This is a genomic window from Rhodococcus sp. NPDC060084, from assembly GCF_042730335.1.
GTDB lineage: Bacteria > Actinomycetota > Actinomycetes > Mycobacteriales > Mycobacteriaceae > Rhodococcus.
Window position 1 is genome coordinate 57428 of the sequence record NZ_JBHWWX010000009.1, and the last position, 57671, is coordinate 115098.

Annotated in this window: 41 protein-coding genes and 1 pseudogene (2 of these 42 running past the window's edge); 13 read left to right on the forward strand and 29 right to left on the reverse strand. The window is 68.3% G+C overall.

The features are described 5' to 3' along the window. The 6 genes from ACFWBU_RS07725 to ACFWBU_RS07750 all read right to left on the reverse strand — a co-directional run. On the reverse strand, window positions 1–620 hold the 5' end (the start) of the coding sequence (locus ACFWBU_RS07725) for an FAD-binding dehydrogenase (RefSeq protein ID WP_169621301.1). Its footprint begins 1024 nt before the window's first position; the window shows 620 of its 1644 coding nt (coding positions 1–620); the start codon lies at window positions 618–620; its stop codon lies beyond the left edge, outside the window. Window positions 621–762: 142 nt separating this feature from the next. Beyond that, window positions 763–1458, reverse strand: a complete 696-nt coding sequence (gene bluB / locus ACFWBU_RS07730; RefSeq protein ID WP_378527962.1) for a 5,6-dimethylbenzimidazole synthase — start codon at window positions 1456–1458, stop codon at window positions 763–765. Between the two features lie 5 nt (window positions 1459–1463). Next, on the reverse strand, window positions 1464–1958 hold the full coding sequence (locus tag ACFWBU_RS07735) for a glutathione peroxidase (RefSeq protein WP_169621304.1): 495 nt from the start codon (window positions 1956–1958) through the stop codon (window positions 1464–1466). A gap of 76 nt (window positions 1959–2034) precedes the next feature. After that, the gene (locus tag ACFWBU_RS07740) at window positions 2035–2304 is read right to left on the reverse strand and encodes a metal-sensitive transcriptional regulator (RefSeq protein ID WP_169621305.1); all 270 of its coding nucleotides are present in this window, start codon (window positions 2302–2304) and stop codon (window positions 2035–2037) included. 117 nt (window positions 2305–2421) lie between these two features. After that, entirely contained in the window at window positions 2422–3291 is an 870-nt protein-coding gene (locus ACFWBU_RS07745) for a sulfite exporter TauE/SafE family protein (protein ID WP_169621306.1), read from the reverse strand. 2 nt (window positions 3292–3293) lie between these two features. After that, entirely contained in the window at window positions 3294–3893 is a 600-nt protein-coding gene (locus ACFWBU_RS07750) for a rhodanese-like domain-containing protein (RefSeq protein WP_169621307.1), read from the reverse strand. A 264-nt stretch (window positions 3894–4157) separates the two neighbouring features. Here ACFWBU_RS07750 and ACFWBU_RS07755 point away from each other — a divergent pair, with 264 nt between their 5' ends. Beyond that, a complete protein-coding gene (locus ACFWBU_RS07755) occupies window positions 4158–5534 on the forward strand; it encodes a rhodanese-like domain-containing protein (protein ID WP_169621308.1) in 1377 nt (458 codons plus the stop codon). Window positions 5535–5783: 249 nt separating this feature from the next. Here ACFWBU_RS07755 and ACFWBU_RS07760 read toward each other — a convergent pair whose 3' ends face one another. Beyond that, entirely contained in the window at window positions 5784–7946 is a 2163-nt protein-coding gene (locus ACFWBU_RS07760; protein ID WP_169621309.1) for a S9 family peptidase, read from the reverse strand. Window positions 7947–7952: 6 nt separating this feature from the next. Then, window positions 7953–8837, reverse strand: coding sequence for a phosphoribosylaminoimidazolesuccinocarboxamide synthase (locus ACFWBU_RS07765; RefSeq protein ID WP_169621310.1), 885 nt, complete (start codon window positions 8835–8837; stop codon window positions 7953–7955). 104 nt (window positions 8838–8941) lie between these two features. Between ACFWBU_RS07765 and ACFWBU_RS07770 the strand changes: the two genes are divergently transcribed. From ACFWBU_RS07770 to ACFWBU_RS07780, 3 genes are all read left to right on the forward strand, one after another. Beyond that, window positions 8942–10381 carry an MDR family MFS transporter gene (locus tag ACFWBU_RS07770; protein ID WP_169651971.1) on the forward strand — a complete coding sequence of 480 codons (1440 nt, stop codon included), beginning with the start codon at window positions 8942–8944 and terminating at the stop codon, window positions 10379–10381. Between the two features lie 30 nt (window positions 10382–10411). Continuing rightward, complete coding sequence (locus ACFWBU_RS07775; protein WP_296551432.1) at window positions 10412–11284, forward strand: siderophore-interacting protein; 873 nt, start codon at window positions 10412–10414, stop codon at window positions 11282–11284. A gap of 75 nt (window positions 11285–11359) precedes the next feature. Further along, window positions 11360–11767 (forward strand): hypothetical protein, encoded by a 408-nt coding sequence (locus tag ACFWBU_RS07780; protein WP_296551430.1) that lies wholly within the window; start codon window positions 11360–11362, stop codon window positions 11765–11767. A gap of 54 nt (window positions 11768–11821) precedes the next feature. Here ACFWBU_RS07780 and ACFWBU_RS07785 read toward each other — a convergent pair whose 3' ends face one another. The 7 genes from ACFWBU_RS07785 to ACFWBU_RS07815 form a co-directional block, all read right to left on the reverse strand. Next, window positions 11822–12745, reverse strand: a complete 924-nt coding sequence (locus ACFWBU_RS07785) for a DUF5996 family protein (protein WP_169621313.1) — start codon at window positions 12743–12745, stop codon at window positions 11822–11824. Between the two features lie 118 nt (window positions 12746–12863). Further along, a complete protein-coding gene (locus ACFWBU_RS07790; protein ID WP_378527963.1) occupies window positions 12864–13538 on the reverse strand; it encodes a hypothetical protein in 675 nt (224 codons plus the stop codon). Between the two features lie 90 nt (window positions 13539–13628). Further along, window positions 13629–14879, reverse strand: a complete 1251-nt coding sequence (gene entS / locus ACFWBU_RS07795) for an enterobactin transporter EntS (protein WP_169651974.1) — start codon at window positions 14877–14879, stop codon at window positions 13629–13631. 10 nt (window positions 14880–14889) lie between these two features. After that, window positions 14890–15111 carry a phosphopantetheine-binding protein gene (locus ACFWBU_RS07800; protein WP_169621316.1) on the reverse strand — a complete coding sequence of 74 codons (222 nt, stop codon included), beginning with the start codon at window positions 15109–15111 and terminating at the stop codon, window positions 14890–14892. Window positions 15112–15146: 35 nt separating this feature from the next. After that, window positions 15147–24443, reverse strand: coding sequence for an amino acid adenylation domain-containing protein (locus ACFWBU_RS07805; protein WP_378527964.1), 9297 nt, complete (start codon window positions 24441–24443; stop codon window positions 15147–15149). Window positions 24444–24557: 114 nt separating this feature from the next. Next, a complete protein-coding gene (locus ACFWBU_RS07810; protein WP_169621318.1) occupies window positions 24558–25577 on the reverse strand; it encodes an ABC transporter substrate-binding protein in 1020 nt (339 codons plus the stop codon). Between the two features lie 92 nt (window positions 25578–25669). Beyond that, window positions 25670–33445 carry an amino acid adenylation domain-containing protein gene (locus ACFWBU_RS07815; RefSeq protein WP_378527965.1) on the reverse strand — a complete coding sequence of 2592 codons (7776 nt, stop codon included), beginning with the start codon at window positions 33443–33445 and terminating at the stop codon, window positions 25670–25672. 171 nt (window positions 33446–33616) lie between these two features. Here ACFWBU_RS07815 and ACFWBU_RS07820 point away from each other — a divergent pair, with 171 nt between their 5' ends. From ACFWBU_RS07820 to ACFWBU_RS07835, 4 genes are read left to right on the forward strand one after another with little or no spacing between them, the layout of a single operon-like run. Then, window positions 33617–34759 carry an isochorismate synthase MenF gene (locus tag ACFWBU_RS07820; protein ID WP_378527966.1) on the forward strand — a complete coding sequence of 381 codons (1143 nt, stop codon included), beginning with the start codon at window positions 33617–33619 and terminating at the stop codon, window positions 34757–34759. Beyond that, entirely contained in the window at window positions 34756–35526 is a 771-nt protein-coding gene (locus ACFWBU_RS07825; protein ID WP_378527967.1) for a 2,3-dihydro-2,3-dihydroxybenzoate dehydrogenase, read from the forward strand. Before ACFWBU_RS07820 ends, ACFWBU_RS07825 begins: the two co-directional genes overlap by 4 nt. Window positions 35527–35556: 30 nt before the next feature. Continuing rightward, the gene (locus ACFWBU_RS07830) at window positions 35557–37206 is read left to right on the forward strand and encodes a (2,3-dihydroxybenzoyl)adenylate synthase (protein ID WP_378527968.1); all 1650 of its coding nucleotides are present in this window, start codon (window positions 35557–35559) and stop codon (window positions 37204–37206) included. Between the two features lie 29 nt (window positions 37207–37235). Then, window positions 37236–37877, forward strand: a complete 642-nt coding sequence (locus tag ACFWBU_RS07835) for an isochorismatase family protein (RefSeq protein ID WP_169651980.1) — start codon at window positions 37236–37238, stop codon at window positions 37875–37877. Between the two features lies 1 nt (window position 37878). Here ACFWBU_RS07835 and ACFWBU_RS07840 read toward each other — a convergent pair whose 3' ends face one another. Then, window positions 37879–39735: an ABC transporter ATP-binding protein gene (locus ACFWBU_RS07840; RefSeq protein ID WP_378527969.1), complete on the reverse strand. Its 1857-nt coding sequence runs from the start codon at window positions 39733–39735 to the stop codon at window positions 37879–37881. Window positions 39736–39820: 85 nt separating this feature from the next. Between ACFWBU_RS07840 and ACFWBU_RS07845 the strand changes: the two genes are divergently transcribed. Continuing rightward, the gene (locus tag ACFWBU_RS07845) at window positions 39821–40249 is read left to right on the forward strand and encodes a MarR family winged helix-turn-helix transcriptional regulator (protein WP_169621325.1); all 429 of its coding nucleotides are present in this window, start codon (window positions 39821–39823) and stop codon (window positions 40247–40249) included. 55 nt (window positions 40250–40304) lie between these two features. Continuing rightward, window positions 40305–41027: a 2OG-Fe(II) oxygenase gene (locus ACFWBU_RS07850; RefSeq protein WP_169621326.1), complete on the forward strand. Its 723-nt coding sequence runs from the start codon at window positions 40305–40307 to the stop codon at window positions 41025–41027. A gap of 59 nt (window positions 41028–41086) precedes the next feature. Here the strand turns inward: ACFWBU_RS07850 and ACFWBU_RS07855 are convergent. From ACFWBU_RS07855 to ACFWBU_RS07865, 3 genes and pseudogenes are all read right to left on the reverse strand, one after another. Then, window positions 41087–41629, reverse strand: a pseudogene (locus ACFWBU_RS07855) (GNAT family N-acetyltransferase); the annotation flags it as partial. A 1015-nt stretch (window positions 41630–42644) separates the two neighbouring features. Further along, entirely contained in the window at window positions 42645–43616 is a 972-nt protein-coding gene (locus ACFWBU_RS07860) for a phosphotriesterase (RefSeq protein ID WP_378527970.1), read from the reverse strand. Window positions 43617–43675: 59 nt separating this feature from the next. Beyond that, the gene (locus ACFWBU_RS07865; protein WP_378527971.1) at window positions 43676–44494 is read right to left on the reverse strand and encodes an SDR family oxidoreductase; all 819 of its coding nucleotides are present in this window, start codon (window positions 44492–44494) and stop codon (window positions 43676–43678) included. A gap of 146 nt (window positions 44495–44640) precedes the next feature. Here ACFWBU_RS07865 and ACFWBU_RS07870 point away from each other — a divergent pair, with 146 nt between their 5' ends. Beyond that, window positions 44641–45303 (forward strand): alpha-ketoglutarate-dependent dioxygenase AlkB family protein, encoded by a 663-nt coding sequence (locus ACFWBU_RS07870; protein ID WP_378527972.1) that lies wholly within the window; start codon window positions 44641–44643, stop codon window positions 45301–45303. On the opposite strand, the gene ACFWBU_RS07875 is transcribed toward ACFWBU_RS07870, so the two are convergent. Further along, window positions 45275–46165 (reverse strand): aldo/keto reductase, encoded by an 891-nt coding sequence (locus tag ACFWBU_RS07875; RefSeq protein ID WP_378527973.1) that lies wholly within the window; start codon window positions 46163–46165, stop codon window positions 45275–45277. The two genes, ACFWBU_RS07870 and ACFWBU_RS07875, sit on opposite strands and share 29 nt — an antisense overlap. Window positions 46166–46301: 136 nt before the next feature. On the opposite strand from ACFWBU_RS07875, the gene ACFWBU_RS07880 reads away from it, so the two are divergent. Continuing rightward, window positions 46302–46787, forward strand: a complete 486-nt coding sequence (locus ACFWBU_RS07880; RefSeq protein WP_169621330.1) for a MarR family winged helix-turn-helix transcriptional regulator — start codon at window positions 46302–46304, stop codon at window positions 46785–46787. A gap of 31 nt (window positions 46788–46818) precedes the next feature. Here ACFWBU_RS07880 and ACFWBU_RS07885 read toward each other — a convergent pair whose 3' ends face one another. The 7 genes from ACFWBU_RS07885 to ACFWBU_RS07915 form a co-directional block, all read right to left on the reverse strand. Then, complete coding sequence (locus ACFWBU_RS07885; RefSeq protein WP_169621331.1) at window positions 46819–47622, reverse strand: family 1 encapsulin nanocompartment shell protein; 804 nt, start codon at window positions 47620–47622, stop codon at window positions 46819–46821. Beyond that, window positions 47619–48644 (reverse strand): Dyp-type peroxidase, encoded by a 1026-nt coding sequence (locus ACFWBU_RS07890; protein WP_378527974.1) that lies wholly within the window; start codon window positions 48642–48644, stop codon window positions 47619–47621. Before ACFWBU_RS07890 ends, ACFWBU_RS07885 begins: the two co-directional genes overlap by 4 nt. A gap of 55 nt (window positions 48645–48699) precedes the next feature. After that, window positions 48700–50307, reverse strand: coding sequence for an L-lactate permease (locus tag ACFWBU_RS07895; protein ID WP_378527975.1), 1608 nt, complete (start codon window positions 50305–50307; stop codon window positions 48700–48702). A gap of 4 nt (window positions 50308–50311) precedes the next feature. Further along, a complete protein-coding gene (locus ACFWBU_RS07900; protein WP_378527976.1) occupies window positions 50312–50740 on the reverse strand; it encodes an HIT family protein in 429 nt (142 codons plus the stop codon). After that, window positions 50737–51348, reverse strand: coding sequence for a TetR/AcrR family transcriptional regulator (locus tag ACFWBU_RS07905; RefSeq protein WP_206037027.1), 612 nt, complete (start codon window positions 51346–51348; stop codon window positions 50737–50739). Before ACFWBU_RS07905 ends, ACFWBU_RS07900 begins: the two co-directional genes overlap by 4 nt. Window positions 51349–51423: 75 nt before the next feature. Then, the gene (gene purB / locus ACFWBU_RS07910; protein WP_169621336.1) at window positions 51424–52845 is read right to left on the reverse strand and encodes an adenylosuccinate lyase; all 1422 of its coding nucleotides are present in this window, start codon (window positions 52843–52845) and stop codon (window positions 51424–51426) included. Between the two features lie 30 nt (window positions 52846–52875). Next, window positions 52876–53484, reverse strand: a complete 609-nt coding sequence (locus ACFWBU_RS07915) for a TetR family transcriptional regulator (RefSeq protein WP_169621337.1) — start codon at window positions 53482–53484, stop codon at window positions 52876–52878. A gap of 145 nt (window positions 53485–53629) precedes the next feature. Here ACFWBU_RS07915 and ACFWBU_RS07920 point away from each other — a divergent pair, with 145 nt between their 5' ends. Next, entirely contained in the window at window positions 53630–55258 is a 1629-nt protein-coding gene (locus ACFWBU_RS07920; RefSeq protein WP_378527977.1) for a GMC oxidoreductase, read from the forward strand. Between the two features lie 20 nt (window positions 55259–55278). Here the strand turns inward: ACFWBU_RS07920 and ACFWBU_RS07925 are convergent, their stop codons facing one another. Next, window positions 55279–56457, reverse strand: coding sequence for a pyridoxal phosphate-dependent aminotransferase (locus ACFWBU_RS07925; protein ID WP_169621339.1), 1179 nt, complete (start codon window positions 56455–56457; stop codon window positions 55279–55281). Between the two features lie 31 nt (window positions 56458–56488). Continuing rightward, window positions 56489–57671 carry the 3' portion of a CocE/NonD family hydrolase gene (locus tag ACFWBU_RS07930; protein WP_378527978.1) on the reverse strand. It continues 638 nt past the right edge of the window, so only the last 1183 of its 1821 coding nucleotides appear in the window; its start codon lies off the right edge, out of view; it ends in the stop codon at window positions 56489–56491.

Consider the following 57671-nt stretch of genomic DNA (forward strand, 5'->3'; position numbering starts at 1 on the left):
CCCACCCGCGACGAAGCGACACCGCGAGCGGCGTCGGTCGGCTCGAGCACGGTGCCTCGCACCCCTGTCACCGCTCCGTCGGTGATCACCAGGTCGTCGACCTGGTGCCGGTGCTTCAGCGTGACCAGTCCCCGGTCGACGCCCTCCCGGACCTTACGAGCGAAGATCTCGACGAGAGCCGGTCCCGTGCCCCACGTGATGTGGAAACGGGGAACCGAATTGCCATGTCCCGCAGCGTCGTAACCGCCACGTTCGGCCCAGTTGACCATCGGGAAGATCTTCAGCCCGCGCTGCTTGAGCCACGCGTGCTTCTCCCCCGTCGCGAATTCGACGTACGCCTGCGCCCACCGGCGTGGCCAGCGGTCGTCGACCTCGCGGTCGAAGCCCGCCGTGCCCATCCAGTCCTGGAGGGCCAGTTCGTACGAGTCCTCGATACCGAGACGCCGTTGCTCGGGACTGTCGACGAAGAACAGTCCGCCGAACGACCAGAATGCCTGTCCCCCGAGGTTGTTCGCATTCTCCTGGTCCACCAGGATCACCTTCCGGCCTGCGTCGACGAGTTCTCCCGTCGCCACGAGTCCCGCAAGGCCCGCCCCCACCACGATCACATCTGCGTCCATGCCGCAAACAGTACCGAGCGAACGCACGGCTCGGGACAAACAGTCGCCCACGCAACTCCTCAGACGGTGACGCGCCCCTTCGAGGAAGCCGGCCGGCGATAGACCGACGCGAGTCGTCGCTCGAACGACGACTGCGGGGCGATCACACGTCGGCGTCGCGACGTTCCGGCAGTCTCGCGCCGTTCAGTCCCTCGTCGTGCTTCCCCCAGGATTCGAAGTGCACGGCATCACCGAGGGGGCGGCCCTGTCTCCAGCCGAACCGCTCGAGGTCCGGAACCTCCTGCAGGCGTGTCACGGGACCGAGGCACAGCCAGGCGATCGGTCGGACGGGGTCCTCGACTCCGACGAAGTCGCGGAGGAATTCTTCTTCGTAGAACGAGACCCACCCGACGCCCAGGCCCTCCGCCGTAGCCGCGAGCCAGAGGTTCTGGATGGCGAGAACCGCTGAGAACAAGCCGGATTCGTCGACGGTATGCCGCCCGAGGATGTGCTTGCCGCCGCGCGACGGGTCGTAGGTGACGACGATGCCGGTACGCGATTCGGCGATGCCCTCGACCTTGATGGGGTCGAAGGTCCGCCGCTTGTCCTCGGGCAGTGAATCCGCGAACGCCTTCCGGCATCCGGCGACGTGCTCGGCGAAAGCGTCAAGGCGCTCCGGATCACGGACCACCACGAAATCCCACGGCTGCGTATTACCCACGCTCGGTGCGTGGTGGGCAGCGGCGAGAACCCGGTGCAGCGCGTCCTCGCGAATCGCCTCCCCGCTGAACTCGGCGCGGACGTCGCGGCGCATGCGGATGATGTCGTACAGCGCCTCGCGCGCTCGAGCGGTGAACATGATCGTCAGGCCGGCACGACTGCTTCGATGGCCTCGATGACCTCGGGGGCGTCGGGTTCGGTGCGGGGACGGAAACGATCGACGACGGTACCGTCCGGGGCGATCAGGAACTTCTCGAAGTTCCACTGGATGTCACCGGCTTCACCGGACGCATCGGCGTGCTTGGTGAGTTCGGCATACAGCGGATGGCGGCTGTCGCCGTTGACCTCGATCTTCTCCAGCAGCGGGAAGGTCACACCGTAGGTGGCCGAGCAGAATTCCTGAATCTCCTCGGCCGTTCCCGGTTCCTGTCCCATGAACTGGTTGCACGGCACGCCGATCACGATGAGGCCGCGGTCGGCGTAGTCGTTCGCGAGCTGCTCGAGTGCGCCGTACTGCGGGGTCAGTCCGCACTTGGACGCGACGTTGACGACGAGCAGCGCGTGCCCCTCGAACGCCGCGAGGCTGGTGGGCTCACCCGAGAGGGTGTTGATCGAGATGTTCTGGAGGTCGGTGGTCATGCTTACAAGCTAGCGTGCCCGCACCGGACCGTTCGGGACGGCGGCCCCGCCCGGGACGGCAGCGTCGTCGATGCACTCAGGCGAGAGCAAGAAACAGCTTCTCGAGTTGCGCCTCGGTCATCGGCTCCTTGTTTCCGTCACCCGAATCGGTCATGCACTCCCGCAGGCCGCTGGCGACAATCTTGAAGCCGGCACGGTCGAGTGCTTTGGAGACCGCGGCGAGCTGCGTGACGACGTCCTTGCAGTCACGGCCCTGCTCGATCATCGCGATCACTCCGGCGAGCTGCCCCTGAGCACGGCGCAACCGATTGAGGACCTGGGTGATGCTTTCGTCGTCGCCGACCATGTCGATTCCTTTCGCGAATGTCTTGTAATCGTACCCCCTGGGGTATCGCCCCCGTCGTCTCACAGCTCGACGGCCCGATCGGGACCGCCGGGTGATGCGGAGGCGCATCCTCTCGCGTCACCCGGCGGCGACGGAAAGCTGACGCCATCGCCGCAGCGGACAGCGGGAGGTGCGTGTGCACGCATAGGCGGTGCCGGCGGCAACCAGCGTGAGGACCGCGACCGCGCCTCCCACAGCGGGATGCAGTTCCTGCGCAATGATGACGGAGGACATCAGCAGAACGAACCACCCGAAGCCCTTACGCAGCGTATCCGGATCGATCTTCGAGGTGAGCCGGCCACCGATCAGGCTGCCGACCACCGCGGCGCCGGTCACCATCGCCGCCAGGCGCCAGTCGATCTGCACGGACGAGAGGTAGCCACCGAGCCCCGCGAAGGATTTCATGGCGATCACGATGAGTGAGGTACCCACGGCGATGGGCATGGGCAGTCCGCCGAGGAGCGCGAGCGCGGGCACGACGAGGAAACCACCACCGGCACCGACCAGGCCGGTGACCAACCCGACGACCACGCCGTCGAGCAGAATCTTCCCGACCGGCATAGCGGGAACAGCACTTCCGGTTGCTGCCTTGTTCTTGCGGCCGCGCAGCATCGCGACCGCGGTGGCGATCATCATGGCCGCGAACGCGAGCAGCAGGATGCCGCCGGGAATGAAGCGCGAGAACAGGCCACCGGCGTAGGCACCGACCATGCCCGCCGCACCGAACAGGATGCCGGTGCGCCACTGCACGCGGCCCGCCCGCGCGTGGGAGATCGCGCCGACCGCGCTCGTGACACCGACTACGAGCAGGGAGGTGGCGATCGCTTCCTTGGCGTCCATGCCCGCGACGTAGGCGAGCAGAGGGACGGTCAGGATGGATCCTCCGCCGCCGAGCAACCCGAGGGTGACGCCGACAAGGACCGCCAGTGACACGGTCAGCGCGATCACGATCAGTTCCCTTCGGCTGCAGTGCCGCTGGAAGCGGTCAACTGTGCCACGATCGTCTGCGGATCACAGGTGGCGCCGCGGTTGTAGGGCAGCTTCGACAGCATCATGCCCATCGCGCACGTATTCGACAGTGCCGCAAAGCTCAGACCGCCACCGATGCCGGCGGCGAGCCACTTGAGCTTGGGCACGGCGACACTGCCCAGGACCGAGCCCAGCACCAGCGAGCCCGCGAGCAGACGAACCTGGCGTTCGAGTTCCCAGCGTGCGGCACCGCGAACGACCGGCAGACCCTGTCCTTCCCAACTCGTCATCCCGCCCTCGAGGATGTGCACGTTGAGCAGCCCCGCCTCGCGCAGGGTCTCCTCGGCGTGCGTCGCACGCTGCCCGGACCGGCACACCAGGACGATGCTCTCGTCGAGGTGGGCGAGGAACTCGTCGCGGTGCTCGCGCAGCAGGTCGAGGGGCACGTTGTAGGCGCCCGCGATGTGCAGGGACTCGAATTCGCCGGGGGTGCGGACGTCGACGACACGCACGTTCGCATCGGCGCCGATCAGTTCGTGGAGCGCGCTCGGGTCGAGGGTGGCGGGACCGGACGTGGTCATAAGGAGGGCCTTTCGATTCTGGGTTGTGTGCGCACTAGGCGACGTAATTACCCCATGGGGTATTCTGGGAACTCATCGTACACATACCCCTAGGGGTATCTAAAACCATGATCTGCTGCGGGAGCTTCCCCGGCACTCCGCGGTTCCCCATGCGGAGCCGGAGACGAAACTCTGTGCAGCACGATACCCCGGGGGGTACTTGACATACCCTAGGGGGTATATGCCACGCTGTCCACAGACCCGGAATCAGCAACGGAGGAACCCATGATTCTCGAGCAGTACTACATCGAGTGCCTGTCCCACGCGTCGTACCTGATCGGCGACGAGAGCACCGGCCGGGCGATCGTGGTCGATCCGCGCCGCGATATCGGCGACTATCTCGACGACGCCGCGAAGCACAACCTCACCATCGAAGGCGTGATCAACACCCACTTCCACGCGGACTTCGTCTCCGGACACCTCGAACTGGTGGACGCGACCGGCGCATGGATCGGTTTCGGCGAAGCGGCCGAGACCGACTACCCCATTCGCCGCCTACGGGACGGGGAGCAACTTTCCCTCGGCGAAGTCCACCTGGAGATCCTCTCCACCCCGGGGCACACCTGGGAATCGATCTCGGTGGTCGTACGTGAGCGTCCCGACGCCGCACCGTCCGCAGTACTCACCGGCGACTCGCTCTTCATCGGCGACGTCGGCCGGCCGGACCTGGTCAACCTCGGCGACGGGTCCACGAGCGACCTGGCCCGGGCGATGTTCCGTACCGTGCACGAGAAACTGCTGACACTGCCCGACGAGGTCACGGTCATGCCCGCCCACGGTGCCGGTTCGTCCTGTGGAAAGAATCTCTCCACCGAGCTGACCTCCACGATCGGAGAGCAGCGAGTGAGCAACCCCTCGGTGCAGCCGATGAGCGAAGACGACTTCGTCGCGCTGATCACCGAGGGCCAGCCGGCCGCACCGTCGTACTTCTCGGCCGATGCCGCCATGAACAAGCGGATCCACCCGCTGCTCGCCCAGGACCACACCATCCCGATGCTGACTCCGGCTCAGGTCCGGACCGAGCTCACCGCGGGCACCCGTGTTCTCGACGCACGCAGCGTCGACGATTTCGCCGCCGGGCACCTGCGCGGATCGGTCAACGTCGGTTTCGACGGACGCTTCGCCGAGACCGGTGGCATGGTCGCCGAGGTCGGCGAGAGGATCGTGCTCATCACCTACCCCGGCGAGGAACAGGAGGCGGCGGTACGCCTCGCCCGGATCGGATCGGACAACGCGATCGGCTATCTCGCCGTCGCCGACGGCATGTTCCCGGTCGAGCTGACCGAACTGGTTCGGACCGCACCCCGCACCTCCGTCGAGGAACTCGACACCCTGCTCGCCGCCGGCACCGTCACCCTCGTCGACATCCGCAACCCCGGTGAGCGCGAACTCGGCACGATCCCCGGTGCGGTGCCGATCCCGTTGGCACAGTTGCGCACTCGGCTCGGGCAGGTACCGACGGGTAAGCCCATCGTGGTGCACTGCGCCGGTGGATGGCGCTCGAGCGTGGCGGCGTCGTTGCTCCGCGCCCACGGCTTCGACAACGTCTCGGATCTCACCGGCGGCTACAACGCGTGGGCCGAGAGCCACGTCGCGGCCTGATCGTTCCGGCCGGAGCCGGACCGACAACAACGAAGAAGGAGAACCCCATGTGTTACCCCGTCACCTGCCCGAACTGCCGGAAGACCGGATGGGGCGGCTGCGGACAGCATGTCGACGCCGTCATGCGATCCGTACCCGCCGGCGACCGCTGCACCTGCGGTCAGGGCACCGCTCCGGCGCCGAGCCCAGCTCGGACGCTGCGGTCCCTGTTCCGCCGCTGACCGGGCAGCAGTCGCACGAACCCGCCGGTTACGACCCGGCGGGTCGCGGCGCGGTCTCCGCGCGATAGGCACCCGACGTCTCGAGCACCCACGCGAACTCGAAAGCCACTTCGCGCCACTTCTCGTAGCGACCGGAGACACCACCGTGCCCCGCGCTCATTTCGGTTTTGAGCAGCAACTGCGAGTCGCCGGTCTTGGTGGCTCGCAACTTCGCGACCCACTTGGCGGGTTCGACGTACAGCACGCGGGTGTCGTTGATGCTGGTGATCGCGAGGATCGCCGGATAGTCGTGGGCTCCGACGTTCTCGTACGGGCTGTAGGAGCGCATGTACTCGTACACCTCGGGATCGTCGAGCGGGTTGCCCCACTCGTCCCACTCGATCACCGTCAACGGCAGCGACGGATCGAGGATGGAGGTCAGCGGGTCGACGAACGGCACGTTCGCGAGGATGCCCGCGAACAGTTCGGGAGCGATGTTGGCGACCGCACCCATCAACAGGCCGCCCGCGCTGCCGCCGTCCGCCACGAGCCGGTCCGGGCCGGTCACACCTTCGTCGACGAGATGCCGCGCGCACGCGACGAAGTCGGTGAAGGTGTTCTTCTTCGTCAGGGTCTTACCGTTCTCGTACCAGTGCCGGCCCATCTCGCCGCCGCCGCGCACGTGCGCGACCACGAACACCATGCCGCGGTCGAGCAACGACAGTCGGGCTACCGAGAATCCCGGATCGATGCTGGCTTCGTAGGATCCGTAGCCGTACAGCAAGGTCGGAGCCGGCCCGTCCGCCAGGTCTTTGCGCTGCACGATCGACAGCGGAATCCTGGTGCCGTCCTCGGCGGTGGCCCATTCGCGGCGCTGTTCGTAGCGTGCCGGATCGAAATCGCCGAGCACCGGCTGCGATTTGCGCAGCAGCAGTTCGCCGGTGGCCACGACGTACTCGTAGACACGGGTCGGGGTGATGAACGAGGTGAAGCCGAGGCGCAGGACGGGCTGCTTCCACTCGGGATTGCCACCCGGACCGACTGCGAACAGTTCCTCGTCGAACTCGAGTTCGGTGAGTTCGCCGTATCCGTCGTCGGTGAGGGGCCACACCGCGATCCGGGTGAGCGCCTCGCGCCGGTAGCCGAGCACCAGGTGACCCTCGAACGCCTCGACGTCTTCGAGGCGCACGTCGTGGCGGTGCCCGATGAGGGTGCGCAGCGACGACGGGTCGTCGACCGGCGCTTCGGCGAGGACGAAGTTCTCGGCCTTCTCCCCCGTCTCCGGGTCGACATCGTTGTGCATGATCAGCAGCCGGTCCCGGCCGCCGATCACCGCATGCTCGGCGCCGTACTCGACACCCTCACGACGCGGGAGGAGAACTCTGAATTCACCTGTGGGATCATCGGATTCGAGAATCCAGCCCTCGGTGGTGATCTTGGACCCGACCCAGATCATGAGATACTTCTCGCTGCGGGTCGAGCCGATCGACACCCAGTACCGCTCGTCGGGCTCGTGGAAGACCTTCACGTCCTCGTCGCGCGGGGTCCCGAGTTTGTGCCGCCACACGGTGTCGGGGCGCCACGACTCGTCCACCGTCTGATAGAAGACGTGGCTGTGATCGAGGGCCCATGTGGCTCCCGGTGCGGTGCCGGTGATTTCGTCGGGGAGCAGTTCACCGGTCTCGAGATTCTTGAAGCGCAGCGTGTACCGCTCGTCACCGACGACATCGGTCGAGTACGCCAGCAGCGTGCCGTCCTGGCTGATCGAGAACGCGCCGATGGAGAAGAACTCGTGCCCTTCGGCTTCCACGTTTCCGTCGAGCAGCACCTGTTCGCCCGGCAGGTCGACGCCGGGAGTGACCTCGGGCGGCGTCCAGTCGTCCGCGTCCGTGATCGGGGCCCGGCACTGGATGCCGTACTGCTTGCCCTCGACGGTCCGTGCGTAGTACCACCAGTTGCCCATACGAGCGGGAACCGACATGTCGGTTTCCTGCGTACGGGACTTGATCTCCTCGAAGATCGACTCACGCAACGGCGCCAGGTGCGCGGTCTGCGCGTCGGTCCACGCGTTCTCGGCCTCGAGGTACGCGACGACCTCGGGTGATTCCTTGTCGCGCAACCATTCGTAGTCGTCGACGAACGTGTGGCCGTGATGGACACGCTCGTGCGGAACCTTCTGGGCGACCGGCGGGGTCGAATTCGAGGAGGTCATCTGCGTTCAGCCGATCCAATCGTCGAAGGAGAGCCCGGAAATACGCTCGTAGGCTTCGATATACCGCGCACGCGTCTTGTCGACGATGTACTGCGGGAGCGCCGGCGGCGGAGTGTCGGACGCGCGGTCCCAGCCGGATTCCTCGCTGGTGAGCCAGTTACGGACGATCTGCTTGTCGAAGCTCGGCTGCACCTTGCCCTCCTCGTACTCGGCGGCATCCCAGTACCGCGACGAATCGGGAGTGAGCACCTCGTCGGCAAGAACGAGATTGCCGGCCTTGTCCAGGCCGAACTCGAGCTTCGTGTCGGCGAGCAGGATGCCGCGCTCGGAGGTGTACATCGCGGCGCGGCCGTAGATGTCGAGGGTGTCCTGACGCAACTTCATCGCAAGATTCACACCGAGTTTCTCGACCACCTCGTCGAAGGTGATGTTCTCGTCGTGATCACCGAGCGCGGCCTTCGTGGCCGGAGTGAAGATCGGTTCGGGCAGGATGCTCGCCTCCACGAGACCCTCGGGAAGCGCGACGCCACACACCGCGCCGGTGGCGCGGTAGTCGAGCAGGCCGGACCCGGTGAGGAAACCGCGCGCGACGCACTCGACGGGCACCATCTCGAGCCGCTTCACCACGAGCGCGCGGCCGAGCACCTCTTCGGGGATGCGCTCGTCGTCGGGTTCGCCGGCGAGGTGGTTGTTCGCATCGAGCAGATCGAAGAAGAACACGCTCATCGCGGTGAGGACCCGGCCCTTGTCGGGAATGGGCGTGTCGAGCACGTGGTCGTAGGCCGAGATCCGGTCGCTGGCGACGAGAAGCAGGTGCTCGTCGTCGACGACATGCAGATCACGGACCTTGCCGCCGGCGAGGTGGGGATAGGACTCGAGTGAAGGACGCACGCTGACACCCTAGTGCGCGATGCGGACGGGGACCGAACGCCGTGGCGGATATCCCATCGACGACAATGGTCCGGAACCGGTGTTCGAGCCAGGACAGGGGCGTCATGACTGCATCGTCACGGGTGGATGTCGGATTCCGCTCCGAGCGCGGGCCGATCCTCATCGCCTTGATGCTCGCGACCTCCCTGGTTGCGCTCGAGAGCACGATCCTCGCGACGGCGGTGCCCACGATCGTCGCCGACCTCGGCGGATTCACCCAGTTCCCCTGGCTGTTCTCCAGCTACCTGCTCACGCAGGCGGTGCTGGTCCCGGTGTACGGCAAGTTGTCGGACACCTTCGGCCGCACGCCGGTGCTGCTGTTCGGCATCGGGGTCTTCGCGCTGGGATCGGTGTTGTGCGCGCTGGCGTGGAGCATGCCCGCCCTCATCGCGTTCCGCGCCGTCCAGGGCCTCGGTGCAGGTGCCGTGCTGCCCATGGCGCAGACCGTCGCCGGTGACATCTACACCGTGGCCGAGCGCGCGAAGGCACAGGGATATCTCGCCAGTGTGTGGGGGATGTCCGCGGTCGTGGGTCCGGCCCTGGGCGGGGTCTTCGCCGACTTCTGGTCGTGGCGGTGGATCTTCTGGATCAACGTGCCGCTGTGCGCGATCGCTGCATGGGTGATCGTCCGCAACTTCCACGAGGACCGTCCCTCCGGCAGCGCGCGTCGCGTGGACTGGGCGGGCGCAGTGACACTCGCCGCGGGCGCGGCGCTCGTGATCCTCGGCCTGCTCGAGGGTGGCCAGTCGTGGGCGTGGTCCTCGGGCATGAGCATCGGCATCTTCGCCGGTGGGATCGCCCTGCTGGTGGTCTTCGGATGGATCGAGTCCCGCGCGGCCGAACCGATCCTGCCGATGTGGGTTCTCACCCGCCGGGTCCTGATCACCACGAGCGCCGTCTCGGCCCTCGTCGGCGCGGTCGTACTCGGGTTGACGTCGTACATCCCGTCGTTCGTGCAAGGTGCTCTCGGTACGTCCGCGCTGGTCGCCGGATTCGCCCTCGCCACGATGACCATCGGCTGGCCCATAGCGGCGTCGCAGTCCGGCCGGTTGTATCTGCGGATCGGGTTCCGGCTGACCGGCCTGGTCGGTGCGGTGCCGCTGCTGGCCGGGGCGGTCCTGCTCACCCGGCTCGGAATCGGATCCTCGCCGTGGCACGTCGCAGGCTGTTGCGTGCTCATCGGTCTCGGAATGGGCCTGATCGCGAGCCCCGCACTCATCGCCGCACAATCGAGTGTCGAGTGGGCCGAGCGGGGTGTGGTCACCGGTGCCAATGCCTTCGCCCGCGCACTGGGAAGCGCCGTGGGTGTCGCCGTGTTCGGTGCGCTCGCGAACACCGCGCTGTCCCGTTCCGATGCGCCCACCGGCCGATCCGTCCCGGACGCCGCGGAGCTTGCGGCGTCCGTCGCACCCGTCTTCACAGCGGTGCTCGTCTGCGCGGTCGTCCTCACCTTCTGTGTCGCACTCATTCCGAACCGCCGGCAATCGGAATCCGACTCTGCCTGAATGTGGTCAGGGTGCCCTAAGGTGTCCGCTATGACCAACGAATACGGGATGCTCCCCGTCCTCATCGAAGTGGCGAGGGTCGAGGACATCACGCCTCACATGCGCCGGATCACGTTCGCCGGCCCCGGCGTCGCCGAATATGCCTCCGTCCCGGGCCGGGTGCCGAACATCAAGTTGGTGTTTCCCCGCGCGAACGGTCGACTCGAGGTGCCGGCCCGTAACGGATGGGGGCGGCTCGCATGGCCCGATCCGACCGTGAAACAGCAGGTTCGCACATACACGGTCCGCCGCCTCGACCCCGAGACCGCCGAGATGGACATCGATTTCGTCAAGCACGGCGACGAGGGCCTCGCGAGCGGCTGGGCCGAACATGCCCGCCCGGGGGACGTGATCGCTGCCGCGGGCGCGGGCGGAGTGACCGCCGGTGAGGCCGACTGGTATCTGATCGTCGGTGACGAGACGGCCCTGCCCGCCATCGGGCGGATGCTCGAGCACATGCGCGAAGACGCCACCGGTGTCGCCCTGATCGAGGTGGCCGACGAACACGAGCAGCAGGACCTGCGCCATCCCGACGGCGTGGAGATCCGCTGGATCCACCGCCACGGCGCACCCGCGGGCACCACCGATCAACTGTTCGACGCCGCGACCGCGATCGAGATCCCCGGGGGTGACGTCACGAAGTTCGCGTGGGTGTCGGCGGAGTCGAAGACCGTGCTGGCGATGCGCAAGTGGCTGCGGAACGAGGCAGGATTCGACCGTAAGGCCACGCTCGTCATCGGCTACTGGCGACGCGGGATGACGGAGACCGGCTACGGCAAGACCGCCGACCACGACCGGGTCGAGGACGAACACGACGAGGTCCTCCCCCACGATCACGACCACGATCACCAGCACGCTCACTGAGGACCCACCCCGGTCGCGCGGATCGTTACAGACCGGATGTTTCGTTCTGCCGCGCGATCGGGCACCATCTCTGCGGTGAGGACCAGACGTGCAGGCAACGAGACCGTCGACGACATGACATACGTCCCGCTGGGATCGTCCGAGCATGCGGCGAACCAGCTCCGGAATGCCAGGGCGATGCAGGACACGACCGACTATCAGTCACTGCGTTCAGCAATGGACGCCGAGTACTACTGGCGGGGCGTGACCGAGACGTTCCGGATCGCGGACGAATCGTTCACCGCGGTCTCCGGCGCGACGCGCGACGTCACGGACATCTCGGCGCACGTCATGGCGCGTGCGGCCGACTGGGTGGGCACCATCGAACTGGCCGCGGAAGGCAGCCGCCTCTACGGTGCACTGGTGGCGTACACGCAAGGAGTCGGCGACGGCTACGCGGCGATCGAATTGTGGGCGCACGGCGTCCGGAACGCACACTTCTGACGAGACCGCCCCCGGCGGTGGGCAGCGCCGACGGGCCGGCTTCCGAGCCGTCCGCTAGGTCGAACGCTCGAGGTGCGCGCGATCCCAGTTCCCGAGATCCGCTGCGGCGTCGTAGGTGCTGCGGAGGAAACCCAGCACTTCCGCGTCGGGGTCGGCTGCCGTGCGCACCGCCTCGTAGGGCAACACGAACTCGCCGAGCTCGGACGAGTAGTACGCGGCATCCGGGCGCACGGGACGGTCCGCGTAGCCGTCCGGAGCGGGGTAGGCATACGAGTAGAAGGCGCCCTCGTCTCCACCGCCGGGCCAGAACCCACAGCTGCTCAGCTCGTGCGAGTAGGCCTCGGTCATCACCTCGTCGGGGCAGTGCGGAATTCCGCCGGGATGTGGCGGTGCGGTGCGGCCCGAGAATCGGGTGCAGGCCAGATCCATTGCTCCCCAGAAGAAGTGAACCGGGCTGACCTTGCCCAGGTACTCGCCCCGGAACTGCTGCAGGACACGGTCGGCTCGGAGCAGTTGCCGCCAGAACAGGTGTGCCGCGTCGGGGTCGTACGTGCTGTGCTGGTGGTCCTGCGCGAAGGGGATCGCCGGGTCGACCTCGTTGGGCGCACCATGGATCCGGGTCTCGATGCCCAGTTCGTCCAAGGCGCCGAAGGTGCGCGAGTAGAACTCCGACACGGGCTGCGCCGTGAGCGGGACGGCGCTACGGCCTCCGTCGCTCGAACGGATCCCGAGGTTGTGCTCGCAGAAATCGAATTCGAGATCGAACACACCGCCGCGGTAGGGAATCGACGAGGTACCCAAGCCGCGTGGCGTGACGTACAACGTCGTGTGCCACCAGTGGTTGACCGGCGGCGAGTGGACCAACCGGATCTTGCCCACGATCTGCAGCCACATGTGCAGGGTGTCGCGGGTGGCGGCCCAGTCGGCGACACGCAGACTCGGCCACTCGTCGTCCGGACGCTCGACGGATCGGTTCACGGCACCTCCCACGGTCGGAGTTCGATTACCGCATTCTTACCGACTTTTGCGCGCGCCGGGCGAGACTCGGCTGGACGGGAGGAAATCACGCCGGGTGCTTGCTCGAAATCGACAGTCTTCACGAACGGGAGGGTCGCCCCCGCGGCGTGCCGTCCACCGGCGACCGCGGTGGGTCGGGAGCACGCATCAACAGCGAAGCGACGAGGAAACACACCGCGCCAGTCAGCGTGCCGAGATTCGCGGCCGTCGCGCTTTCGAGTTGTTGCGTAGCCGGGACGACGAGCGATCCGACCGCGGAGACACCGAACGCGATCGAACCGACCGCATTCAGCCACGTGCTGGCCCAGTTGCGGGCGTGCGGATCCCACAGGCCGTCGACATCGGTCGTCGCGACGACGGCCAGTCCACTCGAGACGAGGAAACACAGCGACCCGAACATATCCGGTTGCCAGACGAACTCGTCTCGTTCGGGTGCCGACAGACTGCGGATCACGGCGGCACCTGTACTGAGGTTGAACAGCACGGTGCCGACGAACTGGGTCAGGGCGGACCACCAGTCGTACCGGTTGACACGGGACGTCGACGGTCCGGGAGTAACCCGACCGGTGAACCGGAACTCGGCGAACGCGGCCGCGGTGAAGAACAGCGAACCGGCGAAGTAGGTGAGGTTGCCGATATGGGCACCGACCGTCGTCGCGTAGCCGGGGGCCGCCCCGATCGCGAACAACAGTGAACCCAGCGCAAACCCCAACGACGGACCCCGGAAACCCGAATTCTGGCGGTGCCACCCCATGCGGTCACGATAAGCGGCGTTTCTGCACACCGGACGTGGACGGTTCGATCGAACGGCCGGGTCTGCGGCTACACCGGACGCCGACCGTGGTCAGGAGACAGGTTCGAGCCGATCGTCGTCCACGAACCGCCGCAACGTCGGGAACGACGCCCACATCACGACGACGAGCACGATACCGGCGACTCCGTACACCGTCAGTGCCACCGACATCGGCACCACCGACGCGATCACACCGGCGGCGATCGCACCGAGCGACGTACCCGCAGTCACCTGAGCAGACCACACCGCGGCGATACGCCCGCGGTACTCGTCGGCCGTGTTGCGCTGCACCGTCGCATACCGCATCACATCGGCGAGCGAGTCGCCGAATCCGTACGCTGCCAGGCCCAGCAGCACCACCGCGGTCACGCCGGTCGCGCCCGCTCCGGCGAGCCCTGCGGCCGAGACGGCCATGAGGACGAAGACGACCAGGCCCGACCGACGGACGGAACCCGTCCAGCCGCTCGTGAGCGAACCGAGGACGGCACCGACAGCCGGCGCGGCATAGAGCAACCCGACCACCGACGGCCCCGCGCCGAGCACGCGGTCGGCGAACGCCGGGAGCAGCACGGCCCAGCCGGTGAGCAGCATCGCGGCAAAACCTACGACGAGCACCTGGCCGATCACCCGGTTGCGGAACGCGTACGTGAAGCCCGCGGCGATCGATCTGAGCGGTGATTCGACGGACACCGTCGCCGGCGGCAGCGGTGGCAGCCGGGTGATGCAGAAGGTGGTGATCACGGTGGTGAACGCGGCGAGCGCATAGGCCAGGCCCACGCCACCGGCGGCGATCACGACACCACCCAGTGCCGGGCCGACCATCGAGCCGAGATCTGCGGTGAGCGCCATGAGGGCTCCGGCCGCCGCGAGCTTGTCGCGCGGAACCAGGCTGGGGGTGACGGCCATCAGGGCGGTCGCCGAGATACCGCCCGCCGCCCCGTCGACAACGGAGATGAGGTAGATCGCCCACATCTGTGGCTCGGGCAGGTAGGCGTTGACGGCAAGCAGCGCGAAAGCCACCGCCGCGGTCCCCCGCGCAATGGCGATCACGTTGCGACGGTCGAACCGGTCCGCGAGGACACCGCCGACGAAAGTCGCGGCGAACGTGGTGATTCCGAGGACCGCGGTCACTGCCGCGACCTGGGCGGTGGATCCGGTGAGCTGGTAGACCTGCACCGGGACCGCGACGATGAGGAACCCGAGCCCCAGCAGCGACACCACCCGCGCGGTGAACAGGTACCGGAATTCGCGACTGGTCCGGATCGGATCGAGGTCGATGGTCAGTTTCTCGAGGAAGGCCACGGCGATCCGCTCACTGTCCGGCGAGCAGGGCGCACCACTGCTCGAGGTCGGGTTCGGATGCCAGCGACACGAAATCGATGTCTGCGCCCGCGCCACGCCACTGTTCGATCAGCGCCATCAGGCGCACCGAATCGAGGCCCTGGTCCACCAGATTCACGGCCGGGTCGAGCTCGTCCGGCTCCACCTCCAGGATGCGGGCGGTATCGGCGAAGATGGTCGCGCGGTCCAACATGTTCTGTCTCCTTCTGCTGACGGTTCGAAAGTCGTTCAGGCGACCCGGGATCGGCGACCGGTGAGGGCGGTCAGTGCCTGCACCCAGCGCTGTGACAGCAACTCGAGGGTGCCGGCGCCGACAACTCCGGTGGCCGCGGCGAATTCGCAGTCCAGGACGGGACCGTCCTCGGTGTCCTCGGTGATCGCGTCGACGTGCAGGACGTGATCGAGCGGTGTCGATGGATCCACCGACCCGCCGAGTGCCGGCGCCTCGGGGGCACCCGACCACGGGGCGCCGGTCTCTTCGCCGAGCGTCATCCGGCCGAGGTAGTTGAACACCACCTCGGGTCGGCGGTACCCGGCGAACCGGTCCGCGAACTCCGGATTGAAGCGGTGCAGCACACCGAAACCGATCCCGTTGTCCGGCAGAGCGCGCAACGACCGGGTGGCGCGGGCGAGTGCGTCACCTGCGGCCGGTCCGCCCTCGAGCGCGTCGCCGATGTCGATTCCGGTGAGGTCGAGGGCAACCGGGAACATAGAGGTGAACCATCCGACCGTGCGGGAGATGTCGGCGCCCGGCACCACGTCCTCCTCGCGACCGTGGCCCTCGAGTTCGACACGCACGGTGTCCCCGCCACGCACCGACGCCACTGCCAGAGCGAGCGCGGTGAGCAGCGCCTCGTTGATCGACTCGCCGGCGAGCACCCGTTCGGTCACCGGGACCGGGACACGCACGCGGACCGAGCGGAGCGCGGACACGGTGTCGACGGAAGGATCGAGGCCACGCTCTCCCAGGGACGGCTCGGATGTCGACAGGGCGGGTTCCCAGGCCGGCCAGGACTCGACGACCCGCTCCGATCGTGCCGCCTCCACGAGTCCGGTGGCCCAGGCGCGGAACGGGGTACCGGAGGCGGCGAGCCGAATGGTTCCGCCACCGGCGGCCTGCTCGACCGCGTCCGCCAGGTCCGGGACCAGGATCCGCCACGACACCCCGTCCACGACCAGGTGGTGAACGGCGACGAGGACACGACCCGCGGTCCGGGGCCCGAAATCGAACCACACCACCTGGAGCATCACGCCCGCTTCCGGGTCGAGCGAGGAATAGGCCCGTTCCCGTTCGGCAGCGAACAGGTCCTGCCACCGCGGGTCGTCGACGCCGGCCTCACCGAGATGCGTCGCGTCGACGCGCCGGACCAGTGCATCGATGGCGGGGACCTCCGGCGCGCGCTCCGCCGGGACCGTCCACGTCGGACGAGCACCCCCGGCGCGGAACCGAGATCGCAGCATCGGATGCACATCCAGCAGCGCCGTGACGGCCGTCTGCAACGTGGGCACAGTCAGCCCGGACGGAGCGACGAGCAACCGGGCCTGGGAGAAGCGGCCGAGGTCGCTTCCCCAGCCGAGTGCCTCCCACACGATCGGCACGAGCGGGACGTCACCGATCGCTTCGCCGGTGCCGTAGACCCGCTCGTGCACCGGACCGGCCGTGTCGGCCGCCGCGGCCAGATCCGCGACGGTGCGCAGTTCGAAGACCTGACGGGTCGTGATCCGCACGCCGGCAGCACGTGCCTTCGAGACGAGCTGCATCGAGACGATGGAATCTCCTCCGAGGGAGAAGAAGTCGTCGTCGGCGCCGACGCGGTCCAGTCCGAGGACGTCTGCGACGACGGCGGCGAGCGCAGCCTCTGCGGGAGTGCTCGGTTCCCGCGACCCGACGAGCGCCGCGAAATCCGGTTCGGGCAGTGCCTTCCGGTCGACCTTGCCGTTGACGGTCGCGGGAAATCGGTCGAGCACCATCACGACGGCGGGGACCATGTAGTCGGGCAATGTCACCGCGGTCGCAGCCCGAACGGCGGCCGGGTCGACGTCCCCGTCCGGTGTCACGTAGCCGACGAGTCGAACCACGCCGCGGTTGTCGGTGTGCGCGACCACGACCGCGTCGCGTACGCCGCGTACGGCCGTGAGGGCCGCTTCGACCTCGCCGAGTTCGACGCGGAAACCCCGGATCTTGACCTGGTCGTCGCCGCGACCGAGGAACTCGAGCACGGTGTGACCGTCCGCCCCGGCCACCCGCTTGACGACATCGCCGGTGCGGTACAACCGGGATCCACTGCTGCCGAACGGGTTCGGGACGAACCGGGTGCAGGTGAGGTCGGGACGGCCGAGATAGCCGCGTGCGACACCGTCTCCGGAGATGTAGAGCTCGCCCGCCACGCCCGTCGGAACGGGCCTGAGCATCGCGTCGAGGACGTGCGCGCCGCCGCCGTGCACCGCTCTGCCCAGACACGGTGTATCGGCGTCGGTGACCTTGCCGACGAGGGAGTCGACGGTGCATTCGGTCGGTCCGTACAGGTTGAATGCGCGCCCGTCGGTGAGTTCCCGGAGGCGGCGCCACGACGCGGGGTTGACGGCTTCACCGCCGAATCCCACCGTGGCGGGACGGTGCGGATGGTCGTAGAGCCCTGCGGCGAGCATCCGGTCGAGGAAGGACGGGGTGACCTCGAGGAAATCGAGACGGTGCTCGATCGTGTAGGCGGCCATCCGTTCCGGATCGCGCATCGTGTCCTCGTCGAAGACGTGCACGGTGTGGCCGTCGAACATCCAGAGCGTCGGCTGCCACGACGCGTCGAAGCCGAACGACCACGCGTGGCCCACGCCGACGACCTCGCGCTGCGACGCGGCGACCGTGGGCACGTAGAGGTCGGCGCGGTGGCTGTCGAACAGGTTGAGCAAATTCGCGTGGGTGACGGCGACGCCCTTCGGCACGCCGGTCGATCCCGATGTGTAGATCACGTACACGCCGTTGTCCGGGTGCAACACCGCGCGACGGTCCGCGTCGGTCACGGGGGTCGCGGGCAGCGACGCGAGGGCTTTCCGGGTCGCGGGGTCGTCGAGCACGACCACGGGGGTCTCCCCCGCGACGGCGTCGATCCGGCCGGCGACGTCTGCGGTGGTCACGATGACGCACGGTCCGGAGTCCGCAATCATGTGTGCCAGGCGGTCGGCGGGATAGGACGGATCCATGGGCACGTACACGCCGCCCGACCGGATCGCGGCGGCGATGGCCACGATCATGTGCTCGGACCGGGGCAGGGCCAATCCCACGACCGTCTCGGGGCCGACACCGGCACCGATCAGCAGACGTGCCAGACGGGCCGACCGATCCCCGAGTTCTGCGAACGACAATGTCACCGCACCGGACACGACTGCCGGAACGTCCGGGGTGCGGGCGATCTGGGCGTCGAGGAGGTCGGCAACCGTGGCCGCTCCCGACGCGGGCGCGTGCGGGGTGTCCGACCGGCCGAGCACGTCCCGGTGTTCCGCGTCGGTCAGCACGTCGAGGTGCGCGACGGGCACCGGCCGATCTCCGACGAGTTGCTCGAGGATCCGGACGAGTCGCTGTCCTACCACGGCGGCGTCGTGTTCACCGAAGACCGCCGGCTGGTATTCGAGCACCAGGCGCAGCGTGTCCTGCAACCCCGCGACGAGGACGAGGGGAAAGTTGGTGGCGTCCGTGCCGTTCATCGCCGACACCCGGACTCCGCTGTCGTGCTGGGCGCGATCGAGGGCGTCGCGGTCCACCGGATAGTTCTCGAACACCAGCAGGGTGTCGAACAGTTCGCCCACTCCTACGGCGCGCTGCACGTCCGCGAGACCGACGTACTGGTCATCCATCACCCGGTTCTGCTCGGACTGCATGCGCGAGAGCAACTCTGCGACCGACTCCTCGGCGGAAGTGCGGACCCGCACGGGGACGGTGTTGATGAACAGTCCGATCATCGACTCCACACCGGGGACGTCCGGCACGCGCCCCGAGACGATCGCACCGAACACCACGTCCGGCCGTCCGGTGAGCGCGGCGAGCAGCAGTCCCCACGCCGTCTGCACCACGGTGTTCACCGTGACACCGCGGGAGCGGCTCACGGACAGAAGCCGCTCCGACAACGCGTCCGGAACCTCGATCGAGAGTTCGCCGGGCAGTTCGGCCTGCATCGACGACCCGGCTGGTGCGACGAGTGTCGGTTCCTCGACACCCGACAACGCCTCGCGCCACACCTCGAGTCCGGCGGCACCGTCCTGGCGGTCGAGCCAGGCGAGGTAGTCGGTGAACGGCACCGCCCGGGCCAGACCCGATGTGTCACCACCGGCCGCGTAGATCTGGAACAGTTCCTGCACCAGCAGCGGCGTGGACCACCCGTCCAGGACGAGATGGTGTGCGGTGAACACCAGGCGCGACCGGTCGTCGGACAACTGCAGCAGGCGGAAGCGGACGAGCGGTGCGGTGTCGGCAGCGAACCGGTCCACACGGTCGGACTCCGCGAATGCGTCGGCGCGTCCGGCAGGGTCGGCGTCCGCGGACAGGTCGATCACCTCGAACGGCGTCTCGACCGCGGTTGCGACGGCCCCGATCGGGACACCCGAAGCGGAGATCCGGAAGCCGGTGCGCAGCACGGCATGCCGTTCGATCAGACGAGAGATGCTGCGGCGCAGCAACACCGTGTCGATCACACCGTCGAGATCGAGAACCGACTGCATCGTGTAGACGTCGACGCCGTCCTCGTCGAGACCCGACAGGAAGTACATGCCGCGCTGCAGCGGGGTCAGCGGTACGACGTCCTCGAGCCCGCCGGTGACCGCGCGGCCGAGTTCCGCCGTCTCCTCGACCGTCAGCCCGGTCGCCGTCAGATCGGACGGGGTGAGGGAAACTGCGGCGGGTTCGTCTGCGACACGGGACAGGGTGGCGAGCGCCTCGCCCCAGGCGCGGGCGATCCGCTCTGCCGTCACGGCGTCCAGTAGGCCGGTGGCATAGGTGAATTCGGCGGACAGCACCGGACCGTCCGGGCCGTCGTCGGTGATCGCGTTGACATCGAGCACATGATCGAGCGGCGTGGCCGGGTCGACGGATCCGCCGAGCGCGGCAGCCTCGGGAGCCGCCGACCACGGAGCCGACGCGGTCTCCCCGAGCGTCATGCGTCCGAGATAGTTGAAGACGATCTCGGGAGCGCGGTAGCCGGTGAACAGGTCGTCGTCCCCGCCGGACAGGCGCCGCAGGATCCCGAATCCGATTCCGTTGTCCGGTACCGCGCGCAGCGACTCCCTGACGTGGGCGAGGCAGAGGGCAGGGTTGTCGGGAGATGCGCCGAGGTCGAGGACGACGGGATACATCGAGGTGAACCAGCCGACCGTGCGGGACAGGTCGGCGCCGGGCACGATGTGCTCCTCGCGCCCGTGTCCTTCCAGGTGCACCCGGACGGCCGATCCGCCGCGAACCGACGTCACCGCCATCGCGAGGGCCGCAAGCAGGACATCGGCGACGCCGGTGCGGAAGGCGGCGGGCACGGAGGTGAGGATGCGTGCGGTGATGTCGCCGGGAACCTGTACCTCGACCGACGCCGATGTCGACACCGTGTCGCGGGCGGGGTCCAGCGCGCGGCAACCGAGCGCGGTCTGCTCGCTCGCGCCGCCCGCGGTGTCGGTGCAGGATCGCGACCAGACCGAGCGGGACTGTGTCACCCGATCCGAGTGTGCGGCCTCCGCGAGTCCGGTCGCCCAGTCCCGGAACGAGGTTCGCGGTTCCTCGAGCGCGCGGGCGGCACCACGGCGGGCACCGTCGACCGCACTCGCGAGGTCCGGGACGAGGATGCGCCAGGACACCCCGTCGACCACGAGATGGTGCACCGTCACCAGCACGCGGCCGGGCACCTCGGGTCCGGCGTCGAAGAAGACGAGCTGCACCATCACGCCGGCAGCGGGATCGATCGCGGCCCGGGCGGCGTCCTGGGCGGCGGTGAACTCTGCCTGCCACCGGCCGGAGTCGAGTCCACGCACGTCCACGTGCCGGACCAGCCCCTCGGCATCGGGTACCTCCTCGGGCACGGTCCAGGAGGCAGGCGCGTTCCCGTCGGCCTCGACGGTGAAGCGCGACCGGAGCATGTGGTGGGTTGTCAGCAGAGCACGCACACCGGCGACGAGGTCGCCGGTGGAGAGACCCGCGGGTGTCACCAGCAGGCGGGACTGGGTGAACGTCCGCAGCGTGTGGGCAGACATGTGCGTGAGGGTGTCGTAGACGATCGGGGTGAGCGGAACCGGTCCGACGGCCGGGGTCGTCTCGCGTCCCGCCTCCGCTGCGGGCGCGGTGTCGTGCGCCGCCGCGATCGCGGCCGCGGTGCGCAGTTCGAACACCTGACGCGCGGTGACCTGGATGTCGGCGGCCCGGAGTCGCGCCACCAGCTGAATCGAGACGATGGAGTCCCCGCCGAGGGTGAAAAAGTCGTCGTCGACACCTACGCGTTCGAGACCGAGTACGTCGGCGAACGCGCTGCACAACGTCGTCTCGAGTTCCGTAGTCGGCTCGCCGGAACCTGTCAGAGCCGCGAAATCCGGTTCGGGAAGGGCCTTCTTGTCGATTTTTCCGTTCGCCGTCACCGGAAGAGCCGGCAGCACGACCACCGTGGCGGGAACCATGTACTCGGGCAGGCGCGCGGCGAGGGCGGTACGCAGATTCCCGGGCTCGAGGGCGTCGTCGGCCACCACGTAGGCGACCAGTCTGGTCACGCCCTTGCCGTCCGTGTGCGGAACGACCACGGACGCCCGCACGCCCGGACAGGCGTCGGTCGCGGCCTCGACCTCGGCGGGTTCGATGCGGTAGCCGCGGATCTTGACCTGGTCGTCGTCTCGGCCCACGTATTCCAGAACGCCCGCGCGGGTCCAGCGCACTACGTCTCCGGTGCGGTACATGCGCTCACCGGACCCGGCACAGGGGTCGGCCACGAAGCGGTCGGCGCTCAGGCCCGGTCGTCCGAGATACCCTCGCGCGACGCCGTTTCCGGTGATATATAACTCTCCTGCCACTCCGGGCGCGACGGGCCGCAACCAGTGGTCGAGCACGTACAGCCGGGTGCCCGGCGTCGGCCCGCCGATCGTGACCGGCCCGTCGGAGATGCGCGCGTACGAGGCATCCACGGTGCACTCGGTGGGGCCGTAGCAGTTGAAGGCTTCGACACCGGATCCGGCGAGCGTGCGCCACAGGCCGCCGCTCACGGCCTCACCGCCGACGGTCACCTTGGCCGGCCGGTGGTGTGCGGGATCGAGGAGGCCGCCCTCGAGCAAGCGGGTCATGAGTACGGGCACCGTGTCGACGTAGTCGATGCGATGGGCGCGGACGTACTCGACGAGGTAGTCCACGTCGGTCCGGCGGTCGTCGTCCGGGAGGTGCAGGGTGTGCCCGTCGAACAGCCACGTGAGCGCGGCGACGGCGGAGTCGAATGCGAACGGATACGTCAGCAGCACACGCCACTGACCCCCGCGCGGCTCCCGTATCCCGGGCAGCATCAACGTCTTTCTCTGGGCCGCGTGAAGATCTGCGAGATTGTCGTGGGAGACGACGACCCCCTTCGGAGTCCCCGTGGAACCGGACGTATAGATCACGTAGGCGGCGTGTCCCGCTCGCAGCGGTGCGCGGCGGTCACCGTCCGTGACCGGGTGCGCCGGGAACTCTGCACGGGTCCGTTCCACAGCGGGATCGTCGAGCAGCAGCACGTCGGCTCCGGCGAGCACGTCACCGAGTTCTCCGGCGACTGCGGACGTACTGATCACGACGACCGGCGCAGCGTCGGTCACCATATGCTTCAGCCGGTCGGCCGGGTACGACGGGTCGAGAGGCAGGTACGCCCCGCCTGCGGTGAGCACCGCCGCGATCGCCTCGACCATCACGGCAGTGCGCGGCAGTGCGAGTCCGACACGGTCGTCGGGACCCACACCTCGTGCGATGAGTAGCCGTGCGAGACGGGCGGACTCGGTGCCCAGGTCGCCGAACGTGAGCCGCTGGTCGCCACTCACCACCGCGAGATCGCCGGAACGCTTCCGGAACTGCCGGGTGAGCGCATCCACGACGGTCCCCGTGGCAGGTTCCGCAGCCGCCGAAGACCCGGCTCCCGAAGACCCGGCTCCCGAAGACCATGCTCCGAGAACCTGCTCGCGCTCCGCCCCGGGCAACACGTCGAGTGCCGCGACGGGTGCCTCCGCATCGGACGCAAGGGCCTCGAGGATCGCGACGAGCCGGGACCCGAGGGCCGCCGCATCGTCACGGGTGAACAGCGCCGGACGGTAGTCGAGCTTGACGACGAGGTCGTCGGCGAGTCCTGCGGTGAGGACGAGCGGATAGTTGGTGGCGTCGTGTGCCTCCACACCGGCGATGGTGACGCCGCCGGACTGTTGCGCGCGCTCGAGCGCCTCGCGGTCCACCGGGTAGCTCTCGAAGATGGTGAGAGTGTCGAACAACTCGCCGATCCCGGCGTCGCGCTGGATGTCCGAAAGCCCGAGATACTGGTGGTCCACCGTGCGCGACTGATCGAGCTGGACCCGCCGCAGCGTCTCGGTGACGGTGCCGCGTGGGTCGAGCCGGACACGGACGGGGACGGTGTTGATGAACAAGCCGACCATGGATTCGACGCCGGCGAGTTCGGGTGGGCGGCCCGACACGGTCGCGCCGAACACGATGTCGTCGCGCCCGAGCAGACCGGACAGGAGCATCGCCCAGGCGGTCTGCAGCACGGTGTTGAACGTGACGCCTGCCGTGCGGGTCAGCGTGCCGAGACGCTCGGCGAGGCCGGGGGGCACGGTGACGGCCAGCTCGGCGCACGGCTCGGTGGCGCGGGTGGACCCGGGCGGGGCGACCAGGCTGGGCTCGGTGAATTCGGCGAGGGTCTCGCGCCACAGCTGCCGCGCGGTGTCGTGGTCCTGCCGTTCCAGCCATGCCAGGTAGTCGCGATAGGGCCGCACCGGGCCGAGCACCGTACCGGCGCGCGCGGCGGGTTCGCCCGCCGCATACAGCTCGAGAAGCTCCCGCACCATGATCGGCGTGGACCATCCGTCGACGACGATGTGATGCGTGGTGAGGAGCAGCCGCACGTCGTCGGCACCGAACCTGACGAAGTGCCATCGCACGAGCGGGGGCTGGGTGAGGTCGAACCAGTGGCGGAGGTCGGCGTCGATCAGGTCCTGCATGCGCCGTTCCGCTTCCGGGCCCGGTGTTCCCGTCAGATCCACGCTGCGCCAGGGCGCTTCGACACCGCGTACGACGAGTCCTGCGGTGCGCCCGTCCTTGCGGGGCCGGAAACACGTCCGCAGCGACGCATGCCGGTCGAGCAGCGCCTGCGCTGCCGTGCGCATGCGATCCTCGTCCACCGTTCCCGACAGACGCAGCACCGACTGCACGGTGTACGCGTCGGGCTCGGCGCTGCCGTCGTTGCCGGCCGGCTCGGCGGGAGCGGCGATCGTGCTCAGGTAGAGCAGACCCTGCTGCAGCGGCGAGAGCGGAACGATGTCTTCGAGCGCAGTGGAGCGAGTCATGGCAGCTTTCCGGGGCGGAGACGGGCGTGTCGGGCACGACGAACACGGCCCCCGAGTCGGGGACATCGGGGGCCGTTCGGTCGATGGCAGCCGCGGTGGTCGACCGCGACAGTGTTACTGCTTCTGGTTCGCGGGCAACTTGTCGAGCGCGGCGTCGATGGAGTCGAGTGCGAGCAGCGCGGTTTCGTACGTGGCGGCGTTGGCGTGCTGGACGCCGACGAGGTTGCCGGCCTTGACGGCGGGCAGGTTCTGCCACAGCGGCGAGTCGAAGACTTCCTGGAGTTCGGCGGAGACCGAGCCGTCCGCTTCGAGGCCGTAGACGATCACGTCGGCGTCCGCGAGGTTCTGCGGCAGCTGCTCGAGCGAGACGTATTCGCCGTGGACGTCTGCGGGATCGACGGGCTCGCCGGGGAACGTGAAGCCGAGGTCGTCGAACAGGTTGGTGGTGTAGGACGACTTGTACTCGCGGAAGAACTCACCCGGCTCGGTGCCGCAGGTGCTGCACAGGCCGGCGAAGTTCAGGCTGCCGAGGGTATCCGCGTACTTGTCCGCGATCTCGGTGGCACGCGCTTCGTACTCCGACTTGAACTCCCCGTAGGCGTCACCGACGTTGGCGGCGTCGGCGTACTGCTCGCCGAGCGAGCGCCAGTCGCCGGGGTTGGTGGGGCCGAGGAACACGACCGGCGCAAGGGCCTCGAGCTTGGCCATGTCGACCTGGGACTGCACGCGGGCCGGAACGCCCATGATGATCAGGTCGGGCTCGGCAGCCGTGATGGCCTCGTAGTTCAGCTCACTCGCTGCTCCGTCGGGTGCCACCTTCGGCAGTTCCTCGTACGCGGCGAGGGTCTCCTCGTCCATGCTCCCGATCTCGCGGGTCCATTCGCACACCGCGGCGAGGTTCGCCCCGGCCTGGATGAGCGGGAACGCGGCGTAGCCACAGGCGACGATGCGCTGCGGATCGGACGGGATCTCGATCGAGCCGTTCTGCGCCTCGAACGTCCGGGTAGCAGCCGCCTCCGTGCTGTCCGAGGCATCGCCGCTGTCGCTCGAGCAGCCCACCAGGCCGGCCGTGAGCAGCGCAGCCGCACCGAGAACCGCGACGCTACGCGCCCGGCTACGTTCAAGAACCCGCATGACGTTTCTCCCAGATGTGTTCTCGCCGGGATGTACCCCCGGTCACGATTGGTTAGGCTAACCGAAACAATTGGCCACGCCAAGCGTCACGATCATCCGAATTCCAAGGCGAACTCGTCGATCTCCGACTGATCGAGGCCACCGAGAGTCAGATCCGACGGAGTGAATCCACCGGCATCCCCCGACGCCGCGTGTCCGGCCAGCGCCTCCAGTGCCGCAACCCAGCACTCCACGAGGTCTGCGACCACGTGCTCGGGCACCAGTGCCGGGCTGTAGCCGAACGTGCCCCGGAGCACCGGCCCCTCCCCCGTTTCCTCGGTGAAGACGCCGATTTCGAGCGCGTGGTTCACCGGCATGTCGGCCTCGGTGGCGCCGCCGAGACCGGCCGATTCCGGCGCACTCGACCACGGCTGCCCTTCCGCCTCACCCAGCGTCAGTCTGCCCAGGTAGTTGAACCCGATCTCGGGAGCAGCCGCCGACGCGAGAACCTGCCGTCCCTGTTCGTCGAGATGCCGAAGAATCCCGAATCCGATACCGCTGTCGGGGATCTCGCGAAGTTGCTCCTTGACCTTCTTGAGTGCCTCACCGGCATTCCGGCCACCTGCGAAGGCGTCGTCGAGGTCTGCCCCCGACACGTCGAGCCTGGCCGGGTACAGGCTCGTGAACCATCCGACGGTGCGCGACAGATCGGCGCCGGCCACCACCTGCTCTTCTCGTCCGTGCCCTTCGAGATCCACCACCACCGCACCCGCGCCACACACCCGGGCTGTGGCCAGTGCCAGCGCGGTGAGCAGAACGTCGTCGACACCCGCGTGGAATTGCTCGGGCACCGTCGTGAGCAGAGCCTCCGTCACTGCGACCGGCACGTCGACATGCGCCTGCGCCGTCGCGGACATCGTGTCCCGCGTGGGATCGACAGGGCGGGAGGCGAAGGCGGCACGGCCGCCGGGCGCCGTGATACGACGCCACAACGGCAGTTCGGTTCGTCGCGCCGGCGCGGCCTCGAGCAAGCCGCGAGCCCAGACACGCAGCGGGGTACCGGACCGGAGCGGCGCGGTACCCGCGACGGCCTCGGCGAGGTCCGGGACCAGAATCCGCCACGACACCCCGTCCACCACCAGGTGGTGCACCGCGAACAGCACCCGGCCCTGCACGCCGGGGCCCGGATCGAAGAACACGACGCGCACGAGTTCCCCGGACCCGGGGTCCAGCGCCGCGTACGCCTCCTCGGTCGCCGCGACCATCACCGCGGACGGGTCGTCCAGGCCGGAGATGTCGACCCGGGTGACCACGTGCGCAGCCGACACCGCACCCACCGGCAGGACCTCGAGAACGCGTGCAGCCGAGTCGAACACCGAACGCAGCGCGTCGTGGACGTCGAGCAGGGATTGCACGGCGCCGGTCAGTTCGCCGAGCGTGAGGCCTTCCGGGGTACGCAGCAGCCTGGACTGCGCGTACCTGGCGTACGGTCCCCCTCGGTCCAGCAGGTCGTGAACGATGGGCGTCGCCGGAATGCTGCCGAGCGCCGCCGCGACATCCGTTTCCTGCCGGCCTGTATCCACCTCGGCGACGCGGGCCAGACCGGCGACGGTCCGGTGCTCGAAAACGTGCCGCGCGGTGAACCGCAGACCCGCCGCGCGGGCCTTGGCCACGAGCTGGATCGACACGATGGAATCACCACCGAGAGAGAAGAAGTCGTCGTCGAGGCCGACCGCGTCGAGTCCGAGCACTTCGGCCACCACGGCGCAGAGCCGCCGTTCCATGTCGTTGCCCGCCACCCGGCCGGCTGTCGCGGGTGCGAACACCGGGGCGGGGAGCGCGGCCCGGTCCACCTTGCCGTTCGCGGTCAGCGGGAACTCCTCGAGCACCACCACCGCAGCGGGCACCATGTGGTCGGGCAGCCGTTCGGCCGTGTATGCCCGGACCGCGTCACCGTCCACCTGCGCAGTCCCCGGCACGACGTAGCCGACGAGACGTCTGCGTCCGGGTTCGTCCTCGCGGGCGAGCACCGCGGCGGCTGTCACGTCCGGATGTCCGGCGAGTACCGCCTCGACCTCACCGAGTTCGATACGGAACCCGCGAATCTTGACCTGATCGTCGGCGCGGCCGAGATATTCGAGACGATGGGGCACCCGGGATGTCCACCGCACCGTGTCGCCGGTGCGGTACAGCCGGCTCCCCGGTGTACCGAACGGGTCGGCCACGAACCTTCCGGCCGTGAGGCCGTGCCGGCCGAGGTATCCCCGGGCCACGTGCGGACCGCCGACGTACAGCTCACCCGGCACACCCGGCGCCACGGGGCGCAGGTAGCGGTCGAGGACGAGCGCACGACCCCCGGCGATGGGCTCGCCGATATGCGGCGCCACGTCCGCCGTCATGACTGCGGCAGTCGCGTCCACCGTGCACTCGGTGGGTCCGTAGATGTTCAGTGCGCGCAGCCCCGGAGTGGCGGCGAGCCGGGCCCACAGCTCGGCGGGCACGGCCTCGCCGCCGACTGCGACCACCGACGGGCGGTGATCCGCGGCGGGGTCGAGAAGCCCTTCTGCGACGAGTTGCGTCATCAGCACCGGCGCGCAGTCCAGGGCGTCGATCCGATGCTCACGAACATAGCCGACGATGCCGTCGGCGTCGGCGGTCAACTCTTCGGGGAGCACGTGCACGGTGTGGCCGCCGAGCATCGCGAGCAACTGCTCGACCGAGGAATCGAACGCGAAGGTGTAACTGAGCAGCACCCTCAGCCGCTGTTCTGCCGGGTCACCGTAAGTGCCGGAACGCACCGTCTCCCAGAGATTCACCACACCGCGGTGCGGCACGACGACGCCCTTCGGCAGACCGGTGGAACCGGAGGTGTAGACCACGTAGGCGGCGTTGTCCGCACCGGCGCGACCGCGCAGTTCCGTGGCCGGCGACGGCATGCTCGCGTCGCTGCACTCCGCGACGGCACTCTCGTCGAGCGCGACGGTCACCCCTGCATCGCGCATCATGTAGTCGATGCGCTCGAGCGGGTAGTTCGGGTCGATCGCGAGGTACGCCGCGCCCGCCTTCCAGACACCGAGAATCGCCGCGACCACGGCGCTTCCCCGCGGGAGCCGTAGCGCGACGACCGTTTCTGCCCGGACGCCGCGATCCACGAGATGACACGCGATCCGGTCGGACCACGCGTCGAGTTCCCCGAACGTCAGGGTTTCCTCCGCGGAGACGACGGCGGGGAGATGCGCCGCTGCGGCAACCGTGCGGTCGAACAGCTCGACCAGCGTCTCCGGAACCGGTTCCGGGCGTGCGGATTCCGGTGCCGATCGACCGGCGCGGAGCCAGTCGCGTTCGGCGCCGGAGAGCAGGTCGACACGGGACAGGGGACGGTCGGGGTCTCCGGCCAGAGCGGCGAACCCACGCACCACGCGCGCGGCGAAAGACTCGGCGGTGTCGTGGTCGAACAGATCACGGGCGTATTCGACGCGTACCCGCATGGACCCGTCCGGTGTGTCCACGACGTCGAATGTCAGATCGAACATCGCGGCATCGTTGGGGACGAGGGACACCTCGGGCGCCAGGTGCTCGAACGCGCGCAAGGCAGGTGGGTTCCGGTACTGCACCATCACCTGGAACAGGGGGTGGCGGGCGGCGCTTCGCTCGGGGTCGAGGGCCTCGACGACCCGGTCGAACGACACGTCCTGGTGGGCGTACGCGGCGATGTCGGCGTTCTTGATGCGGGCCAGCAGTTCCCGCACGGTCGGGTCACCGGACAGGTCGGTGCGCAGGACCACCATGTTGACGAAGAACCCCACGAGATCGTCGAGTTCGGAGGCGGGCCGGCCCGCGGTGGGTGAGCCGATCGGGATGTCCTCCCCCGCCCCGCTGTGGGAGAGCGCGAGCGCCACGGCGGCGTGCACCATCATGAACATCGTCGTGCCGGTGTCGCGGCCGGCGGCGCGGACCGCGTCGGCGAGTCCGGCCGGGACCGCGAGTTCGACGCCGCCACCGGCGAACGATGCCACGGCCGGGCGGGGCCGGTCGGTTGCCAGCTCGAGTTCCGCGGGTAGACCCGCGAGCTCGGTGCGCCAGAAGTCGAGTTGCCGTCCGGCGAGCCCGGTCTGGTCCTTCGGGTCGCCGAGCAGTTCACGCTGCCACACCGCGTAGTCCGTGTACTGGACGGGCAGTGGAGCCGGCTCGGTGACGGCGGCACCTGTGTGCGCGGAGTAGAAGGTTCCGAGGTCCCGCAGCAGAATCGGCGTGGACAGTTCGTCGCTCGCGATGTGGTGCACGAGCAGCAACAGGATGCTCTCGCCGGGCGCGACGGTGAACAGCCGCACCCGGACGGGGGTTTCGCGCTCGAGGTCGAATGCGTAGCGCGCCGCCGACCTCACGTCCGCCTCCACCGTGTCCGGGCCGGTCTCCACGACGGCGAACGGCGTCTCGACGTGCTCGAGTACCCGCTGCATCCCGGTTCCGTCCCGTTCGGTCAGCACCGTGCGCAGGCTGTCGTGGCGGGCGACGACGTCGGCGACGGCACGGCGCATCGCGTCGGCGTCGACGTCGCCGTGCAACCGCACGGTCAGAGGAACGTTGTACGTGGGGCTGGGCCCCTCCATCCGGAACAGGAACCACAGCCGTTGCTGCGCGAACGACAGCGGGACGAGGTCCCCGTGCTTCCTCGCGACCAGCGGTGGTCGTGCGGGCCCGGCGTCCAGACCCGCGCTCTCGCAGCGCACAGCCAGTCCGGCCACCGTCGGATGGTCGAATACTTCCCGGATCGCCAGTTCGACACCGAGAGTGTCCCGCACCCGGGCGAGAAGCTTCGCTGCCGAGAGCGAGTGTCCACCGAGTGCGAAGAAGTCGTCGTCGGCGCCGACGCCGTCGAGGCCCAGGATCTCTGCGAACAGCTCGCACAGGCGGCGTTCGAGTTCGGTGGCCGGAGGTCGCGAGGAGACGAGCGTGGCGAAATCCGGTGCGGGAAGCCCCTTCCGGTCCAGCTTTCCGTTCGAGGTCAGCGGTAGCTCACCCAGCACGACGAGTGCAGCAGGCACCATCGCCGCCGGGAGCCACTCGGTCAGTTGTGCCCGGGCAACCGCCGGATCGAGTGCATCGCCGACGAGATAGCCCACGAGTTGTGCGGTACCGGCAGCGTCCGTGTGAATCGCCGACACGGCGTGCACCACACCGGGAAGCCGCAGCAACGCCGCGTCCACCTCCCCGAGTTCGATGCGGAACCCGCGCACCTTCACCTGGTTGTCGACGCGGCCGCGGTAGACGATGTTCCCGTCCTCCGTCCACATCGCGCGGTCGCCCGTGCGGTAGAGGCGCGCGTGGACGGGATCGGCCGAGCCCGTCCCGAACGGGTTCGCGACGAACCGGGTCGCGGTGAGGGAGGGCGCGTCGAGATAACCGCGGACGACACCCGGACCGGACAGGTACAGCTCCCCCTCCGTTCCCGGCGGCACCGGGGCGAGACCGCTGTCGAGGAGGTAGGCGCGCAAGTTCGCGACCGGCCGCCCCACCACGGGAGTCTCGCTGTCGTGCACCTCGGCCACGAGGGCGTCGACACTGCACTCGGTGGGGCCGTAGAAGTTGAACGCGGCGCCGCGGCGCGCGCGCAGGTTCTCCCACAGCCGGCCGGTGGCCGCGTCGCCGCCGAAGCCGAGGGTGGAGACGGTGTTCTCGGGAAGCATCCCGTCCTCGACGACGTGGTCGAGTTGCGCCGGCGACAGTTCGACGAAGTCCCAGTCCTCGCGCAACGCCTGTTCGGTCAGTCGTGCGGGGTCGCGCTGGGCGGATTCGTCGACGATGTGGAGGGTGTGCCCGGCGAGCATCCACAGCAGCGGTTGCACGGAGGCGTCGAACGCGAGCGACCACGCGAGTCCGAGGTGCAGGTGGTCGTGCCCGGCTTCGCGTGCGGCGCGGGTGAACACCTGCTCGCGGTGGCTGTGCAGGAGATTGACCAGGCCGCGGTGTGGGGCGACCACGCCCTTGGGCCGTCCTGTGGATCCGGAGGTGTAGATGACGTACGCGACCGAGTCGGGCGTGGGCCCCGACCGTCCGACGGGTGGCAGATCTGTCTCCACACGGCCGCCGATGTCGGTGTCGGTGTCGGTGTCGTCGAGGAGAATCCGGCGGGTGGCACCGTCGGCGTCCGCAACCCGTCCGTCCGTGGTGCGGTCGGTGAGCACGTACACGGGCGCGGCGTCGGACAGCACGTACGCGAGCCGCTCGAGTGGCTGGTCGATGTCGAGCGGCACATACGCAGCGCCGGTTTCGAGCACTGCGAAAATCGCGGCGACGGCGTCGACCGTACGCGGCAGTGCGATCGCGATCCTCGGTTCGGCAGCGTCGCCGAGTCCCTCGGACACGAGATATCGCGCGAGCCGGTCGACCCGGGTGCGCAACTCCGCGTAGGTCAGCGTGGTTGTGGCGTCCGCGAGCGCCGGCACGTCGGGTGTCGCGGCGGCCTGCCGGTGCAGCAGATCGACGAGAGTCAGGCCCGGTTCGACCGGTATGTCCGGAGATGCGCTCCAGCGCTCCAGGATTCGTGTCCGCTCGGCGGGAAGGAGGATCGGCAGTTGCGCGAGCGATGTTGCCGGATCGAGGGTGGTCACGGAATCGAACAACTGCTCGAGACGTGCCGCGTGAAGCCGCAGGTCGTCCTCGTCGTAGAGGTCGGCGTCGGCGTCGACGAAGACCTCCAGGCCGGCGCTCCCGTCGAGGGGCCGCACCGTGATCATGAAATCCTGGAGCGGTCCGCGGGCGATCGAATGGACTGCAGCGGTGATATCGGCAAAACGGAACCGGTCGCCGAACGGTTTGACGTTGACGGACGGGCCGATGACCCCTCGCGACCCGGCGGGCAGGCGCAGGTCGCGCTGGATGTCCTCACCGCGGTAGCGGTAGTGCTCGCGGCACCGGGCAACCGAATCGCGGACCTGCCCGACGAGGCCGGACAGGCTGTCGCGTGCGGCGGGGCGCAGCCGCAACGGCACGACGTTGACCGCCGTCATCGGCACATTCAGTGCGGCGGAACCGAGTCTGTTCATCACCGGGAATCCGATGGTGATGTCGTCCCGCCCGGTCGCACCGCGCAGGTACGCGGCGACCAGGGCGGTCACCGCGTCGCCCCAGCTTCCGCGAGCGGATTTGCCGAGTGCGGCGAGCGCGTTCTGCTGCTGTGCGTCGAGGGTGAACCGGACCGCCCGGGAACGACGCGCGATTCCGCTCGCTCCGGGGCTCAGCGCCACCGCTTCCTCGACGTCCGCGAGGTAGTCGGCCCAGAACGCCCGGTCGGCGGCGAAGTCGTCCGACTCGCGGTAGCTCTCCTCTTCCCGCACGACCGGTTCGACGGGGGCGAAGCGGTGCGCGGCCGGTTCGGTGCCCGCGACGAGGGCTGTGTAGTGCTCGCCGATGCGGCGGTTGAACAGGGAGAACCCGAACGCGTCGAACACGAGGTGATGCCCGCACACGTACAGCACGACACGGTCGTCCGCGAGGCGCAGTACGGCGGCGCGGACGCACACGTCGACGGCCGGATCGACGGCGCGTGCCAGGTCGTTCGTCATCCACTCGTGGGCCGCGGCCCACGGGTCCGGCGCGCCGCGCACGTCCACGACGGGCGGGTCGGCGAGTTGTCTGCGTCCGGGAAACTGGACGACCGTACCGTCGGGCTGGGTTTCGAAGGCCGCGACCAGGGCCTCACAGTCGTCGGCGGCGCGGCGCACCGCCGCCACCAGGGCGTCCGTATCGACCGATCCGCGCAGTTCGAGGCATTCCGAGGTGTTGAAAATCGGGTTGTCGGGGGTCAATTGCTGAGCGAACCATACGCCCGTCTGGGCGCGCGTAAGCGCAAGTCCCGAAGTCGACGGCCTGGACGTGGGCACTGTCATCCCCTTTTCTGCGTTCGAAAACTCTTGGGCCCGAGCAGAACACCCGTGTTGCGCAACTCTCGGCAATGCGGAACAGTACCAAAGGTAAGGCTAACCGTATATGTTGCTGAAGCGATCTTGTGCACCTTGCGCTCGATCCGCCTTCTCACTCCGCTATCGAGAGGTTCGAGCATGCAAACATCGGTTGTCGACGCACCGACACCCGACTGTGCCGAGCGGACCGTGCCGCGCCCGTTCGTGTTGTCCCGCCCGCACGGCACCGTGATCGCCGAAGGACTCGACGACCGGTTCGACCGCGCCGATGCCGCGGCCGAGGCTCTGCGAACCGGGCGCGTGCGCGCTCTCGCCGGTGCGCTTCCCTTCGACCCCGCGCACCCCGCCGCCCTCACAGCGCCGCGTTCGCTGCGGCACACCTCCACGCCGCTCGGCGTCTCGAGGCCCGATCTCCCCACCATCCGTATCGCCCACGCGATTCCTGCCGAGCAGGCACACGTCGACCGTGTGGCCGCCGCACTCACCTTGCTGCGTTCCCCCGACGACGACCTCGTCAAGGTCGTCCTCGCACGCGCACTCCGACTGCGCTCCGAACGGCCGGTCCCGACCGCCGACCTCCTCGCACGACTCGCCGGGAACGACCCCGCCGGCAACGGATTCGCGGTCGACCTCACCCCGGCGGGAGGCTCCTGGCGAGGACGGCACCTGATCGGCTCGAGTCCGGAGGTGCTCATCCGGCGACGTGGCGATCTCGTCACGGCACATCCGCTCGCCGGATCGGCACCTCGTCACGCCGACCCCGACTCGGATCGCGCGACCGCCGAGCGTCTCGCGGAGTCCGCCAAGAATCTCGCCGAACACGCGCACGTCGTCCGTGCGCTGCGCGCCGTACTCGAACCGTTGTGCACCGACCTCGACATCCCGGACCAGCCGTCGCTGACGAGCACCAAGCAGTTGTGGCATCTCGGCACACCGGTCTCGGGCCGCCTGCGCGACCGCTCCACCACAGCGCTCGACCTCGCCCTCGCGGCGCATCCGACTCCCGCGATCTGCGGCACGCCCACCGAGGCGGCGCGCGAGTTCATCCGCGATGTCGAAGGCGACCGCGGGTTCTACGCCGGGGCCGTCGGGTGGTGTGACGCCGACGGTGACGGCGAGTGGATGGTGACGATCCGGTGCGCCGTGCTCGACGCGGACGGTCTCACCCTCACCGCCTATGCCGGTGGCGGCATCGTCGCCGACTCCGATCCCGCAGACGAACTCGCCGAGACCACCGTCAAATTCGGCACCGTGCTCGATGCGCTCGGGGTGCGGCGATGAGCGCCCCCGTCACCCTCGTCGTCGGTGCCGCACAGGGCATCGGACGTGCCACAGCGGTCACCCTGGCCCGCGCCGGACACCGACTCGCCCTCATGGACCGCGACCCCGTCGGACTCCGCAAGACCGCGGCACTGATCGGTGAGGGAACCCCTGTGTACCCCGTCGATATCCGCGACCACGACGCGGTCGAGTTCGCCGTCGGCAACATCGAATCCGACCACGGTCCCCTCGAGCGACTCGCCCACGTCGCGGGAGTGTTCACCACCGGATCCGTACTCGACTCCGATCCGGACGACTGGCAGCGCATGTTCGACGTCAACGTGACCGGACTGGTCGCGGTCCTGCGTGCCGTGGGACGTGTGATGCGGGAGCGCCGTTCGGGGTCGATCGTCGTGGTCGGCTCGAATTCCGCAGGTGTTCCCCGGATGGGCATGGGCGCCTACGGATCCTCGAAAGCGGCCGCGGCGATGATCGTGCGGGTCGCCGGACTGGAACTGGCGCCCTACGGAATCCGCGCCAATATCGTCGCCCCCGGCTCCACCGACACCGCGATGCAACGGTCGCTGTGGGAGGACCCCGACGACGACAACGGTGCGCGTAGCGCCATCGAGGGCGACCCCGCACAGTTCAAGGTCGGAATCCCGCTCGGGCGCATCGCAGAACCGTCCGACATCGCGGACGCCATCGAGTTCCTTCTCTCCGACCGCGCCCGGCACATCACCATGCAAGCCCTGTATGTCGACGGTGGCGCGACCCTTCGTGCCTGAGACCCCTTCCGTTCCCGAAAGGAATCATTCGTGACCTCCGGCCTCCGGCGCAGCGCGCTTGCCGACATCGCCCGTTTCCCCGAGGATTTCAGTGAGCTGTACCGCGGCGCCGGTTACTGGACCGGCGAGACGTTCGCGGAGTTCATGCCCACCCGCGCAGCGCACTTCGGCGACCGGGTCGCGGTTGTGGGACCGGACGCCACCGGGGCGCGGCGGCACCTCACCTACCGTGACCTCGACGAGTCCGCCGCACGTATCGCCACCGGGCTCCTGAATGCCGGTGTTCGTGCCGGCGACCGGGTCGTGCTCCAGTTACCGAACATCGTCGAATACACCGAAGTCCTCTTCGCGGTCTTCCGCATCGGGGCGTTGCCCGTGTTCGCTCTGCCGGCGCACCGCGCCTCCGAGGTCGGCTACTTCTGCCGTTTCTCGGACGCCGCCGCCTACATCGTCGCCGCCGAGCACGGTGGTTTCGATTACCGCACGCTAGCCCGCGAAGTGACCGGCGCGCTGGAGAACCCGCCCACAGTGATCGTCGCCGGAGACGCCGCCGAGTTCACCTCCCTGGCATCGCTGCGCACGCACGAGCCTGCACCGATCGCCGACGTCGATGCCGAGTCCGTCGCCTTTCTCCAACTGTCCGGCGGTACCACCGGAACCCCGAAGCTCATCCCCCGCACCCACGCCGACTACCTCTACTCTGTGCGCGACTCCGCCCGCATCTGCGGAGTGGACGAGCGCACCCGCATGCTGGTCGTGCTTCCTGCGGCACACAACTTCCCGATGAGCTCGCCCGGGATTCTCGGTGTCCTCCACTCCGGCGGCAGGGTGGTGCTGGCGCCGGATCCGAGTCCGGACACGGCCTTCGCACTGATCGAGAGCGAACGGGTGACGATGGCCTCGCTGGTCCCGCCGCTCGCACTGGCATGGCTGTCCGCACGGGCCCGTACCGAACACGACCTGTCGTCGCTCGAGGTACTGCAGGTCGGTGGCGCGAAGTTCCCGGCGGAGGCGGCCAAGCGGGTGCGCCCGGAACTCGGCTGCACGCTGCAGCAGGTCTTCGGCATGGCAGAGGGCCTCGTCAACTACACCCGCCTCGACGACGACGACGAGACGATCGTCCGGACCCAGGGACGTCCGATCAGCCCGCACGACGAGATCCGTGTCGTCGACGACGCCGACGAGCCCGTCCCGTTCGGTGCCCCCGGCCATCTCCTCACCCGGGGCCCGTACACGATCCGCGGTTACTACAATGCGCCCGAACACAATTCGACGGCATTCACTCCCGACGGGTTCTATCGCACGGGCGACATCGTGCGGATCACCGAGCACGGTTACATCGTGGTCGAAGGCCGCGCCAAGGACCAGATCAACCGGGGCGGCGAGAAGATCGCCGCGGAGGAGGTCGAAAACCATCTCGTCGCGCACCCCGCGGTGCTCGATGCCGCCGTGGTCGCCATGCCCGACCAGTACCTCGGCGAACGCACGTGTGCCTTCGTCGTCACCGAGGGTGAGGCGCCGAAAGCTCTCGCGCTCAAAGCTTTCCTGCGGGAGCGTGGACTCGCGGCGTACAAGATCCCGGACAAGGTGCGCTTCGTCGACGCGTTTCCGGTGACCGGTGTCGGCAAGATCAGCCGCAACGAACTGCGTCGCGCGCTGGCCGCCACCCTCCAGAACTGACCGACCACACCGCAGAAAGCGAAGATCCGATGGCTCTGCCGAAGTCCGTGTCCTATTCCCTTCCCCACGAGCAGCCCACGAACGTGGTGTCGTGGTCGATCGATCCGAACCGCGCCGTCGTGCTGGTGCACGACATGCAGGAATACTTCGTGCGCTCGTTCGACCGGGCGGCCGATCCGCTGGCCACGGTGGTTCCCCATATCGACCTGCTGCGCAACACCGCTCACGATGTCGGCGCTCCGGTCGTGTACACCGCGCAACCGGGAGACCAGGACCCGGCCGACCGTGCGCTGTTGTCCGACTTCTGGGGCCCCGGATTGTCCGAGGACCCCGCCGAGACGTCGATCATCGCGGAGTTGGCACCGCACGCCGGCGACACCATGCTCACCAAATGGCGCTACAGCGCCTTCATCCGCACCGATCTGCTCGAACGGATGCGCGCGTGGGGCCGCGACCAGCTGATCGTCACCGGCGTGTACGCGCACATCGGGTGCCTGACGACGGCCCTGGACGGGTTCATGAACGACATCCAGGTCTTCTTCGTCTCGGACGCCACGGCCGACTTCTCCCAACGCGAGCACGCCGACGCACTGAGCTACGTCGCCTCGCGGTGCGCGGTCGTGCTTCCGACGCACGAGGTGGTGGGCGCCCTCTCGTCGGTGCGCGCCTGAGTCACACGCCCACGGACCGGTCGGTGTGCTCGGCGAGCGTACGGCCGTCGCGTCGCGCGAGTGCCGCGTACTTGCCGCCGCGCGCGACGAGCGCGTCGTGGGTGCCCCGCTCGATGATCCGTCCGTGGTCGAGGACGACGATCTCGTCGGCGTCGCGCACCGTGGAGAGGCGGTGTGCGATGGTGATGGTCGTGCGCCCGGCCCGGGCGTTGTCGAGCGCCTGCTGCACGGCGCGTTCGGTGTCGTTGTCGAGGGCACTGGTCGCCTCGTCGAGCACCAGGATCCGCGGGTCCCGCAGCAGCGTGCGGGCAATCGCCATTCGTTGCTTCTCGCCACCGGAGAACCGGTGTCCGCGTGCGCCGACCACGGTGTCGTAGCCGTCGGGCAGCGAGGTGATCAGGTCGTGGATGTGCGCTGCCCGCGCGGCGTCCTCGATCTCCGCGTCGGTGGCGTCCGGCCTCGCGTAGCGCAGATTCTCCCGGACGGTGGCGTGCAGCAGATAGGTCTCCTGCGACACGACACCGACGAGAGCCGCTACGTCGGCGAGCCGCATGTCTCGCAGGTCGATGCCGTCGATCGTCACCCGGCCGGAAGTGGGGTCGTACAACCGTGCCATCAGTGACCCGAGCGTGGTTTTGCCCGAACCGGTCTCGCCCACGAGCGCGACCTGCGCACCGGCCGGTATGTCGAGGTCGATCCCCTCGAGCGCGAGGCGATGTGCCCCTTCGTACCGGAAGCCGAGATTCTCGAATCGGACCCTGCCGGAGATCTTCTCGGGGTCGACCGGGACCGGGTGGGCGGGTTCTTCGATGTCGACGGCCAGATCGAGATACTCGAAGATGCGGCTGAACAGCGCGAGCGAACTGGTGACGGACACGCCGACGTCGAGCAGGCTCATGAGGGGACGGAACAGCGCGCCCTGCAGTCCCGTGAATGCGACGAGCGTGCCGATGGTCATGCCGCCCGAGGTCGCGGGCAGACCTGCGACGAGATAGAGCACCGCCGGAATCGCCGCGAAGACGATGTTCATGGTGGCCATGCGCCACCGCCCCGACAGTTGCGCCTGCACCTCGAGGTCGGCGAGATCGGCGGAGGTCTTCGCGAATTTGTCCGCCAGCGCGGGACCGGTGCCGAGAGTCTTGCCGAGCAGTACGCCGCTGACGGACAGGCCTTCGTCGATCTGGGTCTGGATGTCGGCGAGCCGGCGTTGCTGGCGCGTCGTGATCGCCCGTCGCATCTGGGCGACGCGGCGGGTGAGCCAGATGGCCGGCGGAAGCACGATCAGCGACAGCAATGACAACCGCCAGCTCAGCACAGCCATGGCGATCGCGGTGCCGACCACGGTCGTGATGTTGGCGGCGAGCGAGGTGGCCGTCGTCGTGACGACGGACTGCATGCCGCCGATGTCGTTGGTCAGTCTCGACTGGATTTCACCGCCACGGGTGCGGGTGAAGAAGCTCAGGGACTGCCGTTGCAGGTGGCTGAACACCCGGGTTCGCAGGCCGTGCATGATTCGCTGGCCGACCGTGGTGGAGATCCAGGTCTGCACCACTCCGAACAGTGAACTGATCGCGGTGACCGCGAGCATGCCGCCCACGGCCCACAGCAACAGGCTCACGTTCTGGTGCGGAATCGCGTCGTCGATGACGGCGCGCACGAGGAACGGCGTCGCGAGCGACACAGCGGACGACGCCACGATCAGCACCACGACAAGGGCGATCTGACGACGATAAGGGGCGAAGAGCGCGCCGATCCGGCGCAGGCTGACGGGAGATTCGCGCAGTTGCTCGACGTCTTTGGGATCGATTTTTCCGCGGCCACCGGGGTGACCGCCTCGACCTGGTGGGGGATGCATCATGCACACCACCTCGATTCATGATTCGTACGTAATTACTGAGGTTGCCTCATTAAGAGGTAACTGTCAAGTGAGGTATAGTCCGGTCATGTCCGATTCTCCCGTTGTGCTGCGCGACCTTCTGATGGGCGCCACCCGCACCCTGCGGCGACGTTGGCACGACTTGCTGAACCCGTGGGAGCTGTCCCCACACGAACACCGCGCACTCCGGGTCATCGGCGACACCGACACCCCGATCCGCCTCGGCGTGGTCGCAAAGGCACTGCGTATCGCGCCTCGATCGGCGACAGAGGTCGTCGACCGCCTCGAATCCCGTGGACTGACCGAGCGCCTACCCGATCCCGCCGATCGCCGCGCGGTATGTGTGCAGCTCACCGATAACGGTCGCACAGTTCTGGACGAACTCGACGCGGCACGCGATACCGACGCCGCGGAGGTGTTCGCCAGGCTCGACCCCTCCGAACGCGCCGACCTCGCCCGGCTGCTTCGCAAGCTCGTCGACGACGCTCCTCGCTGAGATCTCACGTTCTCGCGCTCCGGTGCGTTTACCGTACGAGAGCGAAGGAGCGAGTATGACGCAGCACACCTCGACCTTGCCCGCCCGCATCGATGACCTCCCCTGGCCGCAGCTCGTCGACGACCTCGACAACTACGGTTGCGCCGCCACCGGCCCGCTCCTCGGGAACGCCGAGCGTGCCGAGATCTCGTCGCTGTGGGACGAGGACACCCGATTCCGCACGACCGTCGACATGGCCCGCCACCGCTACGGCCACGGAACCTACAAGTACTTCGGCGCGCCCGTCCCCCGCCCGGTCGCCCAACTCCGCGCCGCCTTCTACCGCCGCCTGCTCGCCCCCGCGCGCGAATGGGCCGAGCGATTGGGTGATCCCGCACCCTGGCCCGACGACTTCGACGAGTGGCTGGAAATGTGTCACGCTGCCGGCCAGAGCAAGCCGGCGCCGCTGATGCTGCGCTACACAGGCGGCGACTGGAACGCGCTGCACCGCGACCTCTACGGCGATCTCGCGTTCCCGCTGCAGGTGGTGATCGGGCTCGACCGTCCCGGTCTCGACTACACCGGCGGCGAGTTCCTGCTCCTCGAGCAATGTCCCCGAGCCCAGTCCCGCGGTACTGCCACCGTGATCGAGCAAGGGCACGCCTTGATCTTCACCACGCGCGACCGCCCGACACGCGGTGCACGCGGATGGACGCGGTCGCCGGTGCGGCACGGTGTGAGCACCGTCCGGTCCGGACTGCGGCGCACGCTCGGGCTGGTGCTGCACGACGCCGCGTGAGCGTGCGGGCGAGAATCCGCGGCCGACGATGCCCGGTCCCGCAAGGTAGGCCGGGTCTGTCAGATCACCGTTTCGGACCGGCGTTCGAGCAGGACGGTGTCGTGCCAGACGCCGGCGAGCTTGCCGATTCGTTCGCGGATACCCACGGTGCGGAATCCCGCCGCGTGGTGCAGAGCGAGACTGGTGCGGTTCTCCGGGAAGATCGGGGTCTGCAACGTCCACAAACCCGCCTCGTCGGCGGCGTCGACCTGGGTGCGTAGCAGCACTCTGCCGACCCCGCGCCCACGCATCCCGTCGGCGACGTAGATCGAGTTCTCCGCCACCCCGGCATAGCACTCGCGACTGGATACCGGGCTCAACGCCGCCCAGCCGACGACACACCCGTCGGTCTCGGCGACCCACCGGTGGCCGGGCAGCCACAGCTCGTCGAGTACCTCACGGGCGGGAACCTCGGTGGTGAAGGTCGCGGTGCCGGTCGCGATCCCCTCACCGTAGATCCGCCGCACCGCATCCCAGTCTCGATCCTCGAGCGGGCGCACCGTCACGTCGGCAGGGCGGTCCCCAGGGTGGCGGGAGCGACCGGTGAGGGCTCCCTTCACCGCCCTATCGGTGTCGGCGTCCACCCCGACGCCGCGAGCAACCGTGACCGGCAAACCGTGCGATGTCATGACTCCACTGTATTGATCGATCTGTCCGGCACGGCGTCAGCACCGTCCGGTCCGGAAGCGCACGCTCGGGTTGGTCTCCACAACGCTGTGCAAGCAGTGCATCGAGAGCAGGTGCCGCGGGCGTCCAGATTCCCGGTCGACCTCGCCGACTCAGTAACCAGCCTGAGTGCATGTTTCGGGGTCGATCCATCCTTCTTCGCATCCGTACTGCATCTGGATCTCGCCGCTGGTCGGCGCTTCCCCACACGCAGTGCCACACCGCTCATAACCGCTGATGACGCCATCACCATTGCGATCCTGGCTGGGGTCATAGGGGTAACCCGACTCGTCGGCCGATGGCGGCGGTGGCAGCGCACACGCTGGATCGGTTGTGGAATAGGAGCCGTCGCTGTACACGGCCACGCCGCCGACGTCGCAGTACTGCAATGTGCGCTCGGAGGGCGCGACGTCGCAGCTCGGTTCGTACCCGGTGGTGCCATCCGAGTAGAGGGCAGTGCCACTCTGGTAGAGCGTCGGGTCACCGCACTCGAACGTCACCTGTGCGGGGGAACCACGGGCTCGGGTACACCCGATTGTTCCGCAGCGGACGTTGAGGACTCCCCCGCCGCCGTGGATGCTGTCGCTGACGCAGAAGTCTCGGTGGAGGAAGACGCAGGAGCATTCGAGCCGCCGCCGTCGCCGTCGCCGTCTGAGCAGCCGCTTACAGCGACAGCACACATGAATAAGGCCATGAGAACGATACGGGCGACCGACATGGGTATCTCCGATCGAAATCCGGCGCCGATCTGCCCGAGAGCGTCGATCCACTGCCGTACCTGTCATTGCACGAACACCGGTCGTGGACGTGAACCATGACTATCCGGCCGATGCCATCCACGAATCAGCCTGGTCTCGTTTCGAGGTGGACGCAAGGGATACGGCACATTCTGTCCCGTTCGGCGCGCAGCGCTCAGGATTCGAAGAACCGCCGAGGATTGTCGACGAGCATCGTGGTGATCTGTTCGTCGGTGACACCGCGCTCGCGCAGCACCGGCAGCACATCGTCACTGATGTGGTTGTAGTTCCAGTTCGGTACCGCAAGTTCCTTGACCTCGTGCGGGAACCAGTCGATGAAGCACGACGCATCGTGCGCGAGCACCATGCGGTCCGCGTATCCGCTCTCCGCCAGTGCGACAACGGTATCGACGCGTTGCTCGAAGGGCAGCAGCAGATCGAGACCGAACCGGTCCATTCCGAGGAGCGACCCGGCGTCGGCGATCTTGCGGAGGTACTCGAGGTCGGTGGAGTCTCCGCTGTGCCCGATCACGACCTTCGTCAGATCGACACCTTCTTCGGCCAGCACCTGTTGCGCCACGAGGCCGGATCCGGTGTGCGGATTGGTGTGGACGGTGATGGGGGCTCCCGTTTCGACGTGGGCCCGGCCCACCGCGCGCATCACCCGCTCGACCCCCGGCGTGAGACCTTGCGCCTCGATCGCGCACTTGAGCATCGCCGCCTTCACACCGGTGTCGGCGATGCCCTCACGAATGTCGTGGACGAACAGTTCGGTGAGAGGTTCGGGGGCGTCGAACAGCAATCCCGGTCCGACATAGTGGAATTGGAACGGCAGTTCGTTGTACGTGTACAGCCCCGTCGCCACCAGTATGTTGATGTCGGTGTGTTCGGCGATGCGCTGAATCCGCGGTATGTACCGGCCGAGTCCGATCACGGTGGGATCGACGATCGTGTCGATCCCACGGTCGGACAATGCACGCAGTTTCGAGATCGCGTCGTCGACGCGCAGTTCCTCGTCCCACCTCGTCGGGTAGCCGGGGTAGTTCTCGCGCAGTTCCTCCCCGAGCACGAAGACGTGTTCGTGCATGAGGACACGACCGAGATCACCGGTGTCGGCGGGGCCGCGGACGGTGTCGACAGAAGCCATGGCGCAGACGCTATGTCACCACGAGCGGATACGGATCGGGTTTCGGCGGGACCGCGCTCCTACTGTTGCGCCGACTGCCCACGAAGGATGTTCTGGTACCGGCGCATACCGCTCAGCCATCGGTCGTAGTCGGCACCCTTGTGCCGGTACATCTCGAGGACTTCCGGATGCGGAAGAATGAGGAAGTGCTCGTCTTCGAGTGCCCGGAGCACTACCTCCGCGACGTCGTCCGGTTCCAGAACCGCACCGGCACCGGTCACCGCACGGGTGGCCAGCGCGCCGAGTTCGGTATCGGAGTTCTTTCCGGCATACAACAGTGGCGTGTTGACACCCATCGGGCACAGGCACGAGACCCGGACCCCCTGGTCGCCGTAGGTGACCGACAACCACTCGGCGAACCCGACCGCGGCGTGCTTGGTCACCGAATACGCCGCCGACCCGATTTGGGTGAGAAGACCGGCAGCCGATGCGGTGCTCACGAAATACCCTTCGCCCCGCTCCACCCATCCGGGCACGAGAATGTTCGCAGCACGGATGTGGGCGCGCAGATTGACGTCGAGGACCTGATCCCAGGCGGATTCGCCGATATCGAGTCCGGGCGGGCCGGTGATGCCGGCGTTCGCGAAATACAGGTCGACCGGCCCGAACTCCGCTTCGGCTCGCTCGACGAGGCCACGGATCGCTTCGGTGTCGGAGACATCGGTGCCCACTGCGATCGCCGAGGTGGCGTCGATCTCGTCCGCGACGCGCCGGGCAGCGTCCGCATCGAGGTCGGCCACGACCACGCGGGCCCCCTCCTGCACGAGGCGGGCGGCGAGAGCACCACCGATTCCGCCTCCCCCGCCGGTCACGATGGCTACCTTGCCGTCAACCTTCACCGGAACCCTCTCAGCCGTGATGCGCGATGCCCCGGACTATAGGGCGAAGGTGACGCTCGGCGGGGGCACCTCGTCGTCCGTGTCGGCCGTTGGCATTCTGGAGGGGTACGCCTGCCACCACCCGTCCGAGAATCGAAGCGTCCCCCGTGAACGAATTGTTCCCCCTGCCCCGCCCCCGTCGTGAGGTCGCCCCCGGTGCGGTGCACGTGCCCGACTGGCTGAATGTCGACCAGCAGCGAGAACTGGTGGAACTTTGCCGCGAGTGGGCACGGGGCCCGGCGCCGATGCGGCACACCGTGTTACCGGGCGGCGGGCAGATGTCGGTGCGTACGGTGTGCCTCGGCTGGCACTGGTCCCCCTACCGGTACAGCCGCACAGCGGTGGACGTCGACGATGCGCCCGTCGCGCCCCTCCCCGACCTGCTCGTCGATCTCGGGCGGCGCGCGGTCGGCGATGCGTATCAGGACGCGGCCGCGGGAGCGGACTACACGCCGGACGCCGCATTGATCAACTTCTACGATCACGACGCGCGCATGGGCATGCACCAGGACAAGGACGAACGGGTCGCGGCCCCGATCGTGTCGCTGAGCATCGGCGACGCCTGCACGTTCCGCTTCGGCAACAGCGAGTCGCGGGGCCGCCCGTACACCGATGTTCGTCTCGAATCCGGCGACCTGTTCGTGTTCGGCGGGCCGTCGCGTTTCGCTTTCCACGGCGTGCCCGCCGTCTTCCCCGACACCGGTAGCGCACAGGTGGGACTGCCCGGCGGCCGGCTGAACATCACGTTGCGTTCGACGGGACTGGCCTGACCGGATGTGAACTCGCAGCATCCTCGAGGTTTCGGACATCGGTTTCGGTGAGTTCGACCCGGGCTGCCGCGAGGTTGGCGTGAAGATGCGTGATGCTCGTGGTTCCAGGTAAGGGAACGACCGCGCATCCAGCCCGGCGGCCCCGATGATGAACCCACGCGAGAGCGATCTGGCCACGGGTCGCCCCTACCCGCGCGGCGATGTCCGCAAGGACGTGCGCGAGAGGGTTGCCGGTGGAGTGAGTAAGGCTGCCGTGACCGAGTGGCGAATACGCGACCAGCGCGATCCCCAGGTCGGTAAGAGTCGGAACGAGAGTCTCCACGCTGCGCTGCGACAGGGACCACTCCAACTGCACGGCGGCAATCGGATGTACAGCGTGAGCGCGCCGGATGTCGTCGAGCGTGACATTGGACAACCCGAGCGCACCGATCTTCCCGGCTCGGTGCAGTTCGGCCATCGCGGCGACGGTCTCCTCGATGGGTGTCTCATCGCTGCGGTGATGCAGGTAGTAGAGGTCCAGATGGTCGACGCCGAGACGCAGTAACGAACCGTCGATGGCCGAACGCACTGTCGCAGGATCCGCGCGGACGCTCCAATCGTCCATCCGGCCCGATGGCCCCCAATAGACGCCGAACTTGCTGCACAACGTGACGTCCTGGCGACAGCCGCGGAGTGCACGGCCGACCACTTCCTCGTTTCCGTACATTTCGGCGGTGTCCAGCACGGACACGCCGGCATCGACGGCGGCCCGGACCAGGCGGGCGGGGTCACGGTCGTCGTCGCCCCACCCGTCGTCGGACAGTCGCATCAGGCCCAGGCCCTGAAGAGGCGCAGTGTCGGGAGTCCACGTCGCAACCGTCATGAACGATCACGCTACGACCTCGACTGCACTCGAGGTCAAGAGCGACCGGAGACCGGCCGGCATCGCGGTCGTTGGGGGAACCCGGCGACCCCGATCACCCGGATACGGCCGTCGCCGTGTTCGGTATTGTCGGGCCATGAGCGTCGATACCCCGGCAGCGCAGTTCTCCTCCTCCGGCGACGATCCTCTGGCACTCGACCGGCAGGTGTGCTTCGCGCTCGCCGTCGCGAACCGCGCTGTTCTCGCCGTCTACCGGCCGATCCTGGACCGGCTCGGCCTCACCCACCCGCAGTACCTGGTGATGCTGGCCCTCTGGGAGCACGCCCCGATGACGGTGAAGGACATCGGGCGGGTGCTGCAACTCGACTCCCCGACGCTGTCCCCGCTGCTCAAGCGGCTCGAAGCGCTCGGACTGCTCACGCGCGAACGCAGCACGATCGACGAACGGCAGTTGGTCGTCGACCTCACCGACGAAGGCCGTGCCCTGCGCCACGACGCGGAGTCCGTGCCCGGCCAGGTGTTCGATTCCCTGGGCGTCGACGTCGCCGAACTCGAGGCGCTGCACACCGCTCTCGTCCGGGTCAACGCCGCAGCTCTGAAGGCCGGGGACCCGCCCCGCTGAATGCAGGCCCCCGGGCTTCGGCGAGGGAGACTCAGCCCTGCGAGATCAGCGGCACCGACGCTTCGCTCGTGTACACGAGGAACGTGAACGACTCCTGGAAGTACAGCTGGACGTTCTCGCTGTCGTGCGAGAGGTAACCGATCGAGAGGTCCTGTCCGACCTGCAGGTCGTAGTCCCCGCCACGGGTGGTGAGGACGAACGCTCCATCGATCGCGGGAGCCCAGATGATGTCCCCGTCGATAAGGCGCCTGATCTGCTCCCGGATCGGATAGCCGTGGTCGGACGTTTCGCTGACCTTGGTGAATTCGTCGGCGCTGAGCAGCACGTGGTACGGCCCGCCGACACCTGCGAGTCGCAGCTCGGACAGCGCCTGGCTGATGGTCTCGGGGATGTCGCGCGGATCGTCGGGCAGTTGCAACGCGGTGTTGGACGACGACGCGCGGATGCCTTCGATACCGGCGGCGGCGTAACCCTCGAAGATCGCCCGGTCTTCGGCGAACGCGATCTGGCGCGCAGCTTCCTTGACGGCATCGAGATCGACGTCCTTGGCGCCTCGCTCGACGTTGTCCAGTTCTTCGCGCGAAAGAGTGAACGGCACCCGCAGTTCGACCAGCGGCGCCACCCGATGCTGACGCGCGCGAACACCCGCCGCGGGTGACTCGACCTCGCCCAGCCGGCCGAGACCGACCGCGGCGAAATCTGTCCCGTGCGGGCCCGAGAAATCGACCACGAGGCGGCCCGCGACATGCCGCTTGAACGTGCGGGTCGCCTCCTCCTCGATCTCGGCCCACGCCGCGTCGGTGATCGGAGCAAGGTCACGATAGAGATTGTTCACAGCGTTGAACTCCTTCTGAGAGCACCGATTCCGAGTGAGCCGTCCGCATCCGACGGCGTCGATGCACTCGTGTCGGCAGTTCCGGGTACGTCCGCCGGTGCGGGCGGAAGATCTTCGAGCATTTCCGACGAGGGACAGAAGAAGAGCGAACCCGTGACGGCCGTGGAGAAGTCGAGGATGCGGTCGTAGTTGCCGGGCGGATTGCCCAGAAACATGTTGCGCAGCATCTCTTCGGTCACATCCGGCGTCGCGGCGTATCCGATGAAGTACGTACCGAACTCGTCGGCACCGAAGCTGCCGAACGGCATATTCGCCCGCAGGATCTGGCGTTCCTCACCGTCGTCGTCCTCGATGGTGGTGAGGGCGACGTGTGAGTTCGCGGGCTTGGTGGCGTCGTCGAGTTCGATGTCGTCCAGTTTCGTCCGGCCGATCACGCGCTCCTGCTCTTCGACGCTGATGGCGTTCCAGGTCGACAGATCGTGCAGGTACTTCTGCACGATCACGTAACTGCCGCCTGCGAACTCGGGATCCCCGTCGCCGACGAGTGCGGCAGCCGCCGCCTCCTCGTCTTCCGGGTTCTCGGTGCCGTCCACGAATCCGAGAAGGTCGCGACGCTCGAAGTAGCGGAAACCGTGCGTTTCGTCGACGACCGTCGCCGCGCCGCGCAACCGGTCGTTGATCTTCGCCGCGAGTTCGAAACACAGATCCGTCGACGACGCGCGCAGGTGGAACAACAGGTCGCCCGGGGTGGACGGCGCGCGGTGCCGGCCGCCGTCGAGCGGAACGAAGGGATGCAGCTCTGCGGGACGCGGCCCGTCGAACAGTCGGTCCCACATCTCCGACCCGATGCCCGTCACCACCGACAGCCCACCGTCCGGAATCCGGAAACCGACGGACCGTCGCAGGCCGGACAGATCTTCGAGGATACTGCGCACTTCGCCTTCTCGACCTTCGTCGATCGTGAGGACGAGAAAGATCGCCGCTTCGGTGAGCGGAGTCAAGATCGGTTGGGAACGCGCCACCGTCTCACCGTAGTTCACGCGAGCGGCCCCAGTGCCACTACGTCCCCGAACGTGCCTACGGCACCATCCACGACAAGACCGTCGTGGTCTGCAACCAGACGAGCACAGCCAGCACGACGACCATGGCCACGCTGATCGGCCAGAGGCGCCGCATCAGCAACCCGTCTCGTCCGGACAGCCCCTGCACCGAGGACACCAGCGCCAGGTTCTGCAGCGCGATGGGGGTACCGGCGGTCCCGCCGGCCATGTTGCCCGCCACCAGCACGGTCGGGTCGAGCCCCGCCTGCTGTGCGGCGGAGACCTGGAGACTGCCGAACATCGCGTTGGACGCGGTGTTGGATCCGGTGACCAGCACACCGAGCCAGCCGAGCAGCGGAGACAGCAGCGCAAACGCGGCGCCGGCTCCCGCGAGGAACTGGCCGATGGTGGTGGTCTGGCCCGACAGGTTCATCACGTACGCGAGGGCCAGCACAGCCGTCACGGTCGCAAACGACCAGCGCAGCTGCACGACCGCAGCGACGAGGCACCGCAGCGCGTCTCCTGCTGCCACTCGGAGCACGACCGTCGACAGCAGCGCCGCGACGAACACGAGCGATCCCGGAGCCGTGAGCAGGTTGAGCGTGAACGTCTCCGCCGTCGGAACCCTGCCGTCGGCGCCCGTCACGTCGAGACCCGGCCAGGTGAACGAGAAGGTGGCGTTGGACAGGAACGACTCCACCGGGCCGAGACGGCTGACGAGGAACACGACCACGATCAGCGCGTACGGCGCGAACGCCTCGATCATCCGCCGCCGAGTGTCCTGGATCCCGTCGTTCCCACCGGTACGTGCCGCGTCCGGGCGCGGTGTCCGCACCTTCAGCACGATCAGGAGTGCGACCAGACCGGCCGCCGCTCCCGCGATGTTGCTCAAGCCCACGGTCAGGTAGCTCGCGCACAGGAACTGCGCGGCACCGAACGCGCCACCGACCACGAGCGCGACGGGCCACGTCTCGCGCACACCGCGGCGACCGCCCACCACCGCGACGAGCACCAGCGGCACGAACACCGCGAGCAGGCACACCTGACGGGCCACCACCGGGCCGATCTCGTCGACCGGAATCTCCGACACCCGCGACATCGTCAGGATCGGCGTACCCATCACCCCGAGCGGCGTCACCACCGAGTTCGCGAGGAGCGACGCCGCTGCCGCGCGGACCGGCGGCAATCCGGCCCCGATGAGCACCACCGTCGCGACGACGATGGGAGTGCCGAACCCGGCGACCGCCTCGAGCAGCGCACCGAACAGGAATGCGATGACGATGGTCAGGATGCGGTGGTCCGGGGAAATCCGCGCGAACGCGCGGGTCAGCACGTCGAAGTGACCGGACTCGACCGTCAGCCGGTACACCCACACGGCGTTGAGGACGGTCCACATGATCGGGAACAGACCGAAGACCGCACCCTCGAGCCCCGCGCTGAGCGCCGACCCGACGGGCATGCCGTACCCGGCGACGGCGACGACGAGCGCGACCAGCACGGCCACCGCCGCCGCCGCCGCGTGCGACTTGAAACGGAACACCGCGAGGAGCACCAGCATCGTCAACAGCGGAAGCGCCGCGACGAGTGCCGACCACGCGAGCGAGCCGCCGATCGGCGAGATCGGCTGGATATACGAACCTGTCACCGCATCATGCCCCGAACGACTCCACGGCGGCCCGAAGTGCGTCTGCGGTGCCGTCGAGCACCGTACGGTTCGGCGTCTGCGCACGCGCACGGATACCGAATCCGTCGCCACTCGTGCGCGGCACCAGGTGCAGGTGGACGTGAAACACTTCCTGACCGGCGGCGACACCGTCGGCCAGGAAGAGGTTCACGCCGTCGATCGGCAGGTCACCCGACCGCATCGCGGTGGCGATGCGCTGACCGGCGGCGAACACCTTCGCGCCGTCGGCCGGGTCGAGCTGCGCCAGACCCGACGCGTGCCGCTTCGGCACCACGAGCAGGTGCCCCGGTGTGAACGGCCGGATGTCCATGAAGGCGAGGACGTCCGGTTCGTCGAGCAGGATGCTCGCCGGCGCGTCACCGGCCACGATGGCGCAGAAGATGCACTCGCTCACCGGCCCGGCGCCTCCGCGGCAACCGGCTCGCGTGCGGTGCCGAGCAGGCGGAGCAGTTCCGCCTGCACCGCGGGACGATCACCGACCGGATCGTCGCTGTGCGCGAGGTAGAGCATGGCTTCCTCGACGGCAGCGACGAGCAGATGGGCGAGCACCGAGGTGCGCGTGGACGACGACCGATGCGTGTCGGGAGCGAGCGTTGCAAGCATCTCCTCGACGACGCGCAGGGTGGAATGCCGATGTGCCTCCCGCACTTCGGTCCACCCCAGCACCGCCGGCGCCTCGATGAGCAACAGTCGGCGAGTGGGCTGGTCGTTGACCACGTCGAGGGACGCCAGCACCGCCGTGGTGAAACCGTCCCACGGATCGTCGACCTCGCCGGGATGCAGCGTCTGCTCCGCCTCCCTCTGCACCCGCTCGACGACACCCCGGAACAGATCGCGCTTGTTCACGAAGTGGTGATAGAGCGCGCCGCGCGTCACCCCCGCGACGGCCACGATGTCCTCCGTCGCCGCTGCGGAATACCCGTCGCGCAAGAACACTTCGAGCGCTGCGTCCAGCAACGCTGTGCGCGTGCGCGTCGCGTTTCTCACCCTTCCCGGGCTCATTTTCTCGAGCACTGCTTCCTCCCCTGTGTGTGCAGCTATCCCCTCGGGACTCCCCCGTAGCCGCCCCCCTACTTACTACAAAATCGGCGCCGGCGAGTAACGCGCTGCGTCCGGGTAACGGTCCACCAGCTCCTGCACGGCCGCGATGACCGCGCTCACCTGCGCGTCGGCAGCGCCGACGAACGCCGACCGGTCGGCGAGCGCCTCGTCGAGCGCGGCACGGTCGAGCGGAAGCCGGTCGTCCGCGGCGAGCCGGTCGAGCAGGTCCGGTTCGCGGCCCTGCTCACGCATCGCGAGTGCCACCGACACCGCGTGTTCTTTGATCGCCTCGTGCGCGGTCTCCCGTCCGACACCGGCGCGCACCGCGGCCATGAGCACCTTGGTGGTCGCCAGGAACGGCAGATAGCGGACGAGTTCCTTGTCGATCACGGCGGGATAGGCGCCGAATTCGGAGAGCACGGTCAGGAAGGTCTCGACCTGGCCGTCGATCGCGAAGAACGCGTCGGGCAGCGCGACGCGCCGCACCACGGAGCAGAACACGTCGCCTTCGTTCCACTGCGCACCGGCGAGTTCGGCGGCCATCGACGCGTACCCGCGCAGCACGACCTGCAGCCCGTTGACCCGCTCGCACGACCGGGTGTTCATCTTGTGGGGCATCGCGGACGACCCGACCTGGCCGGGCTGGAAACCTTCGGTCACCAGTTCGTGCCCGGCCATCAGCCGGATGGTGTGCGCGAGAGACGACGGCGCGGCACCGACCTGCACGAGGGCCGAGAGGACGTCGTGGTCGAGCGAGCGCGGGTAGACCTGCCCGACGCTGGTGAACACGTGGGAGAACCCGAGGTGCTGCGCGATCTTCTCCTCGAGCTGCGCGAGCTTCGCGGCATCCCCACCGAGCAGGTCCAGCATGTCCTGCGCGGTGCCCATCGGTCCCTTGATACCGCGGAGCGGGTACCGCTCGATCAACTCGCGGACCCGCTGCAGCGCGAGCAGCAGTTCGTCGGCCGCCGAAGCGAAGCGCTTACCGAGCGTCGTGGCCTGCGCGGCCACGTTGTGCGACCGGCCCGCCATCACGTACGACGAGTACTCCGCGGCCCGTTCGGCGAGTCGCGCGGCCACCGCGACACCGTGCGCATGGACGTGCTCCAGTGACCGCAGGATCTGCAGCTGCTCGACGTTCTCGGTGAGGTCGCGGCTCGTCATGCCCTTGTGGACATGCTCGTGGCCGGCGAGGGCGTTGAACTCCTCGATACGGGCCTTCACGTCGTGGCGCGTGACGCGCTCGCGGTCGGCGATGGACGCGAGGTCGACCTGGTCGACGACCCGTTCGTAATCGGCGATCGCCTCGGCCGGCACATCGATCCCGAGTTCCGCCTGCGCACGCAGCACTGCGATCCACAGCTGCCGTTCGAGCACGATCTTGTGCTCCGGTGACCACAACTCCCGCAGTTCGGGGCTGGCGTAGCGAGTGGCAAGGACGTTCGGGATGTGGCTCACGAGTGGCCAGTTTACGTTCCGTGCCCGGACTCATGGTTCGGCAGGCGGCGCGACCGTGTGCATGACATCGAGGAGAATCGTCCTCGCCAGGGCGCGCGGGTCGGGATCGAGGTCGCCGAGCCCGCACAACACCGCCCCGTCGACCACCACCACGAGGGTGTGCAACTGCGGTACCCGGACCGCGCGACCGCACCGTTCGAGCAGGTCGGTCAGCACCTCGTCGACCTGCTCCCGGATGCCCACCTGCGCTTCACGCAGTTCCGGATGGCGCACCGTGGCCACGCAGCCTTCGACGCGGGCGACGAGCCGGTCGCGGTCGTCGTCGGACACCGCTTTCCCGACGAGCAGGTCGAGAACGAGGTCGGCGGTTTTCTCGAGGCTGCGGGGGCACGCCGGAACGTCGCGGACACGCGCGCGCATCATTTCGACGTCCCGCGCGCCGTTGTGCTGCATGGCGCACAGGACGAGGTGTTCGAGGGAGTCGAAGTAGTACGTGGTCGAAGCGAGTGGCAAGCCCGCCCGCGTAGCGACGGCGCGGTGGCGTACCGCGCCGATTCCCTCCTCGAGAATCAGATCGGCAGCAGCCTCGACCAGCGCCTGACGGCGCCGTTCCCCTTTCGGTGTGGCTGCGATAGTCACAGTCACATCGTGACAGCCTGCCGCGCTCACCAGGGGAAAACGCCAGTTGATACCACCCGGTACGATTGCGCCGCAGTCGTCAGATGGGGGCCCGGACTGCGCGGCCCGCTTCGCCTTTTTCACGAACGATCGGAGCCGTACCGGGATGAGACGTCGCCGCTTGCTTCAGGCCTCCGCACTGGGTGCCGCCGTTGCCGCCCTCGGAGTGCCGGGCGGCCCGGTCCGGGTCGCGTCGGCGTTGCCCGTCGGGCTCGACACCTATCGGAACACCCTTCCCGAACTGTTCGCGCCGTCGCCGGTGCCTCCGCAGCATTCCGAGGTGATCGTCGTCGGTTCGGGGTTCGGTGCGAGTGTCGCCGCGCTCAGGCTCGCGGAAGCCGGCAGCCGCGTCACCGTCCTCGAGCGCGGGATGCGCTGGCCGCGCGATCCGTGGCGCGAGGTGTTCACGTCCGATCTGCTCGCCGACGGTCGCGGTTACTACCACCGCACACATTTCACCGGCCCGACCGGAATCCCGGTGCACTGCGACGATTTCGCCGGAGTCCTCGATGTCGTCGACTATCCGCACATGTCGGTGTGGCGTGGCGCTGCCGTCGGCGGCGGGTCGATCGTGTTCTCCGGCGTGATGATCGCACCCGAACAGCGCTTCTTCGAGCACGTCTTCGGCAACTCACTGAGCTACGACGACATGGCCAAGACCTGGTATCCCAAGGTCCGGTCGATGCTGCGCCTCGACGCCATGCCCGACGACATCTATCACGCTCCGGAGTTCACGCACTCCCGCCGCTGGGACGACGACGCGCGGGCCGCGGGATACTCGCCGCACCGGATCGACGGAATCTGGGACTGGGACGTGATCCGCGCCGAATTGGCCGGCTCGGTACGTCGCTCGGCCGTCGCCGGCGAGAGCAACCTCGGCAACTCCAACGGGGCCAAGTTCGACCTGACACAGAACTACATTCCGGCAGCGGAGGCGACGGGACGCGCCCTCGTGTGTCACGGACACCGGGTGCTCGCGGTCGGCCAGGAGCCCGACGGCCGGTACCGGGTCGAGGTGCAGGCCGTCGACCCGACCGGCGCGGTCCTGAACACCACGACCCTCACGTGCGACCGCCTGGTGCTCGGCGCCGGGTCGATCGGCACGACCGAGTTGCTGGTCGAGGCACGCCACACCGGGTCGCTGCCGCGCCTGAACGAGCACGTCGGCCGGGGCTGGGGCACCAACGGGGACGCGGTGCTGGTGCGTTCCCTGGCCCTGACGGACGGGTTCGGTGGTGACCAGGGCGCACCGTCCGCATCGCGGATCGTCGACGAGTCGGGTCTGCCGCTGAGCCTCGAGAACTGGTTCGTCGCGGGCACCGCCAAGGACGTGGGGATGCTGGCCTCGCTCGGGATAACGCTCGACCCCACTCGCGCGGAGATGGTCTACGACGCCGCCACCGGCCGCACGATCGTCGATTGGCCTGCCGGCGGTGAACTCGCGAGTGTCGACGCGCTGCGCACGGTGCACAACGCGATGGCCGCGGCCGGTGGCACCGTCCCGGGCGCCCCGCCGATGGCGGAGGACGTCAACGCGTCGTTCACGGCTCATCCGCTCGGCGGGGCGGTCCTGGGCGACGCCACCGACGGTTACGGGCGCGTGCACGGTCATCCCGGCCTGTACGTCGTGGACGGTGCCCTGATACCCGGTAGCACGGGCACGGTGAACCCGTCGTTGACGATCGCTGCCCTCGCCGAACGCAACCTGGCCCGCATCGTCGCGGACGGCGGCTAGGACACCGGCCGGACCGCAGGTCACGGCAGCGGAAGCCATCCCGCGAGCCGGTCGAGTGCGGCGGTGACATCCGCGGTGGCACCCGCGAAGGACAACCGCACGGTGCCGTCGCCGCGCACGGTGTCGAAATCGACGCCGGGTGCGAGCGCGAGACCGGTGTCGTGCAGCAGGCGCGCGCACCAGGCCGTGGACGTCTCCCCGGAGAGCAGCAGGTGCCGGATGTCGGCGTAGACGTAGAACGCACCGTCCGCAGGGGCGAGTTCGGTGATACCGAGATCGGGCAGTCCGTCGAGCAGCAACTCGCGGTTCACCGCGTAGCGCTCCACGTGGCCGTCGAGTTCGGTCCGTGCCTCGGTGCCGAACGCCTCGATCGCGGCGAACTGCGCGATCGACGGAGGGCACACGGTCATGTTCGATCCGAGCCGTTGCAGCGCGGGACGCAGCGATTCGGGTGCCAGCATCCAGCCGAGGCGCCATCCCGTCATCGAGAAGTATTTGGACACCGAACCGACCACCACGGAGTCCCGGGAGGTCGCCCAGGCCGTCGATGTCGCGGGCGAGCCGTGCGTCCCGAATTCGATGCCGTGATAGATCTCGTCGGAGACGAGCAGCGCGTCGTGCTCGTCGCACCAGCGGGCGAGCGCTGCGAGTTCGGCGGGTTCGATCATGGTGCCCGTCGGATTGGCGGGACTCGCGACGATCAGACCGGCCGGCGGAGAGTCGAGTGCCTCGAGCATCGCCACCGTCGGCTGGTACCGCGTCTCCGGGCCACAGTCCAGTTCGACGACAGTGCATCCGAGCGCTGCGAGAGTGTTGCGGTAGGCGGGATATCCGGGTCGTGCGACCACCACCGTGTCGCCCGGGTCGAAAGCAGCGAGAAACAGCAGTGTGAACGCGCCCGACGATCCCGTGGTGACGACCACGTCGTCCGCGTCGACATCGATTCCGTAGCGGTCGTGGTGGTACGCGGCGATTGCTTCGCGGAGCGGAAGAATCCCGAAGGTTTCGGTGTAACCGAGCAGTTCCGCATCGATGGCCAGTCCGGCCGCGCGGAGCACGGGCGCGGGCGCGGGAGTCGAGGGCTGGCCCGCCGCCAGGCTCAGGACGTCGCCGTGGGAGCGCTGCCGTTCGGCTGCCGCCTTCCACACGTCCATGACGTGGAAGGTCTCGATACCGGAGCGTTGCGATTCGGTGCGCACATCCTCGACGTTAGTACGCCCGACCAGCCCCCTAGAGGCCGACCCGTTGCCGCCCGAGGGCCGACCACGCGATCGGCATTTCATCCGGGGCGACGAACCGCGCGGCCCGGTTCGGGAGCCCCGGTGTCTCGCCGCACTGCTCTGCGTCCCCTTCGTTCCCGCCACCGGCGGCGCCCTCGAGCGCGGCGGGCGGGCGAGCCGGAACCACGGGAAGAAGCAGATGCGAATCGAAGTCGCCACCGGCGTGGACGATGTGGAAACCCTTGTTGACGGTGCGGTCGTGCCCGACCGCGGGATTGTCGTCGAGGTCGTGGCCGGTGACGACGAGCACGAGCGTCGAACCCGCCTCGAAGAAGGTGCTGTGCGGCATGATCTCGATGTCGACAGGCACGAGTTGGCCGGGCAGCAGCGGCCAGTACTTGGTGTAATCCAGGACCGGCCGGTACGCGGTCGACGCCTCGGGATCGAGCGCGCGATGCGATACACGGATCCAGCCGTGCGCGACGAAGCCTTTCTCGTAGCCGCCGTGCCCTTCGAACCACACGTCCTCTCCGGACGAGTCGAGTTTCTTCAGGCCGACGAACAGATCCATGTCGTTGGCGTCCTTCGCCTGGACCCACAACCGCAGGGCGGTGTGCCCGGTGATCTCGGTGTCTTCGGTGAAGGTGGTGGTGAAGGTCAGTTCGTCACCCGCGACGGGGAAGGTGCGCCGGGACTGCGGTTCGTCGGGCACCGTGGGCTCGAGCGAACTCGTGCCGTGGTCGAGATACAGCGGCACGTATCGCGTGTCGGGGATGGGCCAGTCCTGCTCGAATCTCTCCGAGTAGGTGCGCAGGTCGTGCCTGGTTTCGAGACGCACGCGCGGCACTGTGTCGAACCCGTTGTCCTCCTCTTTGAGGAAGCGGTCGAAGAACCGGCGCTGAACGTCGAGCGCCTCGGGGCTGTAGTAGGTCTGCCACATCTTGCGTCCGTGGGTGTAGAGCCACTTGTCGGCCGATCCGATACGGGTGTATCCCTCGACCGACCCGCGATTGCGGGGACCTTGATCGGACCACGACGCCCCCACGAGCGCGGGCACGGTGACGTCTTCGAGTTTGGGCGGTGCGGCGACGTGCCGGAACCTGTCGGGAAACCGCCGCAGAAGCCACGGGGTGAGGCGGCGCAAGGACGCCGACGCCGGTTTGGATCCGGTATGCATCGCGCGGTACCAGAAC

Excerpts from the sequence above, each read along its gene's own strand:
- ACFWBU_RS07760 (WP_169621309.1), bottom strand. The coding sequence starts at position 7,946 with ATGACCTCCTCGAATTCGACCCCGCCGGTCGCCCAGAAGGTTCCGCAC.
- ACFWBU_RS07820 (WP_378527966.1), top strand. The coding sequence starts at position 33,617 with ATGCAAACATCGGTTGTCGACGCACCGACACCCGACTGTGCCGAGCGG.
- ACFWBU_RS07880 (WP_169621330.1), top strand. The coding sequence starts at position 46,302 with ATGAGCGTCGATACCCCGGCAGCGCAGTTCTCCTCCTCCGGCGACGAT.
- ACFWBU_RS07840 (WP_378527969.1), bottom strand. The coding sequence starts at position 39,735 with ATGATGCATCCCCCACCAGGTCGAGGCGGTCACCCCGGTGGCCGCGGA.
- ACFWBU_RS07740 (WP_169621305.1), bottom strand. The coding sequence starts at position 2,304 with ATGGTCGGCGACGACGAAAGCATCACCCAGGTCCTCAATCGGTTGCGC.
- ACFWBU_RS07920 (WP_378527977.1), top strand. The coding sequence starts at position 53,630 with ATGAGACGTCGCCGCTTGCTTCAGGCCTCCGCACTGGGTGCCGCCGTT.
- ACFWBU_RS07835 (WP_169651980.1), top strand. The coding sequence starts at position 37,236 with ATGGCTCTGCCGAAGTCCGTGTCCTATTCCCTTCCCCACGAGCAGCCC.
- ACFWBU_RS07755 (WP_169621308.1), top strand. The coding sequence starts at position 4,158 with ATGATTCTCGAGCAGTACTACATCGAGTGCCTGTCCCACGCGTCGTAC.
- ACFWBU_RS07805 (WP_378527964.1), bottom strand. The coding sequence starts at position 24,443 with ATGACTCGCTCCACTGCGCTCGAAGACATCGTTCCGCTCTCGCCGCTG.
- bluB (WP_378527962.1), bottom strand. The coding sequence starts at position 1,458 with ATGTTCACCGCTCGAGCGCGCGAGGCGCTGTACGACATCATCCGCATG.
- ACFWBU_RS07905 (WP_206037027.1), bottom strand. The coding sequence starts at position 51,348 with ATGAGCCCGGGAAGGGTGAGAAACGCGACGCGCACGCGCACAGCGTTG.
- ACFWBU_RS07775 (WP_296551432.1), top strand. The coding sequence starts at position 10,412 with ATGACCAACGAATACGGGATGCTCCCCGTCCTCATCGAAGTGGCGAGG.
- ACFWBU_RS07860 (WP_378527970.1), bottom strand. The coding sequence starts at position 43,616 with ATGGCTTCTGTCGACACCGTCCGCGGCCCCGCCGACACCGGTGATCTC.
- ACFWBU_RS07735 (WP_169621304.1), bottom strand. The coding sequence starts at position 1,958 with ATGACCACCGACCTCCAGAACATCTCGATCAACACCCTCTCGGGTGAG.
- ACFWBU_RS07845 (WP_169621325.1), top strand. The coding sequence starts at position 39,821 with ATGTCCGATTCTCCCGTTGTGCTGCGCGACCTTCTGATGGGCGCCACC.
- ACFWBU_RS07850 (WP_169621326.1), top strand. The coding sequence starts at position 40,305 with ATGACGCAGCACACCTCGACCTTGCCCGCCCGCATCGATGACCTCCCC.
- ACFWBU_RS07770 (WP_169651971.1), top strand. The coding sequence starts at position 8,942 with ATGACTGCATCGTCACGGGTGGATGTCGGATTCCGCTCCGAGCGCGGG.
- ACFWBU_RS07810 (WP_169621318.1), bottom strand. The coding sequence starts at position 25,577 with ATGCGGGTTCTTGAACGTAGCCGGGCGCGTAGCGTCGCGGTTCTCGGT.
- ACFWBU_RS07790 (WP_378527963.1), bottom strand. The coding sequence starts at position 13,538 with ATGGGGTGGCACCGCCAGAATTCGGGTTTCCGGGGTCCGTCGTTGGGG.
- ACFWBU_RS07815 (WP_378527965.1), bottom strand. The coding sequence starts at position 33,445 with ATGACAGTGCCCACGTCCAGGCCGTCGACTTCGGGACTTGCGCTTACG.
- ACFWBU_RS07825 (WP_378527967.1), top strand. The coding sequence starts at position 34,756 with ATGAGCGCCCCCGTCACCCTCGTCGTCGGTGCCGCACAGGGCATCGGA.
- ACFWBU_RS07750 (WP_169621307.1), bottom strand. The coding sequence starts at position 3,893 with ATGACCACGTCCGGTCCCGCCACCCTCGACCCGAGCGCGCTCCACGAA.
- ACFWBU_RS07875 (WP_378527973.1), bottom strand. The coding sequence starts at position 46,165 with ATGACGGTTGCGACGTGGACTCCCGACACTGCGCCTCTTCAGGGCCTG.
- ACFWBU_RS07800 (WP_169621316.1), bottom strand. The coding sequence starts at position 15,111 with ATGTTGGACCGCGCGACCATCTTCGCCGATACCGCCCGCATCCTGGAG.